This is a genomic window from Bradyrhizobium yuanmingense (assembly GCF_900094575.1).
Lineage (GTDB): Bacteria > Pseudomonadota > Alphaproteobacteria > Rhizobiales > Xanthobacteraceae > Bradyrhizobium > Bradyrhizobium yuanmingense.
Genome location: NZ_FMAE01000010.1, coordinates 110,729 through 167,210 on the forward strand (window position 1 = coordinate 110,729; position 56,482 = coordinate 167,210).

Here is a 56,482-nt window from a genome sequence, read left to right on the forward strand (position 1 = left end):
CAGCGAGATCCTGGAGACGAAGTCGCCGGAGGAGGCGATGTCCGAGATCATGTCCAAGGTCGGTTTCGGCTCGTCGGATTACGGCGCCTCGCTGGTCGATTTCGAGAAGGAGTTCATGAGCGCGCTGACGCCGCAGACCACGGTGATCGTGCTCGGCGATGCCCGCAGCAACAATCTCGACCCACGCGCCGACATTTTGCGCCGGATCTCCGAGCGTTCGAAGCGGTTGGTCTGGCTCAATCCCGAGGGGCGGCTCGCCTGGGGCTTTGGCGATTCCGAGATGCCGCGCTACGCAACCTTTTGCAGCGTCGTGCGCCAATGCGCCACCGCGCAACAGCTCGAACGCGCTGTTTCCGATATTGTGGCGACTTATCAATAAGCAATAACAGCCGCCTCCGTCAGGCGGCGTTCAGCTCGGCCTGATTGCATTCCCGAAAGTGACGCGCGATTTCGTCGAGCGCGCGCTGCTCCCATTCTTCTGCCTGCGCCAGCCAGAACGGCCGGCGCTTCGAATCGAGCGCCGCGCGCTCTCGGCAAAGGAATTCCTGCCTGCGAATTTCCACCAGCCTGTTCATGCACTCCACTCCGGCCGTGTGAAGCCATTCCCCGCAGGCCAAGGTAACAGAGTCCTCAATCTCCCGCCTCATCATTTCTGTGCATATCGCGACGCCAAATAGGACAGTGATGCTTGCCGTGCACTGCGGCAGCTCGCATCGCAACATCAAGTGCGGATCATCAATTAGTGATCGGAGAACGTGACGGTAGTCGTGCACTAACGACGTTAACTCTTGTGGCGCAACGAAGTGCCGCAATTTGTGAAGAGATGTTCTAAACAGCTGACCGAATTCCCGACTCATTGTCGTCGCATGGTCTTCATGCGGCGCCGCTAACAGGGGCACGCGAACCGGACGATCGGCTGAGGCACCATGAGCAACGATTTCGAGTTTGATCTATCGACCGACCAGTGGGAAGCGCTAAAGGCGCTTCGCAACCCGGTGTCGAACGGTCGCCTCGCGAAGGCCTATCTCGTCGAAAGCCTCGCCAAGCTCGGCCTCGTTGTCATGAATGACGGCGTGCCTGCGATAACATCCACAGGACGCAAGGTGCTGGTGCGCGGCTCATGCCGGCTGCTCGATCTCGTGGCGTGACGAGATCGCCTGCTGCCGCGTAACTGCGCCATCGCCTGAAAAATAACCTTTAGCTCTTCATCGAAATCGGATTTGCTTCTTGCGACAAGATCTGGCGCGCAACGACGCTGCGCCAGACAGGCAAGGGAGCTGATCATGAACGGGCTTGGCGGGCTGAACAAATCCCCCAACGGTGTGGTTATCGGACTTGTGCAGCTGCAGCTGCCTAGCGTGGTGAGCGCGGCCGATCTCGCCAGGCAGACCGAGCGCATCGTCTGGATGGTCGGCAAGGCCCGCCGCAATCTCTCCACCATGGATCTGGTGGTCTTCCCCGAATACTCGCTGCACGGCCTGTCGATGGACACCAATCCGGAGATCATGTGTCGGCTTGACGGACCGGAGGTTGCGGCCTTCAAGCAGGCCTGTGTCGATAACAAGATCTGGGGCTGCTTCTCCATCATGGAGTTCAACCCGCATGGCAATCCCTACAACTCGGGCCTGATCATCGACGATCACGGCGAGATCAAGCTCTACTATCGCAAACTTCATCCCTGGATTCCGGTCGAGCCGTGGGAGCCCGGCGACATCGGCATTCCCGTGATCGAGGGACCGAAGGGCGCGAAGATCGCGCTGATCATCTGCCATGACGGCATGTTCCCGGAGATGGCACGGGAATGCGCCTACAAAGGCGCGGAGATCATGATCCGCACCGCCGGCTACACCGCGCCGATCCGCGAAGCCTGGCGCTTCACCAACCAGGCCAATTCGTTTCAGAATCTGATGATCACCGCAAATGTCTGCATGTGCGGCTCGGACGGCTCGTTCGATTCCATGGGCGAAGGCATGATCGTCAATTTCGACGGCACGGTCCTGGCGCATGGTACGACCGGCCGTGCCGACGAGATCATCACCGCAGAGGTCCGGCCGGATCTCGTGCGCGAAGCCCGCATCAACTGGGGCGTCGAAAACAACATCTACCAGCTCTGGCACCGCGGCTATGTCGCGGTGAAGGGCGGCGCGATGGACTGCCCCTACACCTTCATGCAGGACATGGTCGCCGGCACCTTCCGATTGCCGTGGGAAAATCAGGTCAAGGTCACCGACGGCACCTCGTGCGGCTTCCCGGCCCCGACGCGGATGTTCGGCAAGACGGCGAAGGCGGCGGAATAACCCGGTTTCTCCGGTGAAACCGCGACAATCTGGCACCGTGGCCTGCGCGCTCGGCAACCTCGTCGGCAATTGCGTCGCAACCGTCGCGGTCGCGGCCTGGGAAGGCGATCTCGCCCGGCCAAGGCGGCCAAGGTGCTGGAGGGTGGCGAGGTGGTCGACGTGACGGCGGGATAGAGGTTCGGCGATCAATCGTTCCACTGGAGGAGTGGCGTGCCGTAGGCCCTCCTCCAGACCGACAGAAAGCGCGGAAACCACGAGTGGGCCACGGCACCCTTATAGGCCCAGGTGCGATACTTCAGACCCTGCTCCGAAATCAGCTCCTGATAGCCGCCGTGGAGTTCGGTCGCGGCGCGAATGTCCTTCAGGATTCCTTGCGCGCAGGCCCGATAGGTATCGCCACCCGAGAACTCATCGTAATCCAGCATGCGGTCGGCAAATTCGACGTTGAACGTCGGCCAGGAGGAACGCCCCTGATATGCGGGAGCTGCAATCTTGTGGATCATCTTGGTCCGCGGGTTGTCCGCCGAAACCAGGAAGTGGAACGTGCTCGGAATGCGAAACCGTGGCTCGGCGATGATCAGATCCGTCGTGGCCGCGAACAGCGCGCGCTCGCTCGCCTCGCTCATATCCCAGAAGCCGCGATGCACGCTGACGAAATCCAATGCGACCGACGATGCCGGTGAGCTCGCCGGGCCGTCCAGGGAATGCCTGATGTAGCCGTTCTTGCCGAAGAGGCGGAGCAGATCCCTCTTGTACTGCGCAAGGTCGCGCCCGAGCAGCCGCTTCAGCTCGTTCTCGCCGACGATCCCGAGCTGCACGCCCCACACGAAGGTCGTGTAGACGCAGGCATTGGTGACGAAACGCCGGCGCTCGGCGCGGGTATCCGTCGCCGCGGAGCGCGGGCCGCTGGCGTCGCACAGCAAATATCTGGTGCCGTCAGCGTCGAAGGACTCCAGCTCGCTCGCAAGCTTCAGGATCGCGCGCTTCAGGTCTCCGCCATATTCGGCCAACAACAAGCGGCCGGCATGCGCGCATTGCGACATCGCAAGGTAGGACGACGCCCTCTCCTCGGCAGAGATCATCTGCTGCAGACCGGCGAGAATGCCGAGCAGCGTATCCGAGGGTCGCGAAAAATAGTTCACGCCGAGATACCGGCCGCGCCCGGCCGGTACGATGGTCGTGGTGACCACGTCGGCGCGAACGGCCTCCAGCAGCAGGCGCACGCTCTTCTCGAGCAGACGGACCCGTCGCACGGCGTCCTGCGCATCCATGATGGTTTCAGGATCGAGAACGTCGGGATAGAACCAGGCGAAGTCGCGGGGGTAATAGGCCGAGGCGTGCGGTGCGCCGGTGACGAGGAAGGCCTCGGTCACCGAAAAGGCGCTGTCCATCGAGTGCCGATAGAGGTCCTCGATCGCCGACAACGAATGATGCGATTGTCTCAGGAATCGATCACCGAGGAAATTGACCGCCTGAAGGGCGTTGGCGACGAAGGTCGCAGCCATCCCCTGATAGAACCGGTTTTCACGATGTGATGGAAAAGAGATGTCGCTGTTCATGTCCGTCAATCGGCTGATTGTCTCGTGACCCTCGTGATGATGGCCGCCATCTTAAACATGACTGATTCGTATCTCTACCCGGTGACTTGCGGGTTCGTGACGCTCGCCTAGGCCTTACGCGGCCCGAAATTCTCGATCACCCGCAGCAGCACACGCGCGCCGGCGTCGGCATCGGCGAGCGCGACATGCTCGTCCGGGTGATGGCTGATGCCGCCGCGGCAGCGGACGAAGATCATGCCGACATCGGCAATGTCGATCATCGCCATGCCGTCGTGCCCTGCCCCGCTCGGCAGCTCGAACACGGAGAAGCCTTCGGCTTCGATCGCTTGCGCGATCTGCTGCTTCAGCCAGGGCGCGCAGGGCGCGGTGCGGTTCTCGTGGGTAACGTCGAGCTGAAGCGCCAGCTGTCGCCGCTTGGCGATCGCCTCTATCTGGCGGACGACATCGGCCACCGCGCGCTTGCGATGCATGTCGGTCGGCGCGCGCATGTCGATGGTGAAGGATACCTCACCCGGAATGACGTTGGTCGCGCCGGGCCTCGCCTGGATGTAGCCCACGGTGCCGACGAGGTCGCCCTCGTCGGTGCGGCAAAATTGCTCGATCGCATTGATGCATTCGGCCGCGCCGGCGAGCGCATCTCGGCGCAGCGCCATCGGCACGGTGCCGGCGTGACCGGCCATACCGGTGAGCCGGGCCGCAAGGCGCGTGGCCCCGGTAATGGCGGTGACGACGCCCACCGGCAGGTTCTGCGCTTCTAGCACCGGCCCCTGCTCGATGTGCAATTCGAGATAGGCAAGCAGCTCGCGCCGCGCGCGCGCGGCCGCACCGATATGGTCGGGATCGAGGCCGAACTGCACGAGCGCCTCGCGCATCGACACGCCGTCGCGGTCGCGCGTATTCAGCACGCTCTGATCGAAGGTGCCGGCCACCGCACGGCTGCCGAGCAAGGTCGAAGCGAACCGCACCCCCTCCTCGTCGGCAAAGCCGATCACCTCGATCGCAAATGGCAGGCGCTTGCCGCGGCGGTTGAGATCGGCGACGCAAGAGATCGCCGTGATCACACCCAGCGGTCCATCCCATTTGCCGGCATCGCGCACGGTATCGTAATGCGAGCCGAGCATCAGGCAGGGCATGTCCGGCCGGTCGCCTTCGTACCGTCCGCAGACATTGCCGATGGCATCGAGATGGGCGCTCATGCCGGCCTCGCGCATCCACCCCATGATGAGGTCCGCGGCCTTGCGCAGCTCCTTGCTGAGGAAGATGCGGGTGAGCTTCTCGGGCTCTTCCGAGATCGCGCCGAGCTGGTTGATCCGGCGAACGATCTCATTGCCGAGCGATGCATCGTGAACGGTACCAGCGCCCATCTCGGCGAGCTTTCCATCTTCTGAGGACACGGCGGTCCTGACGACAATCGATACAAGTTCGGTGCCAGCGGACATCCTCCGGCGCCGTCTCAGTCAGCGCGTGGTTAGCATGAATGCGCCTTGCCGGCCGACCGTCCGACGCGGGTCATGCACATGCGCGAGCAGGTTCTGGCTGCTCAACTCCTCTGCATACAATACCTTTATATTGCCTATGAATTAGACTGCCACTTTCCTCGCCAAGTTCAGAACGCACATCATTCGATATTTAATTCAATTACTTATAAAGAACTGCACGCTTCATAGTCTCTGGCACGAAGCTTGCGACACCTGATCCCGGCTCCGCCAAGCCGGCGCAGCCGTGAGATCAAGGCGGGGCATCCGCCAAGGGGAGCGAGCAATGGATTCTGGCAGGATTTCACGACGTCATGTGTTGCAGGGCGGCGCGGCCCTCACCCTCGGCGCGGCAGCGGGCCTCCGCCCGGCCTTCGCGGCCGAGACCACCATCGGCTTCATCTATGTCGGCTCGCGCGACGACTACGGCTACAACCAGGCACACGCGCAGGGCGCGGCGGCGCTGAAGAAGATTCCTGGGCTCAAGGTGGTCGAGGAAGAAAAGGTGCCGGAGACCGACGCGGTCGAGAAGACGATCGAGTCCATGATCAATCTCGACGGCGCCACCCTGCTCTTCCCGACCTCGTTCGGTTACTACAATCCGCACATGATCAAGATGGCCAACAAGTACCCGAAGCTCCGCTTCGAGCATTGCGGCGGCCTCTGGAGCGAGAAGGACCCCAAGAACGCCGGCAGCTATTTCGGCTACATCGACGAGGCTCAGTACATCTCCGGCATCGTTGCCGGCCTGACATCGAAGAGCAGCAAGCTCGGCTTTGTCGCGGCCAAGCCGATCCCTCAAGTGCTGCGCAACATCAACGCCTTCACGCTTGGCGCCAAGTCCGTCAATCCAAAGGCCACCACGCAGGTGATCTTCACCGGCGACTGGTCGATGCCGGTCAAGGAGGCCGAAGCCACCAACAGCCTGATCGATCAGGGCGTGGACGTGCTCACCTGCCACGTCGATGGGCCCAAGACCATGGTCGAGAACGCGGCGCGGCGCGGCGCCTTCGTCTGTGGCTATCACACCAACCAGTCGGCGCTGGCACCCAAGGCCTATCTCACCGGCGCGGAGTGGAACTGGGAAGCGCTCTATCCGAAGTTCGTCAAGATGATCGCCTCCGGCGAAGGCATTCCGAATTTCTACCGCGGCGGCCTGAAGGAAGAGATCGTCAAGACCTCGCCCTATGGGGAAGCGGTCTCGGCCGAAGCGCGCAAGGCGGCCGACGAGGCCAAGGCCAAATTCCTGTCGGCAGAAGGCTACGCCATCTTCAAGGGTGGGCTGGTCGACAACAAGGGCAAGACAGTGATCCCCGCCGGCACCAATCGCGGTCAGAAGGATCCTGAACTGGAGAAAATGGACTACCTCGTCGAGGGCGTGCTCGGAGCCACTTCGTGACGACGGAAGCGGCGGATTCCACGGATGCGGTCGGGACAGTCGCCCCGGCCGCCGATCCCGGTTTCCTCCAGCGTCACGGCGGCACGATCGAATATGTCCTGATCCCGGGCGCGGCGCTGGTCGGCGCGCTCGCGGTGTTCGGCATCTTCGTCGCGATGTTCGGCAAGAATCCGCTCGATCTCTATTTCTACATGTATTACGGCGCGTTCGGCACCTGGTTCTCCTGGCAGAACACGCTGACGCGCGCAGCGCCCCTGATCCTCACCGCACTCTGTACCGCGCTGCCGGCGCAGCTCGGCATGGTCATCATCGGTGGCGAAGGCGCGCTGCTGATCGGCGCGTTGTCGGCAACCAGCGCCGCACTCGCGCTTCAGGGCATGCCGCCGCTCGTCGTCCAGATCGCCATGGTCTGCGCCGGCGTGATCGGCGGCGGGCTGTGGATCATGCTCGCGGGTGGCTTGCGGCAATATCGCGGCGTCAACGAGACCATCTCGAGCCTGCTGCTCGTCTACATCGCGCTCGCGATCCTCAACCATCTCGTCGAGGGGCTGATGCGCGATCCCGCCAGCCTCAACAAGCCGTCGACCCGCGAGATCGGCGCCGCTAACATGATCGGCTCCATTCCCGGCACCGACGTGCATTGGGGCCTCGTGTTCGGCCTGGTCGCCGCGATCGCCTCTTACATCCTGATCTATCACACCGTGTTCGGCTTCGCCGCGCGCGTGGCGGGCGGCAACATCCGTGCTGCGAAGATCGTCGGTCTCGGCGTCGACAAGCTGATCCTGACCGTCTGCTTCCTTGCCGGCGGCGCGGCTGGCCTCGCCGGCATGGTCGAGGTCGCCGCGGTGCAGGGACGCACCAACGCCAACCTCGCCGCCGGCTACGGCTTCACCGGCATTCTCGTCGCCTTTCTGGCGCGGCAGAATCCGCTCGCCATCATCCCCGTCGCGATCCTGCTCGGCGGCATCAGCGCCAGCGGCGGCCTGCTTCAACGCCGCCTGGGGCTGCCCGATGCGTCCGTGCTGGTGCTGCAGGGCATCATCTTCGTCTTCGTGCTCGCCAGCGATGCGCTCTACGGCCGCATCGGATTCCTGAAGGGAAAATCCTGAGATGGCAGACGGATCGATCGGCCTCTGGACCGTCCCGCTCGCCGTCCTCGGCGGCGCCATTCGCGTCTCCACCCCATTCCTGTTCGTGAGCCTGGGCGAATGCATCACCGAGCGTGCGGGCCGCATCAATCTCGGCCTGGAAGGCACGCTGGTGATGGGCGCGATGAGCGCCTATGGCATCTCCTATCTCACCGGCTCTCCGTGGCTCGGGGTGCTTGCCGCCGGCATCACCGGCGCGCTGCTGGGTGCGCTGCATGCCGGCATTTGCTCGCTGCCGCGCGTCAACGACGTTGCCGTGGGCATCGCCTTGATGCTGTTCGGCACTGGCCTTGCGTTCTATCTCGGCAAGCCGCTGATCGAGCCGACAGCGCCGCGGCTGCCCGCCGTCGACTTCGGCTGGTGGAGCGACATCCCGCAAGTCCAGGCAGCGCTGCGCATCAACGTGCTGTTCCTGATCGGCGTGGCGCTGGCGCCAATCCTCTATTGGGCCTTCCGCACCACCCGCTGGGGCTTGCTCATCCGCACCGCCGGCGAGAGCGCGGATGCCGCACGCGCGATGGGCCATTCCGTGCTGCTGATCCGCCTGCGCGCCACCATGGCCGGTGGTTTCCTCGCGGGCATCGGCGGCTCGTTTCTGTCCCTGTTCTATCCCGGAAGCTGGAACGAGGGCCTTTCCTCGGGCCAGGGCATCACCGCCGTGGCGCTCGTGATCTTCGCGCGCTGGGATCCCCTGCTCTGCCTGTGGGCCTCGCTCGCCTTCGGCGGCGCGGCGGCGCTGGGTCCGGCGCTGCAATCGGTCGGCGTCACCTCTGGCTATCACCTATTCAACGCCGCGCCCTACATCCTGACGCTGGCGATCATGATCATCACCTGCTCGCCGAAGCGGACGCTGACCGGCGCGCCCGCCGAACTCTCGATCACACGGTAACACGCACGAGGTCGTCCATGCCCGAGCGCTACATCAAGTCCGAGCCCTATGCCTGGCCCTACAATGGTGATCTCCGCCCCGAGAACACCGCGCTGATCATCATCGACATGCAGACCGATTTCTGCGGCGTCGGCGGCTATGTCGACAAGATGGGCTACGACCTCTCGCTGACACGGGCACCGATCGAGCCGATCAAGCGGCTGCTCGCAGTGATGCGCAAGCAAGGCTTCCATATCATCCATACCCGCGAGGGCCACCGCCCCGATCTCTCCGACCTGCCCGCCAACAAGCGCTGGCGCTCGCACCAAATCGGCGCCGGCATCGGCGATCCCGGCCCGTGCGGACGCATCCTGGTGCGCGGCGAGCCCGGCTGGGACATCATCGAAGAACTCGCGCCGCTACCGGGCGAGCCGATCATCGACAAGCCCGGCAAGGGCTCGTTCTGCGCCACTGATCTGGAGCTGATCCTGCGCGTGCGCGGCATCGAGAACATCGTGCTGACCGGGATCACGACCGACGTCTGCGTCCACACCACGATGCGCGAGGCCAACGACCGCGGCTTCGAATGCGTCCTGCTGCACGATTGCTGCGGCGCGACCGACAAGAGCAACCACGACCACGCGCTGAAGATGATCAAGATGCAGGGCGGCGTGTTCGGCGCAGTCTCGACCTCTGATGCCTTCATCGGAGCGATTTCGTGATCATCGGCGAAACGCCGCCGCCATCGGGCGCCTTCGGCGTCGATGCCATCGCCATGACCATGCGCTTCGGCGACTTCCTGGCGCTGGACAATGTCGAGCTGAAGGTGCGGCCGGGCTCGTTCCATGCGCTGCTCGGCGAGAATGGCGCCGGCAAATCCACCCTCGTCAAATGCATAATGGGCTATTACCACGCGACCGAAGGCGACATTCTCGTCGGCGGCCGCGAGCAGGCGATCGCCAACCCGAAGGATGCCCACGCGCTCGGCCTCGGCATGGTCTATCAGCATTTTACGCTGGTGCCGGCGATGACCGTTGCCGAAAATCTCGTGCTGGCGCGCGACGACGTGCCGGCCGTGGTGAACTGGCCGAAGGAGATGAAGGAGCTGGAGGCGTTCTTGGGCCGCATGCCCTTCAAGGTACCGCTCTCCGCAAAGGTCTCCGACATCTCTGCCGGCGAACGGCAGAAGTGCGAGATCCTCAAGCAGCTCTATCTGAAGCGACGCTTCCTGATCCTGGACGAGCCGACCTCGGTGCTGACCCCGGCGGAAGCCGACGAGGTGCTCGGCATGCTCCGCGACATGGTTGTGGAGGGCGAGCTGACCATCCTGATGATCACGCACAAGTTCCGCGAGGTCATGGCGTTTGCCGATGACGTCACCATCCTGCGCCGCGGCAAGCTCGCTGGAGCCGGCAAGGTTTCCGAGCTGACGCCGGACGCGATGGCCCGCACCATGATCGGTGCCGAGGAGTTGACGGTGCAGCCGCCGCGCACCGGCGAAGCCGGTCAGGCCAGGCTGGAGCTCCAAAAGCTCCGCGCCCTGGACGATGCGGGCGCCGTTGCCGTGCACGATGTCTCGCTCACCGTTCGCGCCGGCGAGATCGTCGGCATCGCCGGCGTTTCCGGGAATGGCCAGCGCCAGCTCGTCGAGGTGCTGGCCGGCCAGCGCGAGGCCGAGAGCGGGGAGGTGCGCGTCGCCGGCGATCCCTATCACGCAAGCCGCGAGGAGATGCGGCGGCACAGGATGTCGCTGCTGCCCGAGGAGCCGCTGAAGAATGCCTGCGTCGGCGGCATGAGCGTCGCCGACAACATCGCCTTCCGAGAATTCGACCGCGCACCCTTTGCAAGTGGCGGCTGGTGGCTCAATTCCAGCGCCTTTCGCGACGACGCGAGGACGAAGATTGCCCGGTACAAGATCAAGACCCGCTCGCCCGATACGCCGATCTCGGCGCTGTCGGGCGGCAATGTGCAGCGGGCTGTGCTGGCCCGCGAGCTCGGCGGCGACGTCGAGGTGCTGATCGCCGCCAATCCCTGCTTCGGCCTCGATTTCGCGGCGGTGGCGCAGATCCATGCCGAGATCATGGCCGCACGCAACCGCGGCGCCGCCGTCCTGCTCGTCAGCGAGGACCTCGACGAACTGCTCGAACTGTCAGATCGGCTGGTGGTGATGTTCCACGGCGAATTCGTGTATGAAGCGCGGACCAGCGAAGCCGATCTCACGGTGGTCGGCCGCCACATGGCAGGGCACTGAACGGAGGATCGATGGGCGACGCATCCGGGCGGGACGAGCACTTTCTGCGCCTGTCTTTCGCGGTCGCCGGCCGTTCCCTCACCCATGGCAACCATCCCTTCGGCTGTATCGTCGTCGATGCCGACGGCAAGGTGCTGATCGAGACTGAGAACGGCTACATGCCGGATCGCGACGGCACCGCGCATGCCGAGCGTCTCGCAGCCACCCAGGCCTGCCGTACGCTCGATCGCGAGGTGCTGGCGAAGGCCACGCTCTATTCCTCAGCCGAACCCTGCGCGATGTGTGCCGGCGCGATCTACTGGGCCGGTATTGGCCGTGTCGTCTATGGCCTCAGCGAGCATCGCCTGCGCGGCATCACCGGCAACCATCCGGAAAATCCGACGCTCAACCTGCCATGCCGCGAGGTCTTTGCCAGCGGCCAGCGGCCGACGGAGGTCGTCGGCCCACTGCTCGAAGACGAAGCCGAAGCGCTGCACGACGCCGTTTGGACGAAGTAGCAGCACATCCCAAAGGGGACGACACCGTGGAGTGCCGCATTGAGGCAGCCATTGCGGCCGCTGCGCTCCCCGCGATGGACGACCGACGCGTCCGTTGCTCAACATGGCGTCAGGTCTGCGCAGCGGGTTCCGATTTGCCTTGGACCGTCACAAATTTGCAACAGGCACCGCTCGCAGACGCGATCGCCCCCAACCGTCCGGGTGCTGTTTGCGGGATATGATTGCTCGGAATCGATGACCGGCGCTGGGCCGAGAGCCTGCCGACGCGTTGAGCAAGGGATGATGCTTTTTCACATCTTACGCCGGGGTCCAAACTGGCCCAGTATTGAGGCACGTCACCCATGCAAGCGCATCAACGAATGTTAGATCCGACATCCAACGGCCAGCATTCCGGCGAGTCCCCGCTCCTGAGGACCATCGGCCTCACCAAACGCTATGGCGATTTCCTCGCCAACGATTGCATCGATATCGAGATCCGGCCGAGGGAAATCCACGCCCTGCTGGGCGAGAACGGCGCCGGCAAGTCGACGCTGGTCAAGGCGATCTACGGACTGATCCAGCCCAGCGCCGGCGAGATTCACTGGCAGGGCGAGCGGATCGTGCTGTCCGGTCCGTCCGAAGCGCGCATCCGCGGCATCGGCATGGTGTTCCAGCACTTCTCGCTGTTCGACAATCTCACGGTTGCCGAGAACGTCGCGCTCGGCCTCGACGGCAAGGAATCCTTCAAGGACATGTCGGCCCGGCTGGAACAGGTGTCGAAGACTTACGGTCTGCCGCTCGATCCCAGGCGTGAGGTGTGGCAACTCTCCGTCGGCGAGCGTCAGCGCATCGAGATCGTCCGCGCCCTGATGCAGGATCCGAAATTCCTGATCCTGGACGAGCCCACCGCGGTGCTGACGCCGCAGGAGGCTGACCAGCTCTTCATCGTGCTGGATCGCCTCAAGGCCGAGGGCCGCGCCATCCTCTATATCAGCCACAAGCTGGAGGAGGTGAAGCGGCTCTGCGACACCGCGACGATCCTGCGCGGCGGCAGGAAGGTCGAGACCTGCAACCCGCGGCTCGAAACCGCCGCCTCACTTGCGCGGATGATGGTCGGCGGCGAGGTCAAGGAGGTGAAGGGCGCATCCGGCCGCAGGACCACCGTGCCGCGGCTCGTCGTCAACGATCTCTCGCTGGCTCCCGTCGAAGCGCACGGCGTGCGGCTCGAGCACATCTCATTCGAGCTGAAGGGCGGCGAGATTCTCGGTATCGCCGGCGTCGCCGGTAACGGCCAGGACGAATTGTTCGCAGCGCTCTCCGGCGAGCGTCTCGCGAAGAATCCCGGAACGGTGGTGATCGAGGGCATCGCCGCCGGTCACCTTTCGATCACCCAGCGGCGCAAGCTGGGGGCGGCCTTCGTTCCCGAGGAGCGACTCGGCCACGGCACCGCGCCGCGGATGAGACTGTCGGAGAACGCGCTGCTCACCGGCCATGCCGCCAGCGGCATGGTCCGTCGCGGATTCATCGATACGGCGGCTACGCTGAGAACGGTCGACCGCGCCACCGAAACCTTCGACGTCCGCAAGGCCAAGCGCGATCCCGAGGCCGCCAGCCTGTCCGGCGGCAATCTGCAGAAGTTCATCGTGGGACGCGAGATCCTGCGCAATCCCGCGGTACTGGTGGTGAGCCAGCCGACCTGGGGCGTCGATGCCGGCGCCGCCGCCGTCATCCGTCAGGCGCTGCTTGATCTCGCCACCGCAGGCGCCGCGGTCCTCGTGACCAGCCAGGATCTCGACGAGCTCGCCGAGATTGCCGACCGCATCGCCGTGATGTTCCACGGCAAGCTGTCGGCTCCGCTCTCGGCACGCGAAGCAAGTCGCGAGAAGCTGGGCCTTCTGATGGGCGGCAGCAGCCTGCAGCCAAAGGAGATCGCGCATGCAGCTGGTGCTTGAGAAGCGTGCCGAGCGCTCCGGCACGATCGCGCTGGTGTCCCCCCTGATCGCGATTGGCCTCACGATCGTGACCATGGTCATCCTGTTCGCGATCCTCGGCAAGAATCCACTGCTTGCCCTGCACGCCTATTTCATTGCGCCCCTCACCGACGGCTATTCGCTCCAGGAGATCGCGGTGAAGGCGACGCCGCTGGTGATGATCGCGATCGGCCTGTCGCTGTGCTATCTCGCCAACGCCTGGAACATCGGCGCCGAAGGGCAATTCCTGATCGGCGCAGTCGCGGGAAGCTGGATCGCGGTGAAGACGCAAGGTACTGACGCCGGCGCCTGGGTGCTGCCGGCTATGCTCGTCCTCGCCGCCGCTGCGGGCGCGCTCTATGCGCTGATCCCGGCGATCTGCAAGGTGAAATTCGGCGCCAGCGAGATCCTGACCAGCCTGATGCTGGTCTATGTCGCCGACCTCTTCCTCGACTATCTCGTGCGCGGCCCCTGGCGCGATCCGCACGGCTTCAATTTCCCGACCACGGCCGAGTTCGATCCGGTAGCGACCGTGCCGTTGCTGATCGAAGGCGGCCGGCTGCATCTCGGCTCGACCATCGCCCTGCTCGTCGTCGCGGCAGCCGCGATCCTGCTCGGGCGCACCATCAAGGGTTTCGAGATCCGCGTGGTCGGCGCTGCGCCGCGCGCCGCGCGGTTCGGCGGCTTCAACGCCAACCAGCTCATCATCCTGACCTTCGCCGTCTCCGGGGCGCTGGCCGGGCTTGCCGGCATCATCGAGGTGGCGGGTCCAGTCGGACATCTCCAGCCCGGCATCTCGCCAGGCTACGGCTTTACCGCGATCATCGTCGCTTTCCTCGGCCGACTGAACCCGCTTGGAATATTAGTTGCAGGCCTCTTCCTCGCGTTGACCTTTATCGGCGGCGAGCAGGCGCAGATCGCGATGAAGATTCCGCTTGATGTCACCAAGGTCTTTCAGGGCATTCTGCTGTTTTACGTGCTCGCCTGCGACTCCCTCATTCTCTACCGCTTCAAGCTGGTGTTCCCGAACCGAAAGGTGGTGGCCCGTGGAGCTGGTTGAGGCCATCATCCTGGCGGTGCTTGCCGCATCGACGCCGCTGTTGATTGCGGCGACCGGCGAGCTCGTGGCCGAGCGTTCCGGCGTGCTCAACCTCGGGGTCGAGGGCATGATGATCGTCGGCGCGGCCTGTGGCTTTGCCGGCGCCTGGCTGACCGGATCGATCTTTATCGGCGCGCTGTTCGGCATCGTCGCGGGCACGCTGATGTCGCTCGTCTTCGCGCTGATGGCACTCGGGCTTGCCGTCAACCAGGTCGCAACCGGCCTCGCGCTGACCATCCTGGGTGTTGGCCTCTCGGGTCTGATCGGCGCCGGCTTCGTCGGCGAGCGCATCACGCCGGCCGTGCAACTCGTGATTCCCGGTCTCACTAATGTCCCCCTGATCGGCCGCGTGCTGTTCGGCGAGAATGGCTTCGTCTATTTCTCGATCGCGCTGATCGTCGCGGTGTGGTGGTTCCTGTACCGCACACGGGCGGGATTGATCCTGCGAGCCTGCGGCGACAATCACGCTTCCGCGCATGCGCTCGGCTATCCCGTCCTGCGCATCCGCACCTTGGCCGTGATGTTCGGCGGCGCCTGCGCGGGTCTTGCGGGCGCCTATCTGCCGCTCGCCTATACGCCGTTCTTCATTCCGGGCATGACCGCAGGCCGCGGTTGGATCGCGCTGGCGCTGGTGGTGTTCTCGTCCTGGCGGCCGGGCCGGCTCGTCGTCGGCGCCTATCTGTTCGGCGCGGTGACGATCCTGCAACTGCATGCGCAAGGATGGGGCGTCGGCATTCCCTCGCAATTCATGTCGGCGCTGCCTTATCTCGCGACCGTCATCGTGCTGGTCCTGCTCTCCCGCGCGCGCACGGGCGGCTCGACCGCACCGGCCGCGCTCGGCACGGTGTTCGTGCCCGACCGCTAGATTTCGTTTCCGCAGTGTGCACGATGGGGCGCGCATGCTGCGGATCGTGGCTTCCCCCGAAGTTTGGAGATCGATGATGAGGAAATCACTTCTTGCACTGGCTGCCGGGCTCTTGCTCGCTGGGAGCGTCAGTGCGGCCTCCGCCGCCGACAAGCTGAAAGTCGGCTTCGTTTATCTCGGTCCGATTGGAGACCTCGGCTGGACCTATCAGCACGACCTCGGTCGCCAGGCGCTGGTGAAAGAATTGGGCGACAAGATCGAGACCACTTATCTCGAGAACGTGCCCGAAGGCCCGGACTCCGAGCGAGCGATCGAGCAGCTCGTCCGCGCCGGCAACAAACTGATCTTCACCACATCGTTCGGCTACATGGATCCGACGCTGAAGGTCGCCAAGAAATATCCGAACGTGCATTTCGAGCACGCCACCGGCTACAAGCGCAACCCGAACATGTCGACCTACTCGGCGAAATGGTATCAGGGCCGTTACATTCAAGGCCTGATTGCGGCCAAGATGTCGAAGTCGGGCGTGCTCGGCTATATCGGCTCGTTCCCGATTCCGGAGGTCGTCTCCGGCATCAACGCGACGATACTGGCGGCGCAGACCATCAATCCGAACATCAAGGTCAAGATCATCTGGGCCAATACCTGGTTCGACCCAGGCAAGGAGGCCGACGCCGCCAAGGCGCTGATCGACCAGGGTGCCGACGTGATCATGCAGCACACGGATTCGCCCGCGGCCATGCAGATCGCCAGCGAACGCGGCAAGCTGGCCTTCGGCCAGGATTCCGAAATGATCCAGTTCGGGCCAAAGGCCCAGCTGACCTCGATCATCAACAACTGGGGCCCCTACTACATCGAGCGGGTCAAGGCCGAGCTCGCCGGCACCTGGAAGTCCGAGGACACTTGGGGTGGCCTCGACAGCCGCATGTTCACGATGGCGCCCTACACCAACATGCCTGACGATGTGAAAAAAATGGCCGAGGATGCCCAGGCCGCAATCACCGCGGGCAAGCTGCATCCGTTCAAATGCCCGATCGTTGGGCAGGACGGCAAGCCGGTCGAGTGCAAGGGCGGCGCTCACCTGGATGACGGCCAGATCCTCGGCATGAATTTCTACGTGAAAGGCATCGACGACAAGCTGCCAGGCAAGTAGCACGCTTCTTGCATTGACTAAATCACCTGCTCCTCCCGGAGGAGGTTCGGAGGGGGTGGCCAGAAGCACCCGGCACTTGTGGCTGCCCCCTCTTTCTCTATTTCGCCCGGCTATCCAGCCTGCATGGCCCGCGCCGCGGAACTGTGGCGGCGGATGAGGTCTGCCACATCGAGACCCGGGATCGCACCGTCGATCACCGCCCATTTTCCAGCCACCATCACCCGGTCGGCGCGATGCGCCCCGCACAGCACGAGCGCGGCCAGCGGATCGCCGTGGCCGGAGAAGCGCAGCTCGTCGAGCCTGAACAGCGCAAGATCGGCGGCCTTGCCGACGGCGATGTCGCCGAGTTCCGGCCGGCCGACACACGCCGCCGAACCCTTGGTGGCCCAGCGCAGGGCATCCTTGTGGCTGACCTTGGTGACGCCATAACGCGCGCGTTGCAGCAGGAACGCGGCCCGGACCTCCTGCATGAGGTTGGATCCGTCGTTGGAGGCCGAGCCGTCGACACCAATGCCGATCCCGACGCCGGCCTCTTCCATGTCGCACACCCGGCAACAGCCCGACGCGAGCAGCTGGTTGCTGCACGCACAATGGCTGACGGTCGTGCCGGCCTTGCCGAGCCGTCTCATCTCGTCCGGATTGAAGAAGATTCCATGGGCGAGCCAGGTGCGCGCATTGAGCCAACCGCATTGCTCGAGATAGTCGAGCGGACGGCAGCCATACATCTGCTGGCAGAAGCTGTTCTCGTCCTCGGTTTCGGCGAGATGGGTGTGCAGGCGCACGTCGAGCTTGTCGGCGAGATCGGCCGTGGCGCGCATCAGCGACGTCGTCACCGAGAACGGCGAGCATGGCGCGAGCGCAATCTGCACCATCGCATCCGCGCCGCGCTGGTGATGCTTGGCGACCACGCGGGCGCTATCGGCGAGAATGGTGTCCTCGTCCTGCACGACACTGTCGGGCGGCAAGCCGCCGTCGCGCTGTGACAGGTTCATCGAGCCGCGCGTGAGCAGCACGCGCACGCCGAGGCGCTTCGCCACCGCCACCTCGATATCGACGGCGTCTTCGAGTCCGGCCGGGAAGACGTAGTGGTGATCCGTCGTGGTGGTGCAGCCGGAGAGCAAAAGCTCGGACATCGCCACGGTGACGCCGAGCTCGAGGGCTTCCGGCGTTAGCCTCGCCCACACCGGATAGAGCGCCTGGAGCCAGGGGAACAGCTCGCGGTCCATCGCGGCCGGCAGCGCCCGCGTCAGCGTCTGGTAGAAATGATGATGGGTATTGATCAGGCCCGGCAGCACGACGTGTTCGCCCGCATCGAACACTGCGACATCGGCGGTTGCGGGCACACCGCCCGCCGGCACGAGCTCGACGATTCGGCCGCCCTTCACGACAATGCCGCGCTCGGCCCCGTCGGCGAGGATGGCCAGGGGATCCCTGATCCAGGTCGAACTTGCCTCAGTCATGATCCTGCTTCTCCTCACCCACCCTGACGGCGGGCCTGCAAGGCCGAGGACGATTGCGTCCTTGCTTTGACTTGTTGTTGCCACTTGGCTCCCGTCTTGCAACACTTCGCTCGGACCATTCAACCGTCGGAAGCGTTGGCGCAGCCATGGACTTGAATACCATCACAGCCGTCGCCCATCCGCAAACGCGCGCGCAGCTGCCCGTTTGGACGGCAGGTGATGCTTGGCTCGCGGGCGGCACCTGGCTGTTCTCGGAGCCGCAAACGCATCTGACGCGACTGATCGATCTCACCGATCTGAAATGGCCGGCACTTGCGATCACAGAGAGCCACCTCTCGATCGCCGCCACTTGCACCATCGCAGAGCTCGATGGACTCGCCTGCCCCTCTGATTGGCTCGGAGCGCCGCTGATCAACCAGTGCTGCCGGGCCTTCCTTGCCTCGTTCAAGATCTGGAAGACCGCGACCGTCGGCGGCAATCTCTGCATGTCGCTGCCGGCGGGATCGATGATCTCGCTGACGTCGGCACTCGACGGCGTCTGCACCATCTGGAAGGCCGGCGGCGGTGAACAGAGGCTTCCGGTCACCGAATTCGTCACCGGCAACCAGCGCAATCGCCTGACGCCAGGCGACCTGCTCCGGCAGATCGACATCCCGCTTCCCGCGCTGAAGCGCCGCACGGCCTTCCGCCAGATCTCGCTGGCGCCCGTCGGCCGCTCCGCGGCGCTGCTGATCGGCAGTCTCGAAGCCGATGATACGCTGACACTCACGGTCACCGCGTCGACGGTGCGGCCGATCCAGCTGCGCTTCCGCAAAGCCCCGGACGCAGGCGCGCTGCGCGCCGCGCTCATGCAGGAGATTACCGATGATCTGTACCACACGGACATCCATGGCGCGCCACTCTGGCGCAAGCACATGACGCTGCGCCTGGCCGAGGAGATTCGCGGCGAGCTGCTGGGAGCGCCCCCCGCATGAGCCTGGAGGTCAACGGCAAGGCGTTCTCCCAGGAGCCACGCGCCGGCCAGTGCCTGCGCACGTTCCTGCGCGAGCTCGGCCATTTCGGCGTGAAAAAGGGCTGCGATGCCGGCGACTGCGGCGCCTGCACCGTGCTGCTGGACGGCGAGCCGGTGCACAGCTGCCTGATCCCGGCGTTCCGGGCCGAGGGACGCAGCGTGACCACGATCGAAGGCTTTGGCGGCGATCACGGCACGCATCCGATGCAGCAGGCCTTCCTCGATGCGCAGGGCTTTCAATGCGGATTCTGCACCGCCGGCATGATCCTGACCTGCGCCTCGCTGAACCAGGCGCAGCGCACCGATCTCGGCACGGCGCTGAAAGGCAATATCTGCCGCTGCACCGGCTATCGGTCGATCGAGGACGCGATCCTCGGCAAGACCAATGTCGAGGCGAGCGTCGAGGCCGGCGCCGCCTTCGGCCGCAGCCTGCCCGCCCCCGCAGGCCCCGATGTGGTCCGCGGCACGGCACGCTACACCTTCGACACCGCAATCGATGGTCTGCTGCACATCAAGCTGCTGCGCTCGCCGCATGCGCACGCGAGGATCGTCGCGATCGACAAGTCGGACGCGCTGAGCATCCCCGGAGTGCACGCCGTGCTGACGCACGAGGATGCGCCGTCCGTACTGATCTCGACGGCGCGGCATGAGAAAGACTGGATGGACCCGGAGGATACCCGCGTCCTCGACGATGTCGTCCGTTTCATCGGCCAGAAGGTTGCCGCCGTCGTCGCCGAGACCGAAGCCGCCGCGGAGGCTGCGTGCCGCAAGCTGAAGGTCAGCTACGAGATCCTGCCGGCGCTGATCGATCCCGAGCAGGCGATGGCCCCGGGTTCGCCGGTCGTTCATCCCGACCGCACAGCTGCGAACCGCGTTGCCGATGCCCAGCGCAACCTGGTCGCGGAGACGCATGGCGAGTTCGGCGATGTCGCATCGGCGCTTGCAACATCTGCCGCCACCTATGAGGCTACTTTCCACAGTCACCGCGTGCAGCACGCGGCGCTCGAGACCCATGGCGGCCTCGCCTGGCTCGATGATTCCGGCGTTCTCACCGTCCGCACCTCGACGCAGGTGCCGTTCCTGACCCGGCGTGCGCTGTCGGACATCTTCCAGCTTCCCATGGACAAGGTCCGCGTGTTCTGCGAACGCGTCGGGGGCGGTTTTGGCGGCAAGCAGGAGATGTTCGTCGAGGACATCCTGGCGCTTGCCGCGCTGAAGACCGGGCGGCCGGTCAAGCTGGAGCTGACACGCGAGGAGCAGTTCATCGCGACCTCGACGCGGCATCCGATGCGGATCCACGTCAAGGCCGGCGCCGATGCGGGCGGCAAGCTTACCGCGCTTCAGCTCGACGTGCTCTCCAACACCGGCGCCTACGGCAATCATGCCGGCCCGGTGATGTTCCACGCGCTGGCGGAGTCCATCGCCGTCTACAATTGCCCGAACAAGCGGGTCGACGGCGTCGCCGTCTACACCAACACCGTGCCGGCGGGCGCGTTTCGCGGCTATGGCCTGCCGCAGGCGCTGATCGCGGTGGAAGCGGCGATCGACGAACTGGCGGGGCAGCTCGGCCTCAGTCCCTACGAGATGCGCCGGCGCAATATCGTGAGGCCCGGGGATCCCATGCTGTCGCCGCCGCCGTCCGAATATCACGACGTGCTCTACGGCTCCTACGGGCTCGACCAGTGCCTCGATCTCGTCGAGCGCGCCATGCAGGTTGATTCCCCGCAGCCGGAGCTGTCGCCGGATTGGCTGATCGGCGACGGCATCGCGCTGACCATGATCGACACCGTGCCGCCGGCCGGCCACTTCGCCGATGCGACGATCGCGCTCAACGACGACGGAGGCTTCGACCTCACCGTCGGCACGGCCGAGTTCGGCAACGGCACCAGCACCGTGCATCGCCAGATCGCGGCGACCACGCTGGCGACCACCGTCGACAAGATTCGTCTGCGCCAGTCCGACACCGCCCATGGCGGCCACGACACCGGCGCGTATGGCAGCGCCGGCACCTTCGTTGCGGGCAAGGCGACGCATGCGGCAGCCGTGCAGCTTGCGAGCGAGCTGAAGACGGCCGCCGCCGGAGCCTGGCTGTGCGATGTGGAGACTTGCGCGCTCGATGCGGACTCCGTCGTCAGCGGCGTCCGCCGCATGCCTTTTACGGAGCTGGCGAAGCTCGCCCGCGAGCGCGGCTGGCCGTTCGCAGGCAGCGGCACGTCCGGCGGCACGCCGCGATCGGTGGGGTTCAACGTGCAGGGCTTTCGCGTCGCGGTGAACAAGGCGACCGGCGAGCTCCGGATTCTCAGGAGCGTGCACGCCGCGGACGCGGGCGTCGTCGCCAATCCCATGCAGTGCCGCGGACAGGTCGAAGGCGGCGTGGCGCAGGCGCTCGGCGCTGCGCTCTACGAGGAGATGGTGATCGACGCGAGCGGGCGCGTCACCAATCCGAAATTCCGCGACTACCACCTGCCCTCTTTCGCCGACGTGCCGCGCACGGAGGTCCTCTTCGCCGAGACGTCCGACACGATCGGCCCGCTCGGCGCGAAGTCCATGAGCGAGAGCCCTTACAATCCGGTCGCCGCCGCGCTCGGCAACGCGATCGCGGACGCCACCGGCATTCGCTTTACTGCGCCGCCCTTCAAGCCGGACCGGCTGTTTCCGGCGCTCCATGACAAATTTGGCTAGATAGATGTTTCGGGGGATACATCCATGAGCAACGACGTCCATCCCGTCGACGAGGTCCTGCCGGTCCCGCGCCTGCTCGCGCTCGGGCTCCAGCACGTGCTGGTGATGTATGCCGGCGCGGTCGCGGTCCCCCTCATCATCGGCCGCGCGCTGAAGCTGCCGCCGGAGGACGTCGCCTTCCTGATCAGCGCCGACCTGTTCGCCTGCGGACTTGTGACGCTGGTCCAGTGCCTCGGCTTCCCCGGCGTCGGCATCCGCCTGCCCGTGATGATGGGCGTGACCTTTGCCTCGGTCGGCCCGATGCTGTCGATGGCGGCTTCACCGGAAATCGGCCTGCTCGGCATCTACGGCTCCGTGATCGCCGCCGGCCTGTTCGGCATCGTCGTTGCGCCGTTCGTCAGCCGGCTGCTGCCGCTGTTTCCTCCCGTCGTCACCGGCACCATCATTCTCATCATCGGCATCTCCCTGATGCGCGTCGGCATCAACTGGGCCGGCGGCGGCCTGCCGACGTTGACGAAGGTGGTCGACGGCGTTCCCGGCAGCTTTCCCAATCCAGCCTATGGGCAATTGCAGGGGCTCGGCATCTCGCTGTTCGTGCTGCTCTTCATCCTCGGCCTGATCAAATGGGGCAGCGGGTTTCTCGCCAACGTCGCCGTGCTGCTCGGCATCATCGCCGGCGCGGTGCTCGCGAGCATTCTGGGCGTGATGCATTTCGACAAGGTCGCCGCCGCCTCCTGGGGCGCACTCGTGATTCCCTTCCGCTTCGGCATGCCGCAATTCCACCTGGTGCCTGTCATCACCATGTGCATCGTCATGATCGTGGTGATGATCGAATCGCTCGGTATGTTCCTGGCGCTCGGCGAGATCACCGGCAAGGCCGTCGACCGCGAAGCCCTGAGCCGCGGCTTACGCGCCGACGGGCTCGGCACGCTGCTCGGCGGCATCTTCAACACGTTTCCCTATACCTCGTTTTCGCAGAACGTCGGCCTCGTCTCGGTCACGGCCGTGCGCTCGCGCTGGGTGACGGTGACGGCCGGCTGCATCCTGCTCGTGCTCGGGCTGTTGCCGAAGCTCGCCGCGCTGGTGGAAGCGGTGCCGCTGGTCGTGCTCGGCGGCGCCGGCCTCGTGATGTTCGGCATGGTGGCGGCCACCGGCGCACGCATCCTGGCCTCGGTCGATTTCCGCAACAACCGCTACAATCTCTTCATTGTCGCGATCTCGATCGGCTTTGGATTGATCCCGCTCGTTGCTCCGGGTTTTTTCCGCAATCTGCCGCACAATCTGCATCCGCTGCTGGAGTCCGGCATCCTGCTCTGCGCGGTCGTGTCGGTGCTGCTCAATGCCTTCTTCAACGGGTTGAGCGGTGGCGCTGCCGCGGAGGCCGACGCGGCGTCAGCCGCCGCATCGGCGCAACATGTTTAGCTGCCGCGATAGGTCGAGTAACTCCAGGGCGTGACCAGCAGCGGCACGTGGTAATGGCTTTCCGGCTCGCTGATCGCAAAGCGCAGCGGGATCTCGTCGAGAAACGGCGGATCGGACAGCGGCACGTTGCGCGCGGCGTAATATTTGGCGACGCTGAAGCGCAGCTCGTAGCGGCCGATCGGCAGCGGACGGCCGCCGATCAGCGGCTGGTCGGTGCGGCCGTCGGCATTGGTCACCGTGCGCGCGATGACGCGGTTCTCGCCAAGGCTCGCGAGCTCCACGAGCTCGATCGGAATGCTAGGTGCGGGCTTGCCGATCTGGTTGTCGAGCACATGGGTCGAGAGCCGCCCGTGCACCTTCAGCCTGTCGTCTGCGGCGACGAGCTGGTCGAGCCGCAGCGCCGAGATGCGGCCGATCTCCTCGATCGCACGCCTTGTCTCGGTCTTGGCGATGTTGAGCAGCCGCGCCTCGAAGTCGCGCAGCACGGAATCCTTGGTGTGACGGCGCACGCAGATGATATAGGGGAAGCCGAACTTGTCGCGATAGGCGTTGTTGGCCCGCTCGAACGCGGAATATTCGGCATCCGACAGCCGGTCGAGCCCGGCGCTGTTCTGCTCGTCGGTCGATTCCGCGGTGAGGCCCGCGGCGCGCTGCGTCTTGTTGGCGAGATCGGGATGCGCCCGGATCAGCGCCAGCTGCACGTCGGGCTCGGCGCTCTGGATCGCCGCCATCAGCGCGGCGTGCAACTCGTTGATGCCGGCGAACGGCCGCTTTGCCGCGAGCTGCTCGGCGATCCACGGCGAATATTCGACGACGTTGGCGAGCGCCGCGACGAAGTCGGCCGTGCTTGCAGCGTTGAGATCGGCGAGCGAAATCTGCGACATCATCTCACCCGATCTCGAATGCGTCGGCGGCAAGATGGGCGTGCTTCTCGTGCCAGTGCTGCGCGATCTGCAGCCGGGTCGGCACCCAGACGCGCTCATGCTTGCCGATATAGTCGAGGAAGCGGATCAGGCCCGCTGCGCGGCCGGGCCGGCCGGCGAGGCGGCAGTGCAGGCCGACCGACATCATCTTCGGCGCGGTTTCGCCCTCCGCGTAGAGCACGTCGAAGGCATCCTTCAGATAGGTGTAGAACTGCTCGCCCTCGGCAAAGCCCTGCGGGTTGATGAACCGCATGTCGTTGGCATCGAGCGTATAGGGAATGATGAGCTGCTTGCCGCTAGCGCCCTTGACCCAATAGGGCAGATCGTCGGCATAGGAGTCGCAGAGATAGAGGAAGCCACCCTCCTCCATCAACAGACGGTTGGTGTTGATCGAGGAGCGCCCGGTGTACCAGCCGAGCGGCCGCGAGCCAGTCGCCTCGGTATGCACGCGGATGGACTCGGCGATTTCGGCGCGCTCCTGCGCCTCGGTCATGTCCTTGTGCTCGATCCATTTCAGGCTGTGGCTGGCGATATCCCAGCCGGCCTCCTTCATGGCAGCAACGATTTCCGGATTACGCTTGAGCGCGGTGGCGACGCCAAACACGGTGGTCGGCCAGTTCCGCTCATTGAACATCCGCCACAGCCGCCAGAAGCCGGCTCGCGAGCCATATTCGAACATGGATTCGATGTTGGCGTGGCGCTGGCCGGGCCAGGGCTGCGCCCCGAGCACGTCGGACAGAAAGGCCTCCGAGGCGCGGTCGCCGTGCAGGATGTTGTTCTCGCCACCTTCCTCGAAATTGACGACGAACTGCACCGCGACCCGCGCGTTGCCGGGCCATTGCGGGTGCGGCGGGTTGCGGCCGTAGCCGCGAAGATCGCGCGGGTAGCGGGGCTCAGTCACTCAGATTTCCTCGAAGCGGATCGGCAGCGCGCCCTTCCACAGCACGCTCTTGCCCAGCGTCGCCAGGTTCTCCAGGCCCGAGGTCAGCGTGATGAAATGGTTGCCGGCGAGCTGGCCCATCTTGCTCGCGAAATGCACGCCGCCATAGGCCAGCAGGATCTCGGTCTCGCTGATGCCGCCGGGATAGAGAATGATCTGGCCGGGCGCGGGATAGGAGGTGTGGTTCTCGTAGCCGACGCCGAAGTCGAGGTCGCCGAGCGGCATCCACACGGCCTCGCCGCTCCAGCGCACATGGATGATGTGGCTTTCGAACGGCAGCGCCTTGCGGAAGGCGGCGACGGTCTTGGGCGCCGCCTGCTCCTCGAAACGGGCATCGAAGGTGAAATCGCCGGCGCGGATAACGAGTTTGCTCATCTCATCTCTCTGGATCGGGGGCGATGCGCCCCGCGGGGAACTTTCAGCAAAAAGCACTCCCGACCGTTTCGCGCAAGTGGCGCGAGAGGCTCTCGTACGAGTTGGGCACGCCACCCGGCCTGCCCGATCGCCTGAAAGCTCGTTGCCATTGAACCGGATTGCAGGAGGTGAGTCCACCGGCGGAATTGCCGGGCAAAGGGGCGCCAGCGCCAACGACGTCTGGCGCGCTCCAGCGCGACAATGCAGCTCTCCCGTGTCCCGGACAAGCGGCAGCGCGTGGAGCGTTGCGGCGCAGAGCCGGGACCCCAGGCAACGCGGCAATTGCGGATAGATGGGCCCCGGCTCGGCAGAACTCGTAGGATGGGTAGAGCGAAGCGAAACCCATCACGCATCCTCCTCGCTGAAGCATGATGGGTTTCGCTTCGCTCTACCCGTCCTACGGCATCTACGGCATCACAGACACGCCTTCGCATCCTCGCGGCGCAATTCGCCCGAGCTTTGCTTGATCTCGCCGCCCTGAGATGCAGGAGGGCGCAGGGAAGGCCGGGTGCCGACATCGCACCCGCGGTCTGCTGCGCAAAATGCACACGCAGAAAACCGCACAGCAGCATACAGGTGGTGCCGATCACTCGGCCTTCCCTGCGCGATGGTCGGACGGCTTATGCCGCGCTCTCCCGGGAGCCGAGTTCCCTCTGGCCTCCCTCGCGCTCACGGAATTCACCAGCACCCGTGCCGGTTGGCGCGAATGCCGCATCCGCAAGAGCTTGACCGTAGCAACGACGGCCAGGACCACACGGTTTTGCCGTACGCACGGCCCGCCATTTCGCCGCAGTATTCCCTGACACCGTCGACAGCGCCGGAAACTTACAGACGAGACGAAGCCTAGCAGCGCCGTTCGTCCGCGCGTGGCCGCGAGCTCACCGGGGACTACCCTCCCTGCCCGCACCTTTCGCGCCCGACGCTGCCGCGTCCACCGCAAGCCCGGCTCGCGACAATGACGACCTCATGATCGCCCCTCGAGATTGAGCCGGGATGGGCGAGACATACGCCATTTCCGAATTTCGGTAAAGCGGAATATTTTCGCGCGAGCGGGTTGACAGCGCCGCGACACACCTCGGTCCCGTAGCCTGGATGGAGCGCCAGCGTAATCCGGGACAGCGCAAGATGCCGAGCGCGCAGCCCCGGATTACGCTTTCGCTCCATCCGGGCTACGAGAGACGAGATTGAGCTCGTCGAGACCTGGAGCGCTCAGTACGGTGCGTAACGATAGCCCGGATCGTAGTAGTAGCCGGAACCGCCGTAGTAGCCAGGGCCGCCGTAGTAACGCGGGCCATAGCCACCATAATAATAGCGGTTTTCATAATATTCGCGGCGGCGGCTCTCGGCGATCGCGCCTCCGATCAGACCCGCCGCCACGCCCATGAAGGCGAGACCCGCGGCATTCGGCCCGCGTCGATAGTAACGTCGCCGGTGTGCGCTGAAATCGGTGACGTCGGAGGCAGCCTGGCCGGCGACGGCCACCTTGGTGGCCGGTGTCCCGGCCGACGCCGCTGCTGAAGGGGAAGCGGAAGCCGCAATCAGGGCGAGGCCTGCGAGCGCGACCACGATCGTGTTGCGGCCGGCTGCGGAAATCACGGGTCCAATACTCATGTTCGAATTTCCTCTGTTCTCGCCCAAAGAAACATAAGCAAACGATCTATAATCCGCAAACCACTGAAATGGTTTCATGATCGCGGCGATCTGCCACGCTTTGAACGATTGTAAATCCCGAACGATCAGACCCAGCTTGAACCAGCCAACCTGAGCGATTAATGAACAGCCGCGCCGTTTTCGGCCGCCGTAAGCGTTTTACGTGAACCAACGCATCAACCGACGCCGTCGGGATCGATGCCATTTTAGGGTTCAACGTGATCGACGCGTCCTTTTCCCAGAGAAACCAGATGATTGTGGTTCGCAAACTGCCGGCGCGCTATGCGCCGATCGTGATGCCATTCGTGCTGTCCATCCTCATGACGGCGGTGGTATCGGTCATTTCGACGCTGCGGAGCCTGGGGGCGACGCCGGCGTTCCTGGCGACCTGGCCGGGCGCCTGGGGACTGTCCTGGCTCGTCGCCTTCCCGACCCTGCTCGTGGTGCTGCCGCTGGTCCGCCGCATCGTGGCCTGGCTCGTCGCAGCGCCACCCCGCCGGTAACCGCGCCTACGACAGCGCCCCCAGCACGCCTCTCGTCGCCTTGTCGATTTCCTCGACATAGCGGCGGCGGGCGAAGCTCTCGGTGAGGAAGCCGACCACCTTGCGGCTGTCGGTGGAATCGACCACCGCCAGCATCTCCGCCTCGGCCTCGTCGAACACCGCCATCGCCGACTTCACGTTCATTTCCGGGATCAGCACGATATCGATCAGCCGGGCGAGCTCGATCACTTGGATGTCGTCGGCGATGGTGTCGAGGTCGCTGGAGAACAAATCAGGCAGCAGGACGAGGCCGATATATTCGTCAGCATTGTTGACGATGACGATTCCCGGCCGCGAGCCGAGCGCGAACTCGCGGCGCGCGGCGGCGATCGTCGTGGTCGAGGGCACCTTGCCGACGTCCGAGCGCATCAGGCGCTCGACCGTAAGATTGCGCAGCCAGCCGACGTCGTTGGCGCTGCGGATGGTCTCGCCGCGCAGATGCAGGCGCCAGGTTGAGAAGGAATGGCCGAACATGAAGCGCACGCAGATCGAGGTCACGATGCAGCCGGCCAGCACCACGGCGGTGACGTCGACGTTACGTGTCATCTCCAGCACGAGGAACGACATCGTGAGCGGGCCGCCGACGATGGCGACGCCGAGCGTCGCCATGCCGGTCAGCATCGCCACCAGCGGATCGATCGCGAAGTTCGGGCTAATGAGCAGCAGCACCGCGGCAAAGAACTTTCCGATCAGGCTGCCGACGAACAGCGAGGCGAAGAACAGGCCGCCGCGAAAGCCCGAGGCGAGCGAGATCAGGCAGGCCGTCAGCTTCAAGGCGATGATCAGCGCGATCAGGCCGATCGTCATGTCGTGGAAGAGATCGAGCACCATGGCGCCATGACCGGCCGCGAGAACCTGCGGCGTGATGATGGCGAAGCCGCCGACGATGAGGCCGCCGATCACAGGACGGAGCCAGACCGGCATCCAGGCGAACAGCCGCTCGAACATCGGCGAGGAGCGCATCACGGCGATGCCGACGCCGCTGGTGATGAGGGCGAGCCCGATCAGCGCCAGATATTGCTCGACACCGACGGCGCTGACCTTGGGTATCTCCAGCGAGTATGGGGCGCCGCCCAGCCATTGCGCAGTCAAGGCCCCCGCGAGGGAGGCGGCGAGGATCGGCGCGGCGCTGCCCACGGCATAGACGCCGACGATCAGCTCGCAGGCGTAGAAGGCGCCGGTGATCGGCGCGCCGAACGCCGCCGCGATCGCTGCCGCGGCCCCGCAACCGACCATCAGGCGCAGATCGGTGCGGCGGAGATTGAAGAACTTGCCGAGCTGCGAGGCGATGCCAGAGCCGATCTGAGTGTAGCCCGCCTCGAGGCCGACGGAGGCGCCGCAACCATTCGAGATCAGAGTCTGGCCTGCGACCACCACGCTGTCGCGCATCGACAGATTGCCGCCCCGCAGCGCGTTCGCCTCGATCGGATCGACCGCGTTCGATATCTTCATGCGCCGCCGCGACCATTCCATGATTCCGAGCGCCAGCCCGCCGAGCGCAGGCGCGATCAGTGCCGCCCATGGGCTGACGCTCGCGTGGGCCGACAAGTGGACATCGATGGGAATGCCGTAGATCACGACATGCGCGATCTGCGCGATGTGGGCCATCAGCGTCACGACCGCGCCCGCGAGCGTGCCGATCACGAGCGCCAGCGGGATCAGGTAGAACTCGTTGCTGCGCAACAGCGCGCGCAGCCGAACCATGGTGCGGTTCGTCTTCTTGCGATCGACGAGATGTTTGATCCGCACTAACACCGTCTGGCCCGCCCTACCCTTCCGACAGGCCGTAGCCGGCCATGCGCTGACGGACCCGCTCGATCTCCTCGCTCGGGAGCAGCGGCGGTTGTCCGATCTGCAGACAGCCGTGATATTGCCGCGCCAGCGTCTCGACCTCGACCGCCAGCCACATCGCCTTGTCCAGGGTCTTGCCGATCGCGATCATGCCGTGATGATCCAGCAGGCAGGCGAGCCGTCCCTCCAGCGCCCGCACCGCATGCTCGGACAGCTCGGCCGTTCCGAACGTCGCGTAGGGGGCGCAGCGGATGCTGTCGCCGCCCGCCGCCGCAATCATGTAGTGCACGGGCGGGATCTCCATGCCCATGATCGCCAGGATGGTGCAATAGGTCGGATGGGCATGCACGACGGCGTTGACGTCGGGCCGCGACTTCAGGATGTCGCGATGAAAGCGCCATTCGCTCGACGGCTTCTGGTCGGGCGCGTGCGAGCCGTCCATGGCCATGAAGACGATCTGGTCCGGACGCATGGCCTCATAGGGCACGCTGGTCGGCGTGACCAGGAGGCCGTCCACATGCCGGACGCTGATATTGCCCGATGTGCCCTGGTTGATGCCGAGCGCGTTCATGCGCCGGCAGGCGTCGATAATGGCCTGTCTCTTGCCGAGCTCGTCCGCTGTCATCGACATGTCGATTTCCTGTCGAGGGCTTGTTGGACCGAGTTACGTCAAAGCAACATGACAGTGCAAGCGAAAGCGTCCCGGATCCCGTGACACTCCGGCCGAACGGGATAGCGACAGGTTAACAGATTGTCGCAGCTACAGGGGCAGGCCGATCCGGACCGACCCCGTTGATGACGAACTGCACGGAATAGGCGGCGAGCAGCATGCCGAAGACGCGCGAGAGCCATAACAAAAGTTAAGGCTGGTGCGGAGGCAATGAGATCGAACGGTGCAATCGCAAAGCAACCATTCCCGACGATTGCCGTTTCACTGTGCATCGATACACGAACAGAAGCAGCCGAAGCAATTGCACGAGCCCCGTTCCAGAATTGATCCGCACGATCCCGTTGCCTGCAGCCGTTGGGCACTTCGATTAGGGACAAACGTCAGAGAGCTCAAGGCAGCGATTCATCAATTCGGCAGCGCAGCGGATGCCGTGGCGTACGGCCTTCAGCAGTGGCGGCGTAGCGCCTCGCGCGGGCAGTGGCAGGGGCGCAGCGGCGCACCGCAGATCGGCATTCTCTCCGATTCCATGGTCGCGCGCGGCGAACAGCTCGCCGCCGTTTCGATGGTCTGCGTCAATGCGATCGGCCTCGTCGCCGGCGCCGTGCCGCGGATTCTGCCCGCGGCGCCGGAGGCTGACATCGATGCCTATCTGGACAGGCTCGACGGCCTCTTGGTCGGCGGCGGACAGACCAACGTCCATCCGTCCCGCTATGGACAAACGGTCGACGAGAAGCGTGACGGCCCGTTCGACGAATTCCGCGACGAGGTCGCGCTGCGCCTGATCCCGCGGGCGCTGGCGCGGGGCATCCCCGCTCTGTTCATCTGTCGCGGCTTCCAGGAGCTGAACGTCGCTTTCGGCGGCACGCTGGCGAAAGAGCCAGACGATTTGCCCGAGGAGCAACGCCATGGCACGCCCGACGCGGACAACGAGGATGCCCGCTATCGGCTGCGGCAGAAGGTGGCCTTGCGCAAGGGCGGCGTCCTGCAGCAGATCTGCGGCGCGGATTCGATTCTAGTGAATTCGCTGCACAGCTTCCTGATCGCCGATCTCGCACCGGGTCTCGTCGCGGAGGCCGTCGCTGACGACGGCTCGATCGAGGCCGTCAGCGTCGAGGGCGCCAGCGATTTTGCGCTCGGCACGCTTTTCCATCCCGATTATTGGGCGAGCTCCGACCACGCCTCGGCGCGCATTCTGGCGGCTTTTGGAGACGCGGTTCGCCGCCACGCCAAGGCACAAGGGGCGGCGTAGGCGATGCACCGCTACCGCTTCGGCATCGAGGAGGAATATTTTCTGGTCAACCGCCAGTCCGCGGCGCCGCGATCCGAGCTGCCCAAGCCCTACATGGCCGCGGCGCAAAAGCGGCTCGGCGAGCGGCTGACCACCGAGATCCTGCAATCGCAGATCGAGGTGGCGACGCCGCCGCTGACGTCTTCGACCGATGCGCTGGCCGAGCTCGCGCATTATCGCGCGGTGCTCACCGAGGTCGGCAAGGACCACGGCGTCGGCATCATCGCGGCCGGCACACACCCGCTGGCGCAGCCGCAGCAGCAGCGCATGACGCGCAAGCGTCGCTACAGCAAGGTCATCAGCGATCTCGGGATGGTCGGCCTCGGCAACCCGATCAGCGGACTGCACGTCCATGTCGAGGTCCCCGAGCCCGATTTGCGCGTCGAGATCATGCACCGCCTGGTGCCGTTCCTGCCGCTGCTGCTGGCGCTCTCGACCTCCTCACCGTTCTGGTGCGGCTACCCGACAGGATTGCTGGGCTACCGCAATGCCGCCAACGATGCCCTGCCCCGGACCGGCTTTCCCGAGATGTTTCGGAACCTTTCCGAATACGAGACCTACGTGAAGACCTTGGTCGATGCCGGCATCGTCCCCAACGCCACCTATGTCTGGTGGGCGTTGCGGCCCTCGCTGCAGCATCCGACGCTCGAGCTGCGCATCACCGATTGCTGCACGGCGATCGCGGATTCGGTGGCGATCGCGGCGCTGTTCCGCGCGCTGGTCCGCCACGCCGTCCACCATCCCGAGCTGAACGCCACCTATTCGGCCGTGCACCGCGCGCTGGTGGAGGAGAATCGCTGGCGCGCCCAGCGCTACGGAACCGACGGCACCTATATCGACCTGGTCTCGTTCGAGCCGGTCTCGTTCAGAAGCTGGCTCGATTCGGTGATCGCCATGGTGGCACCCCACGTCGACCATCTCGGCATCGAAAACGACATCCAGCATCTGAAGTCGATCCCCAAGCGCGGCACGTCGGCCCACCTTCAGCTCGAATATTTTCGCGGCTTGCGCAAGTTCGGCCACTCGCCGCGGGAAGCAATCAGCGACGTGACGAAATGGCTGCGGACCTCGACCGAAGCCGGAGACTTCACCGCCCGGGGCGGCGAGCCGAAAGCGCAAGCGGTGCGGCAACCGCTGACCGACCTGGTCTGACGTCACCGGCTGCGGTCGCATGGAACGAGGTTTCGACCGCCGACTTAGCTCAGCGTGATAGCAATGGACAATCGTGGAGACCAATCATGAGCGACAGCGGCATTAGCATGCTCCTGGGCCACGCCTCGGCCCAGATGCTTTGGCTCTGGTTCATCGGCGCGTTCGTGCTCGGCGGGGCGCTCGTTTACGGCGTGATGAAGGCGGGCAACTTGCGCCGCAGCGAGCGGGCGCAGCTCGATCGCAACACCGAGGCACGGCAGCGCCAGGAAGATCCCTACAAGCGCCCGACCTGAGCCTTCGCCGGTTGCAGTTTGGAACTTTCATTCATGGCGCGGCTTTGATCGCCTGAGGATTGAGGAGGGCGAGGCCTTCCCGTGTTACCTCATGAGGAGGACGTATGGCTAAACGAGCGAAGAAACGCACGACAAAGAAGACCGCGGCGCGCCGGCCGCGTCAGGCGCCGAAGATGCTCAGCGACCTGTTTCTGGAGACGCTGAAGGACATCTATTTCGCCGAGAACAAGATCATCAAGACCCTGCCCAAGATGGCCAAGGCCGCGAATTCCAAGGAGCTTACGGCCGCCTTCAACAAGCATTTGCGCGAGACCCAAGGGCAGGTCAAACGGCTCGACCAGATCTTCAAGATGCTGGGCAAGCCGGCGCGCGGCAAGCCCTGCGAGGCCATCAACGGCATTGCCGACGAGGGCGCCGAGATCATGAAGGAGTTCAAGGGCGCGCCGGCGCTCGATGCCGGACTGCTCGCGTCAGCGCAGTCGGTCGAGCATTACGAGATCTCCCGCTACGGCACGCTGCGCACCTGGGCCGAGGAGCTCGGCATGCAGGACGCCGCAAGGCTGCTCCAGGAGACGCTGGACGAGGAAGAGGCGACCGATCGCACGCTGACCGAGCTCGCCACCTCCGTGATCAACCTCGAAGCGGAACAAGAGTACCGCGCGGCGGCCTGAGCCCGCGCCCTGCAATGAACGGAACGTCGCGGCCGCATGCCGCGGCGTTCGCTTGTCTTGATCGCACGGCGGCGCATGGCACGTGCGCGCCACCGTACTGGATTTCCTTGGAACCGGCCCCATATGCAGGCTTTCCCACCCCAGAGCCCGCATCATGCAACCCAAAAATCCCCTCGACTGGATGCTGTCCGAAGCCCTGGACTCGCTGACCCGCGCCGAGCGGCTGCGCCAGCAGTTCGGCCGCCAGGAAGCCTGCTGGGAGCCGCCGATCGACGTGCTCGAGACCGAGCGTGAGCTCCTGATCCTGGTCGCGCTTCCCGGCGTCAATCCGGACAATGTCGAGACCGTCATCCATGACGGCGTGCTCGTCATCTCGGGTCAGCGCACCCTCCCGCCGGAGCTTCGCAACGCCCGCATCCATCGGCTCGAGCTGCCGCAAGGGCGTTTTGAGCGCCGCATTGCATTGCCCCTCGGCCGTTACGCCATCAGCCGCTTCGTGATGGACGGCTGCGTCGCACTGCGCCTCGCGAAATCCTGAGGTCGATCATGGCCACCGAACAGATGAACAACGAACAAAGCAATAACGACGTGAAGATCCCCGACGACGCGCTGATCATCGTCCCCGTGCGCGAGATGGTGCTGTTTCCCGGCGCGATCGCGCCGATCACGATCGGCCGGGCGAAGTCCATTGCCGCCGCGCAGCAGGCGCTGCGCGAGCAGCGGCCGATTGGCATCGTCCTGCAGCGCAGCCCCGAGACCAATGACCCCGGGCCGGACGACCTCTACAGGGTCGCAACCATCGCCAACATCGTGCGCTACATCACCGCGCCCGACGGCACCCATCACATCGTCTGCCAGGGCGTGCAGCGCGCGCGCATCCTCGACTTCCTGCCGGGGACGCCGTTCCCGGCCGCGCGCTTCCAGCAGATCCCCGAGCCGACCACGACCTCGCCCGAGATCGAGGCCCGCGCGCTGAACCTGCAGCGCCAGGCCATCGAGGCGATCGAGCTGCTGCCGCAGGCGCCGCCGGAGCTCGCCGCGATGTTCCAGGGCACCAGCGCGCCCGGCGCGCTGGCGGATCTGGCAACCTCGTTCATGGACATCAAGCCGCAGGACAAGCAGGAGGTGCTGGAGACCATCGACCTCGCTCTTCGCGTGGAGAAGGTGTCGAAGCATCTGGCCGAGCGGCTGGAGGTGCTGCGCATCAGCAACGAAATCGGCCAGCAGACCAAGGCCTCCTTCGACGAGCGGCAGCGCGAGGCGATCCTGCGCGAGCAGATGGCGACCATCCAGCGCCAGCTCGGCGAAGGCGACGGCAAGCAGGCCGAGGTCACCGAGCTGACGGCTGCGATCGCCAAGGCCAACATGCCGCCGGAAGCGGAGGCGCATGCCAAGAAGGAGCTGCGCCGCTACGAGCGCATGCCGGAGGCTGCCGGCGAGGCCGGCATGGTCCGCACCTATCTGGACTGGCTGATCGAGCTGCCCTGGGCGCTGCCCGCGGAGAAGCCGATCGACATCAAGGAGGCGCGAGCCATCCTGGATGCCGACCATTTCGGCCTGGAGAAGATCAAGGGCCGGATCATCGAATATCTGGCGGTGCGCAAGCTCGCCCCGCAGGGCAAGGCGCCGATCCTGTGCTTCGTCGGCCCGCCCGGCGTCGGCAAGACCTCGCTCGGCCAATCCATCGCGCGCGCGATGGATCGCCCTTTCGTGCGCGTCAGCCTCGGCGGCGTGCATGACGAGGCCGAGATCCGCGGTCACCGCCGCACCTATATCGGCGCGTTGCCCGGCAACATCATCCAGGGCATCAAGAAGGCTGGCGCGCGGAATTGCGTCATGATGCTGGACGAGATCGACAAGATGGGCCGTGGCGTGCAGGGCGATCCGTCCGCCGCGATGCTGGAGGTGCTCGACCCCGAGCAGAACGGGACGTTCCGGGACAATTACCTCGGCGTGCCCTTCGACCTGTCGCGCGTCGTGTTCATCGCGACCGCCAACATGCTCGACCAGATCCCGGGTCCGCTGCTGGACCGCATGGAGCTGATCAGCCTCGCCGGCTACACCGAAGACGAGAAGCTGGAGATCGCGCGGCGCTATCTGGTGCGGCGGCAGCTGGAGGCCAACGGCCTCTCGGCCGAGCAGGCCGAGATCGAGCCGGAGGCCTTGAAGCTGATCGTTAAGGGCTACACCCGCGAGGCCGGCGTGCGTAACCTCGAGCGCGAGATCGGCAAGGTGCTCCGCCATGCCGCGGTGCAGGTCGCCGAAGGCACGGCCGCGAAGGTCGTGGTGACGGCAAAGGACATCGCCACCGTCCTCGGCCAGCCGCGCTTCGAGGGCGAGATCGCACTGCGCACCAGCGTTCCGGGCGTTGCCACCGGCCTTGCCTGGACGCCGGTCGGCGGTGACATCCTGTTCATCGAAGCCACGCGCGTGCCCGGCAAGGGCGGGCTGATTTTGACCGGCCAGCTCGGCGACGTCATGCGCGAGAGCGTGCAGGCTGCGCTGACGCTGGTGAAGAGCCGGTCCTCTCAGCTCGGCATCGATCCGCAAGCGTTCGAGAAGAGCGACATCCACGTTCACGTCCCCGCGGGCGCAACACCGAAGGACGGGCCGAGCGCGGGCGTTGCGATGTTCACGGCGCTGACCTCCCTGCTCACCAACCGCACGGTGAGGAGTGACACCGCGATGACCGGCGAGATCTCGCTGCGCGGCCTGGTGCTGCCGGTCGGCGGCATCAAGGAGAAGGTGGTGGCTGCGGCTGCTGCCGGCCTGAAGCGGGTGATGCTGCCGGCGCGCAACAAGCGGGACTATGACGACATCCCGAAGAGCGCGCGGGACACCCTCGAGTTCATCTGGCTGGAGCGCGTCGACGAAGCCATCGCCGCGGCGCTCGAGCCGGCTGAAGCCAAGGAAGCGGCGGAGTGAATGCGATGAAGAAACTGCTGGAAAGAGCGAAGCGGTCGCGGAAGACGCAGCGGCTGCGCCAATTGCTCGATCGCGCGATCGACCGGATTCGCGATGGGCTCGTAGGACCCGAGCCGCGGCTTCAGCCTGCTACGGTCCGAGTGAAGCGCCGCAAGGGTTGAGCCCTCCGTCTCGAACCCTCGCGGCTACCCCAGACAAAAGGCCCCCTCGTTCGAGGGGGCCTTTGCGTTGTTAGCCCACGGCGTCCTTGGCGGCCTTGACCGGGCGGGCGCGGACGATCTTCCGGGCCGGCTTGGCCTTGAACATCATCTCTTCACCCGTGAACGGGTTGGTGCCCTTGCGCGCCTTGGTCGCGGGCTTCTTGATGACCACGAACTTGGCGAAGCCCGGCACCAGGAACAGGCCGTTCTTCTTGAGCTCCTTGTGGCCGACATCGGTCAGCGTCTCCATGACGTTCTTGACGTCACGCTTGGAAAGCTCGGTGGCGGTCGCAATCTTTTCGATCAATTGCGATTTGGACATCTGGGTTGGCATCGTGTCTCCTCTGATTCGTTGCCGGTTGCATATTAGACCAACCGTTGAAGGCCTATAGCCTTCTGCACAGTTTTGTCGCGAAATTACGGGCTTTTCTGGCCTGCTGTGACAAAAAACCCTGCTTTTTAGCTACTTCCGGAGCGGATGAAGCCTCGGGCAGCGGTTTTTGCCTTGTTTCAAAGGCCCGCACGCAACCTTGCTAGAACTGATTCGCCGCTTTCGACAAGCGACGACCGGCCTCTTTATGAGAGGCCGGTCGTGTTTCACCCTGAAAAATAAGGGTCGGATCGCTGGTCGCCGGTCTTCTTCCCCGTAAAAATGGGGAGAAAGTCAGTGGGCGATTGGCTAGACGCGCTCGATGATGATGGCCGGCGCCATGCCGCCGGCGGCGCACATGGTGACAAGACCGCGCTTGAGGTCGCGCCGTTCGAGCTCGTCCAGCACCGTGCCGATCAGGATCGAGCCGGTGGCGCCGATGGGATGGCCGAGCGCGATCGAGCCGCCGTTGACGTTGACCTTGGCCCGATCGAGCTTGAGGTCGCGGATATATTTTTCCGCCACCACGGCGAAGGCCTCGTTGATCTCGAACAGGTCGATATCGTCGATGGTGAGCCCCGCCTTGGCCAGCACCTTGCGCGTTGCCGGCACCGGTGCGTTCAGCATGAGGGTCGGCGAGTCCCCCATGTTGGCCATCGCGACCACGCGGGCCCGGGCTTTAAGGCCATGGGCCTTGGCGTAAGCGGGCGAGGCCAGCAGGATCGCGGCAGCGCCGTCGACGACGCCGGACGAGTTGCCGGCGTGATGCACGAAGTCGATGTCGAGATCAGGGTACTTTTGCAGGATCAGGCCGCGATAGGTCGTGCCCTTGTCGTCGAGCGCGTAGTCCGCGACGGCAGGAAATGCCGGCTTCAGGCTGCTGAGGCCTTCCATCGTGGTCTGCGGCCGCGGGTATTCTTCATGATCCAGCGCCAGACTGCCGTCCTCGCGGTGAACAGGCACGAGGCTGTTCTTGAAGTGGCCGTTTGCGATCGCGTGCGCGGCGCGCTTCTGGCTCTCCAGCCCGAGCGCGTCGACGTCGCTTCGGGTGATGCCCTCCAGCGTCGCGATCGCATCGGCGCAGACGCCCTGATGCGACTGCGGATGCCGTGCCCGCAGGCGCAGATTGCCGCTATCCATCATCATCGGACCGCCGCCGCGGCGTCCCTCCATCGACATCATCTCGCAGCCGCCGGCGATGACGAGATCCTCGGCACCGGCCATGATCGAGCTCGCCGCCATGTTGACGCTGGTGATGCCGCTTCCGCAAAAACGATCCAGCGTCACCGCGCTGGCACGCACGTCGTAGCCGGCATCGAGCGCCGACATGCGGCCGAGATCGCCGCTTTGCGTTGCCACCTGCGCGCTGCAGCCCCAGACGATGTCGTCGACATCGGCGGTATCGATGCCGGTGCGGTCGGCGAGTGCGCGCAGCACGGTCGCCCCGAGCTGCTGCGGATGAATGCCCGACAGGGCTCCCTTGCCGGCCTTGCCGATGCCCCGCGGCGTGCGGCAGGCATCAATGATCAGCGCGTCAGGCATTGGCGTCGTCCTCTTGTTTATGGGTGTTGAGAACGGTTTTGAATAAGGGGGAGAAGAGAGTCAATGTGCGGCGCTCGCCCTTCGCCTCTCCCCGCGTGCGGGGAGAGGCCGGATTTTACGCGCAGCGGAAAATCCGGGTGAGGGGGAGCCTCAGCAAGAACGGTGACAGGGTGACAGATGGACTCGCGGAGAGAGCCCCTCACCCCTGCCCTCTCCCCGTAAGAACGGGGAGAGGGAGAAGAGCTACGCCCCCGCCGCGTTCTTCGCGATCACGTTGCGGTAGAAGCTGGCGCTGAGTTTTGCCGTGCGGACCTGGGTGTCGAAATTGACGTGGTACAGCCCGAAACGCTTGTTAAGGCCGTACACCCACTCGAAATTGTCCATTAGGCTCCAGAGGAAATAGCCGCGCACCGGCACGCCTTCGTCGGTGGCGCGCTGGAGCTGGGCGAGATAGTTGCGCAGATACATGATGCGATCGGTGTCGTAGATCTTGCCGTCGGGCGACACCACATCGTCGCCGGAGGTGCCGTTCTCGCTGATATAGATCGCATCCGTCTTCCAGATCTTCGCCGCCAGCTTCGGCACCCAGTAGATCGTCTCGGGCCCGACGCGCAGCCAGTCCGAATTCATGTGCGGGAACGATTTCGGGATCGGCAGCGGCTTGAAGCCCGCGCCCTGGTCGGAGGCCACCACGTAGTTCTGCGGCGCATAGATGTTGAGACCGAGAAAATCGACCGGCGAAGAGATGATCTTGAGCTCCGCATCGGTGTATTTCGGCGCGTTGGACCCGGCGTATTTCAGGAAGGGGTCGGTATAGCGGCCCGTCATGATGACGTTGAGGTAGCCGGCATTCATCTCGCGCAGCGCGATCTCCGCGGCCCGCACGTTTTCCGGCGTGTCGAAGGCAGGCGCGCAGGCATCGATGTTCTCCGCCGGCCCCACCCTGGTGCCGCGGCGGCCATGGGCGCGCACCGCCTGCACCGCGAGCCCGTGCGCCAGCGCACTGTTGTGCCTGATCTGATTGACATCGGCTTGCGGCAGCTTCAAGCCCGGCGCGTCGATGCCGACGCCGTAACCGAAATAGACGAAGCGCCCGCTCTCGTTCAACGTGAACACGTTCCTGACGCGGTCGGTGAGGTGCGCGGCGACATAGGCCGCGTAGTCGCCGAAGATCTTGCAGGTCTCGGTCGAACGCCAACCGCCGAACCGGTCCTCGAGCGACTGGGGCAGATCCCAATGATAAAGGGTCAGCCACGGCTCGATGCCGTTCTTCAGGAGCTCGTCGACGAGACGATTGTAGAAGTCGAGCCCCTTCGGATTGGGCTTGCCGTCGCCGTCCGGGAACAGCCGCGGCCAGGCCACCGAGAAGCGATAGGCCTTGCAGCCGAGCTCCTTGATGAGGGCGATGTCCTCCTTGTAGCGGTGATAGTGCTCGTTGGCGCGGTCGCCGGTGGTGCCGTCCTCGATCTTGCCGGGGATGCGGACGAACTTGTCCCAGATCGAGGCCCCTCGCCCGTCCTCCTCGACCGCGCCCTCGACCTGATAGGACGAGGTCGCCGTGCCCCAGAGAAAGCCCGCCGGAAAACCGCCTGCATTGCGCGGCGGCCGAGCCGGCTTGGCTTCGGCGACAAGGGGACTCGCAATCCCAGCTGCGGACAATCCCATCAGCTTGGCAAACCGGCGGCGCGAGACCCCCTCCGTCATTGATGCTGCTCCACTTCTTTTCGTTTCGGGCCGGCACAATGAACAGTTCCGGGCGATTTGAGAAGCGGGTGCAGGAGGTCCCAGATCCGCCACCGCAGGCGCGGCAGCACAATGCCGTTCCCTTGCCGAGATGAACGCCTATTGAGTTCAAACCGGATTCGAGCGTCGGCCTGCTCCGATTGAACCGACCACAATCTGCATCAGCCACGCGATGCCCGCGTCTTTCATAGCCGCTTTGGTCGCGATGGCCCGGATCGTATCCGGTTTGCGCGCGAAAGGCAGCTTGACCAACACGAGGCCGAAACGGCTGGCGTGCTGCTCCACCAGTCGGCGCGGCAATGCGGCGATCAAATCAGACCCGGAAAGCTGGGCAAGCGCCATCATGAAATTCGGAACAGTCAAAGCGATGCGGCGTTCGAGGCCGCGCTTTGCCAACATCTCATCAACGAAACCGCGCGGTTCCCCACTGAGAGAGACCAGCAGGTGCTGTGATCGCGCGAACGCAGCATGGGTTGGCGCTTTTGCGAAGGGATGTCCCTTGCGCATGGCCAGCACGAACTCCTCCTCGTAAAGCCTGCGCGCCTCGAAACGCGGTGATACCGCCGGCAGCGGCAGCATTGCGATATCGAGCTCGCGTCGTTCGAGCATGTCTAGGCTTTGCTGCCAAGGCTCTCCGATTGCGCCACCGCGCGGCGCAGGCATCAGGTGGATCAGCCCGATATCAATGTGGGGCGCCGCAGTCGCGATCGATTGCAACAGCGGACCGATCGCTGAGACCAGTACGGCATCGGGAGCGCCAATCGTAAATCGACGGCCACTTTGCTCCGGGTCGAACGGTGTGGCCGAGCCGATCAGCTGTTCGACGCGCGCGATGATCTCGGCCACCGGCTCTCCAAGCTCCAAGGCCCGCTCCGTTGGAACGACCCCCTTCGGGGTCCGCAGAAACAGCGGATCGTTCAGTAGAAGACGGAGCCGGCCAAGCGCATGGCTGACAGCCGACGGCGTCAGGCTCAGCCGAGCGGCTGCACGCGCGACATGGCGCTCTTCCAGGACCACGCGGAAGAGCACGAGGAGATTGAGGTCGATCCTGGATAAATCAATTTGGTTCAGCATGTTGCTGAAATCATATCGCTGGATTCATCGGGATCAAGGCTTCATGCATGGGGCTCGTCGTTCGATCAGGAGCTGAGAAATGACAAACAAACCGTCCGGGCTGAACAGGTGGCCATGCGAGCAGGAAAAGATATCGCGGCGCTCGATGATGGCCGCTACCGCAGCAATTCCCCTGTCCGGTCAGCTTTCGGCCGATGCGGCCGCTGGAAGCGACGCGATAGCAGGCCTCGTCGAACGCGCCCGCGAGAAGAATGCCGCCTTCATGCGTGGCGATGTGGACCGCTGGTCCCAGCTTGTCCGCATCGCGCCCGATTTCACGCTGATGCAGCCCTTTGGCGGGCCTACGAGTCGGGGATTCGACGCTAGTCCCCAGCGTCTGGCTGCCCTCTCCCGATACTTCAGGGAAGGCCAAACCGAACTTGAGGTTTTGCAAACCTATGCATCCGACGCGCTCGTCGCTCTCGTCATGGTCGAGCGCCAGCGCGCCGAGGTGGGCGGGTTGCCGGCTCAAGACTGGTCGCTGCGCGTGACCGAAGTCTACCGCAAGGACGGCACGGATTGGCAACTCGTGCACCGTCATGCGGACCCGCTGGTCCGAAGCATCACCTTGCAACAGGCGGCGATACTCGCCCGGGGATGGCCGGAGGAAAAATGACGAAGCGCTGCAGATGAGCTGGATTCGGAGCCGGCCGGCGGTCAGTCGAGACGACGTGCGATTTCGTCGCGATGATCAGCGCGAGCGCTTCGGCAATTTCGGCAGCTTGTCGGGATTGAATGCCGGCATCTGCCCTGGTGGTTCAGGTGGGGGCGGCTGTTGTTCCCTGAGGATGAGCGTTCCGTGGAGGATCATGCCCGGCGCCTGAGGTGCTGTCGCGGTGTAGGTCGCGATCTTGCCAGGGCAGCTTCCCTCGATCGTCAACGTCAGCTCTTGATCGTTGCCGAACACGGTGGCGCGTCCGTCGGTGTGACGCTTCGTCAATACGGTTGCGGTGAAGCGATCTCCATCGATCTGGCAGGTGCCGTGATAGGTCATCAGGCTGTCACGGCCCCAGATCTGGCCGTCTGCGACATGGACGATCCCGGTACCCTGGTCGATGGGCGTCTTGTACCAAGCGGCGTAGGTGCCGTCCTTCAGCATGGGAGCAGCCTCCCCTGGTATTCCCACGCCGACAATTGGCATCATTAGCGCCAATAAACGGTTAATGACCGGGCCCGTGCCAATCCGGTCTTTGCTTGCGCAGCTCGGCCTCGAGCTCCTCGATGATGCTGTGAAGCAGACACGCTGCAAGCGGATCGGTCACCTCGCGCTCCAGATGCCGGTACCGCGCAATCTGGAATTCCTGCTCTCTCAACTGCTGCTCAGTCATCACGGGCCCTCCGGCGAACCGACGCGGAGACGGCCGGAGAGTTTCGTTACAATTTTCAGATCATTTGCGATGGTTTCCAATCGGTTAAAGGCGCAAGCGGGCTGCGGATTGCCCGAAAAGGCTGCCGCGGGACCGGCGACACCAGCCTGAGCGCGGCGGTTGACGTCCAGACCGTTGCTTCCAATTGCGTGCGCGGCGGGCTTCTGCTAGCTTGAGGTACGTGCCTCATTTCACCTCGCCGGCCGGGTTGGTGACCCGCCTCTGCCGCAACGATGCGGGTAGCGGCTGATTGCCGTGCCGCTGGGGGTGAGGCATGCGCCCAATCTGGGTTCAAGCAGAGTTGGCCATCAAAAAGGGCCGACCGCCTTAGGGGAGGAATGATATGCAGCGTCTCTTGGTTGCAGGTGTGTCTGTTGCCTTCGCGATCGCAGCGGGTGTCGGCCCGACGGATGCGGCGGACAAGAAGGTTCTGGCCTTCGTCGTCAACGGGGCGTCCGACTTCTGGAAGATCGCCGAGGCCGGGATGAAGAAGGCGCAGGGCGAGCTGCCCAACTACGAGCTCCAGTTCAAATATCCGGAACAGGCTGCAGCCGCCGTGCAGCAGCGCGTGATGGACGACCTCGTCGCCGCCGGTGCCGCCGGCATCATGGTCAGCGCAGTCGATCCAAAGAACCAGACCGAGCATCTCAACAAGGTTGCGTCCCAGACCGTGCTGTTCACCACCGACAGCGACGCGCCGAAATCCAAGCGCGTGGCCTATATCGGCTCCTCCAACACCGACCTCGGCAAGGAGGCAGGAAAGCTGATGGTCAAGGCGCTGCCGAACGGCGGCAAATGCGTCGGCTTCGTCGGCCTACCCGGCGCCGACAACGCACGCGAACGCATCGAAGGCGTGAAGGAGACGCTCAAAGGCTCGAAGGTCGAGCTCGTCGACGTTCGCGGCGACGAGATCGACCAGACCCGCGCCAAGCGCAACGTCGAGGACATCCTCGCCGCCATGCCCGATGTGAGCTGCCTCGTCGGCTTCTACTCCTACAACACGCCGCGGATCTACGAGGTGCTCAAGGAGGCTGGCAAGCTCGGCAAGATCAAGATCATCGGCTTCGACGAGGATCCGATTACGCTCGGCGGCGTCAAGGAAGGCAGCATCGTCGGCACGGTGGTGCAGCAGCCGTTCGAATGGGGCTATCAGGGCATGAAGCTGATGGCGAACTACATCGGCGGCAACAAGTCCGGCATTCCGGCCAACGGTATCATCATCGTGCCCGGCAAGGTCATCGAAAAGGCGAATGTCGACGAGTTCATGGCCTCGATGAAGCAGATGCTGAAGAAATAGGAGATATCCGCGCTGCCCGCCCGCGCAGCCTGCCATGCCAGCACCGTTTCTCGAACTGGTCGACATCAGCAAGAGCTATCCAGGCGTGGTCGCCCTCGACCACGTCGGTCTCCAGGTGTCGCCCGGCGAGGTCGTTGCGCTGATCGGCGAGAACGGCGCCGGCAAGTCGACGCTGATGCGCGTGCTCGGCGGGGTCGTGGAGCCCAGCGGCGGCTTCATTCGTGTCGACGGCGCCGCGCGATCTTCGCTCACCGTGGCGGATGCGATCAAGGCGGGCATCGCCTTCGTCCATCAGGAACTGAACCTGTTCGACAATCTCGATGTCGCCGGCAACGTCTTCATCGGCCGCGAGCCCGTGCACGGCGGACCCTTGCGGCTGATCGACCGCAAACGGATGTATGCCGATGTCGCGCCGCTGCTGGAGCGGCTGGGCTGCGATTTCGCGGCCGATGCGCCGCTCGCCGACCTGTCGCTGGCGCAGCGCCAGCTCGTCGAGATCATGAAGGCGCTTTCGCTCGACGCTCGTCTCGTCATCATGGACGAGCCGACCTCGAGCCTGACGCTCGCCGAGACGGACCGCCTGATGCGCACCGTGGCCGGCCTGAAAGCCCACGGCGTCAGCATCATCTTCATCACGCATCGGCTCAACGAGGTGATGCAGTGCGCCGACCGTGCGGTCGTGCTGCGCGACGGTCGCGTGGTCGGCGCGCTGACGCGTGCGGAGCTCTCTCCGGCGGCGATGATCCGCTTGATGATCGGCCGCGACCTGAAATCGCTCTACGTGCCGCCGGCCGCGCCGCCCGGCGACAGCGTGCTGGAGATCGTCGATGCGGTCACCGACACCTATCCCGGCCGCGCCGTGAGCCTGTCGGTCCGCCACGGCGAGATCCTCGGGCTTGCCGGTCTCGTCGGGTCCGGCCGCACCGAGCTCGCCCGCGCCGTCTTCGGCATCGACCCACTGCGTGGCGGCACGATACGACTCGATGGCGAGCCGATCCGTATCGCAAGCCCACGGGCCGCCATCGAGCAAGGCATCTATCTCGTTCCGGAGGACCGCAAGGGCGCGGGCCTGCTGCTCGACGTCTCGATCGCCGAAAACATCTCGCTGCCGGATCTGGCGTCCTATATGCGCTTCTGGCTGGTGGATACGGATCGCGAGAACGAGAACGCGGTGCGTCAGCGGGAGCGCCTAAAAATCCGCGCGCCCGACGTCAAGACCGCCGTCGGCTCGCTGTCGGGAGGCAACCAGCAGAAGGTCGTGCTCGCCAAATGGCTGTCGATGCGGCCGAAGGTGCTGATTGTCGACGAGCCGACGCGTGGGGTCGACGTCGGAGCCAAGCAGGAAATCTACGGCATGCTGCGCCGCCTGACCGATGCCGGGGTGGCGATCCTGATGATCTCCAGCGACATGGAGGAGGTGATCGGGGTCAGCGACCGGCTCGCGGTGATGCATGAAGGCGCGATCTCGGGCTTCCTTGATCGCAGCCAGTTCAGTGAGCACAATGTGCTGCAGCTTGCCGTTGGCCACACAATCACGGCGGAGGGACCTTGAGCAAGAAAGACCTGAGCCTTCTCGTTCTGATTCTGGTGGTCGGGACCGTTGTCGCCCTGATCAATCCGAGATTCCTGTACGTCGGCAATCTCTCGAACACCGCCAACCAGATCGGGCTGTTCGGCATCTTCTCCATCGCCGAAGCCTTCATCATCATCATCGGTGGGATCGAGCTGTCGGTGGGTTCGGTGATCGCACTGCTGGGCGTCCTGTTCATCGACCTGATCGTCAATCACGACGTCAACTGGGTCGTAGCCCTCGCGATGATCGTCGCGGCCGGGCTCGTGATCGGCCTGGTTCATGGCACGCTGGTGACCAGGATGCGGATCCAGGCTTTCGTGGTCACGCTGTGCGGCCTTCTGATCTATCGCGGCGCGGCGCGCTATTACACCGAGGACGCGACGGCGGGCTTCGGCTTCGGCGCGAGCTTTCCGATGCTGGAATGGCTGGCCGCCGGCCGCACAAACGTGCTCGGATTCCCGCTGCCGCACAGCGTGGTGGCGCTCGCCGTGGTGGCCGTGATCGCCTGGGTGGTGCTTCACCGCTCGGTGTTCGGCCGCTATCTCCTTGCCGTCGGCAAGAACGAGGAAGCGGCACGCTACTCCGGCATTCGCACCAACCGCGTGATCATCTCGGCCTATGTCATCTGTGGCGGGCTGACTGCGTTTTCGGCGATCCTGATCGCGATGTACACCCGTTCGATTTCGCCGGCGGTGCACGGCTCGTTCTACGAGCTCTACGCCATCGCCGCCGCCGTGCTCGGCGGCTGCTCCTTGCGCGGCGGCGAAGGCTCGATCATCGGTGTCGTGCTCGGCACCGTGCTGCTCCAGGTGCTGCAGAATCTCGTCAACCTGCTGGGCATTCCGAGCTCGCTCAATTTTGCGGTGATGGGAACGGTGATCCTGGTCGGCGTGCTCGGCGATCAATATCTGGTGCAGCGACGCCACCGCGCGAGTGCGGCCAAAGGCCGGGAGCAGGCGAGCGTCGCTGCGGCTCCGCTCGAGCGCGTGAAGGTGGAGTGAAAATCTAGAACGTCACCCGCAACCCCGCGTAAAACGCGCGCGGCCTTGCCGGGCTCAGCGAGCGCGGGTCGGTGAAATCCGCGCCGCCATTGGTGAAGTTGGGCAAGGCGTCGCGGTCGAAGAACTGGCCGTAGGTCACGTAACGCTTGTCGAAGATGTTGTCGACGCGGCCGTAGAGCTGGACGTTCTTCGCGATCTGATAGGAGGTGTGGAGATTGAACACCGTATAGGACGGCAGCTTCGCGAACTGGTTGGACTCGTCGCCGACCAGATACTGGCTGGAGACGAACAGCGCGTTGCCGCCGACCTTCCAGACGTCGGTCACGGCATAGTCGACGCCGACCTTGACGCGGTGGCGCGGGACTGCCGGGATCTGGTTTCCGGGCCTGACCTGAATGGTCTCGGAGGTATCGTCGGCAAACGGGCTTTCCGAGCCGAGCTCGAGCGGATCAAGGAAGCGGGCATCGACGAACGCGTAACTCGCCTGGAACTGCAGCGTCGGAGACTTGATGTTGACTTCGGCTTCGAGCCCCTGCCGCCGGGTGCGGCCTACGTTCGAAAAATAGCCGAAACCAGTCCGGCCAACGACCGGCACCGCCATGATGTCGTCGTGGTTGGTGGCGCGAAAGCCGCCGATCTTCCATCCGAGGGTGCCGATGTTCAACTCCTTGGTGCCCCGGAAACCGGCCTCCACGGTCTTGGAGACGACCTGCTTCAACGGTGGATCCGCAACCAGGAAGGCCGCGATGAGACAGGGCCTGGCGGGATCGGCGCAGCCGAGCTCGAGCGGCGTCGGGACGCGGTTGGCCTCGGAGTAGCCGGCATAGGCGGTCAATTCCGGCGTGATCCTGTAGGTGCCGCCGATGATCGGATTGAAACGCGTGAAGGTGTGATCGCCGTTGAGCGCAGTCCCAAGCTGATCTTCCAACGTGATCCGCGCCGCATTGAAGCGGCCGCCCCCCGTGATGGCGAAGGCTTCCGTGACGTTGAACGTATCCATCGCGTAGAGGCCGTTGTACTGATTGACGGTCCGCAGCGAGACCGGGCCGGCGACGGGGTCCGTCACAGGAGTCGGTCCCAGGAAAACGCCGCTGCCGCTGACGACGTAGTTCTCTCCCATCGAGCCGATTTCGGAGGAGGCGTTGTAGCGCGTGACGCTGGCGTCATAGGTTGCGCCCACCACGAAGCGGTTGTCATGGCCGAACAACTGGTCGGTGTTGGTGGCCTGCCCCGACACGCCGAACGTGGTCGAACGGATCGAGCCGCGGTCGATCGCGCCGAGGATCGTGCCCGGCGCAAATGGGTTGGCAAGCTGCACGCCGCCCGCGCCGTAGGCGGGTGAGGTGTCGTCGCCAAAGCAGAGCAGCGCCGGATCTGCAGCGCACTCCTCCACATCGGTCGGGTTGCCGTCGACCACCTTTTGCTCGTACCTGCGCACACGCGCGATGCCTTCGAGCGTCCAGGTCGGCGTCGCGTCGACCTTGCCGGTCAGGTTGAGATAGCCGACGCGATTGGAGGTGGTCTGCGGCGTGGTATAGGTCGCGCCCCAATATCTGTCGAGCAGCTCGGCCGGGACCGTGGCGCTGGCGCCGAAATCGTTCTTGGCCACGCCCATATTGGCGTGGAATTCGCTGTCGCCGGCCCTGTAGCCGACATCGCCGTAGAAGCGCCGCACGGTCGATTGGGAAAAATTGCGGAAGCCGTTGTCGCGCAGTCCTTCGAGCGCACCGTAGACGGCGAAGTTCTGGTCAACCTGCTTGCCCCATTGCGCCGAGCCCTGGATGCGGCCGAACGATCCGCCCATGAGGTCGAGCTCGGCGCCCTGATAGGTGAAGCCGTCCTTCATTTGCAAGTTGATCGCGCCGCCGAGTGCATTGAGGCCGAAGGCCGGATTGTTGGTCACCAGCGTCACCGACCTGATCGCGGCCGTCGGAATCAGGTCCCAATTGACGGCGTCCGAGAAGGCCTCGTTGATGCGGACGCCGTTCTGGTACACCGCAAGGCCTTGCGGCGTGCCCGTCACGGGCGAAGCGACGAAGCCGCGGAATTCGACATCCGGCTGGAACGGATTGCCGGTGACTTCGCTGATGTTGATGCCGGCGATGTTGTCGCGCAGCGCGTCCGTGACGTTCAGCGAACCGGTGCGCCTGATCTGGTTGGCATCTACGGCATTGATCGCCGACGGAACCTTGTCGACATCGAGACCCCGGCCGGTGCCCGGCGAGGTCGGATAGACGTAAAGGCGTGTCCTCGGCGCGGCCGATCCCGGCGCCCCCACGCGCGCAACAGGTCGCGACGGCGCCGCGCGCCGCGCTGCCGAAGGTGGTGCGGTCACCTCGACCGGCGGCAGGTTCTGGACGTTGGTCTCCTCGTCCGGCGCGGCCCCGGCAGGGGTCGCATAGACCAAGCCCGATACCAGCCCGGTCGACACCGAAGCCATCAACAAAGCACGCTTGAACGAAACAACCTTGCCCATCCCCGCCTTCCCATCCGTGACCACCGACTGTTTTGATGTTCCGCCGATTGGTCGGGACGAGTTTATTCGGCCGCAATGGGGACGCCAGCCACAAAAGGTCGGACCCTATCCACACCCATTTTCCCGACCAAATCGGGAATTTTTCCCGATCGCTTTGGATGCGATCAGGTTGCCGCTGTCGGCACCAGCGCTTCCACGGTCACACCGCCCTCACTCGAGACCACATTGAGCGTGCCGCCGAGCGCCAGGATCCGCTCGCGCATGCCGACGAGGCCGAAGCCGAGCTTCTGGCCTGGCTCCATGCCGCGGCCGTCGTCGCTGACCCGCACCCGGGCGCAGAAGCGGCCGCCGGCCTGCTCGACCGGCTCGATGACGACGCTGACCGAGGTCGCACCGGCGTGGCGGAACACATTGGTGAGCGCCTCCTGCACGATGCGGTAGATGGTGAGATCGGCGGTCTCGCCGGTGGGGCCCAGCGCCGGCGAGATCGAGGTCTCGATCGCAACGTCGGGATGCGACTCCCGCCACAGCCGCCACAGGGATTCGAGCGCCTGGCGCAGGCCGAGCTCGGCGAGGCCCACGGGCCGAAGACGCTCCAGCACGCGGCGATTGAACTGCTGGAGTGCATTGATCTGCTCCAGCATGGCGCTGCCATGTTTGCGCACCGCATCGGCACTCGGCTCGCGTCCGTCCGCCTGCTTCGCCAGCGCGCTCGCATGCGCGCGCAGCGAGAACAGATAGGGCCCGAACTCGTCGTGCAATTCGCGCGCGATCTCCTTGCGCTCGATGTCCTGCAGCGACACCGCGCGCTCGGCAAGGCGACGCTTGTCCTCGACCGCTTCACCAAGCGTCGCGGCAAGATGGTTGAGCCTGGTGCAGATCGCCGCGAGCTCCGGCGCGCCGCCCGGCGCGACACGGGCCTCGTAATGTCCGCTTTCGAGCTTCCCCATGGCGTCCGCCAGCGACTGCAACGGTGCCAGGGCACGGCCGACCACCTTCATCATCAGGAAGAACAGCGCAAGCGCGATCACCGAGCCGACCTCGAGCTGGGTCACGATGCCGTCCCAGATCTCGGCGATCTCGTCGTCGGGATGCGAGGTGATCACGAGCGAGCCGGGTTTGCCGCGAATCGAGACCGGCACGCTGACCGCGGTCTGCTCGGGATGGACAAGGCTGACGAACCAGGCCGGCGGGGCACGCGTGTCGACATCGGAGCCAAGCCGGCGGGGCGTCAGCGGGTTCCCACCGGAATCGTGCAGCGCGATGCTGACATGGCGCAGGCGGCTGAGATCGCGGGCGATCTGGTTCAGCCTGGCATCAGGATCGGGTGCCTCGTTGAGATCGGCAACGATCATCTCGATGAATTCGCGCGCGAGGCGGATCACGCTCTGGTCCTCGGCCTGCACGCGCGGGCCCGCCTCGGCGATCTGGCGGCCGATATTGACCGCGAGCCCCAGCGCCAGCAGCAGCGCCAGCAAGAGATTGATGCGCCCGCGCAAGGAAAGATTCTGCCACATTGGTCTCGCTCGTGCCTCGCGAAGGGTTGGCGCCTGTCCGACGACGTTGACAGAGGCGAACCGCCCGATATCTAATCGGAAGCGTACAGCAATCCCAGCCGGGTTGCATGAGCCGACACGAGACGCGCGTCTTGTCTGGTCAGTCTCATGCGGCGCAGAACAGGCAAGCTCCAAGGGAACGGGCTGTCGCGGGGAACGCCTATGCGCATTCTGATCGTCGACGATCATCCCATCGTCGCCTCCGGCTGCCGTGCCGTGCTGGCCGACGAAGGCGAGATCGAAATCTTGGAAGCCGCCGATGCCGAGGACGGCGAGTGCGTCTTCATCGTCGAACGTCCCGACCTCTGCATCATCGACATCAATCTGCCGACCGTCTCCGGATTCGAGCTCGCGCGCCGCATCCTCGAGCGCGCGCCCGAGGCCCGCATCATCATGTTCAGCATGAACGACGACCCCGCTTTCGCTGCGCGCGCGATCGAGTGCGGCGCCAAGGGCTACGTCTCCAAGACCGGCGACCCCGACGACCTCGTCGAGGCGATCCGCGCCGTCGGAAGCGGCGGCACCTATCTTCCGACCGCGATCGCGCGCAGCATCGCCTTCGCCGGGCCGACGCTGGCACAAAACCCGCTGTCGAAGCTGAACGCGCGCGAGATGGAGATTCTGCGGCTGCTCAGCGCCGGCAAGAGCCTGTCCGAGATCGCGTGGCTGGTGCAATCGTCCTACAAGACGGTGGCCAATACCTCGTCCATCATGCGCCAGAAGCTCGGGGTGAAGACCTCGGTGGAGCTGGTGCGGCTGGCGATCGACAGCGGTGTCGCCTGACCACGCCACGAATTCGGTCACACAAGCGTTGCAATCTTGGTGTGGTGAGATGCCACGGAGCTCTTAGGCATGACGATTCAGACTGTCTCGACCAACAAATCCCATGGCGGCGTGCAGGGCGTCTATCGCCATGCCAGCCAGGTGACCGGAACCGACATGGTGTTCTCGGTCTATATCCCGCCGCATGGGGACGGCGCCAAGCTGCCCGTGGTCTGGTATCTCTCCGGCCTCACCTGCACGCATGCCAACGTCACCGAGAAAGGCGAATTCCGCAAGGCCTGCGCCGAGCTCGGCCTGATCTTCGTCGCGCCCGACACCTCACCGCGCGGGCCCGATGTGCCGGGCGATGCCAACAACGCCTATGATTTTGGCCTCGGGGCCGGCTTCTATGTGGACGCCACGCAAGAGCCGTTCGCGCGCAATTATCGCATGTGGAGCTACGTCACGGACGAGCTGCCGAAGCTGGTTGCGGAGAGCTTTCCGGTCGATGCCAGGCGGCAATCGGTGATGGGCCACTCGATGGGCGGCCACGGCGCGCTGACGGTGGCGCTGCGCAATCCGCACCGCTTTCGCGCGGCAAGCGCGTTCGCGCCGATCGTGGCGCCCTCGCTCGTGCCCTGGGGCATCAAGGCGCTGACCGGCTATCTCGGACCGAACAAGGAGTCTTGGCGCAACCACGACACGGTGGCGCTGATCGAGGACGGCGCCAAGTTCTCCGGCTTCCTGGTCGACGTCGGCGAGGCCGACAATTTCCTGAAGGAGCAGCTCAGGCCGGAGCTGCTCGAGGCCGCCTGCGCCAAGGCGGGCATCCCGCTGACGCTGCGGCGCCAGGCGGGCTACGACCACAGCTATTATTTCATCTCGACCTTCATGAGCGATCATCTGCACTGGCATGCGGAGAGATTGAAGGGGTGATGTCTTTCTCCTTCTCCCCTTGCGGGAGAAGGTGGCGCGAAGCGCCGGATGAGGGGTTCTCTCCGCTCGCACGACCATTCGTGGGGATGGAAACCCCTCACCCGTCTCGCCGCTACGCGGCGAGCCACCCTCTCCCACAAGGGGAGAGGGGGAACCTCACGGCTTGCCGTAGTTCGGCGCCAGCAGGCGGTTGCGGATGAGATAACTCATCGTGCGCGACCAGGATTCATCCGTGTTGCCGCGCATGTCGGCGCTGGCGACCGCGACCATGTTGCCGGTCTTCACGTCGCGCAGATAGATGTTGAGATTGATGATCAGGTTGGAGACCTTCTGCACGAGGCCGGTGATCTCCAGATCGGCGCCGAGCTGGCCGGCGAGCTTGAGGTCGCAGCCGCCGCAGGCCTGCAGGTTCGCGCCACGGGCGGCCTCCCGTATCGGCGCGATGTCAAGCACCTGGAACCGGCCCGACTCTGCCAGCTCCTTGCGCAGCTGCTCGCTGATGCGCATGAGCCGCGCCTCTTCCGGCTTGGAGCCGTAGAACTCGCCCGGCAGGCTGGTGTCGACCAACTCGAAATCGAACACCGCGAGCTTCGGTGGATCGGCGAGCGCGCCCGCCCCCGTCCACAGCAATGCTGCGGTTGCCAACAATGCTCGCATGATCGTGATGCCCGGCTTCGCGCGCGCGGGGACGAAATGCGGGGTTGCACGGCCTGACAAATTGGTCATGCTTGAAGCAGAGACAATTCTTCACCGGCGGTCAAGCCGGGGAGATCGTCTGGAGGAAACATGATCCGATGGTTGGCCGGCCTGATCGGCTTTGGTCTTGCCGCGACGAGCGCGCTTGCGGCCGATCCCGTCACGATCGGCGTCGGCTATCTCGCAATCGCCGGCACCCGATCAACGCTGTCGCTGGCCGAGCAGCCTGCCGAGAACGACGGCCTCGCCGGCGCGCGCCTTGCCATCGAGGACAACAACACCACCGGGAAATTCACCGGCCAGCGCTTCACGCTGGAGGAGCGCCGCATCAGGGAAGGCGAGGACGTGGCGCAGGCTGCGACCGCGCTCGCCGAGAAGAACGGCTTCATCATCGCCGACCTGCCCGCCGATGCGCTGTTGAAGGTCGCGGACGCCTTGCGCGACCGCGGCACGCTGCTGTTCAACGCCGGCGCGATCGACGAGCGGCTGCGCGAGACCGATTGCCGCGCCAACGTCATCCACACCGCGCCGACGCGTGCGATGCTCGCCGACGCGCTCGGCCAATATCTGGTGTGGAAGAAGTGGTCGCGCTGGCTGCTGGTGGTCGGCTCGCACGACGAGGACAAGCTGTTCGCGGATGCTATCAGGCGCACCGCGGCGCGGTTCGGCGCCAAGATCGTGCAGGAGCGAACCTTCGAGGACAAGGGCGGGGCGCGGCGCACCGATAGCGGCGTGGCGCAGATCCAGCGTCAGATCCCCGTCTTCACGCAGCAGGCACCGGCCTATGACGTGCTGGTCGCCGCCGACGAGAGCGAGGTGTTCGGCTCTTATCTGCCCTATCGCACCTGGGATCCGCGCCCGGTCGCCGGCTCGGCCGGCCTCGTGCCGCGCAGCTGGGACGCATCGCAGGATCAGTGGGGCGCGATCCAGATGCAGAACCGCTTCATCAAGCTGAATTTGCGCCGGATGACCGCACGCGACATGCAGGCCTGGACGGCGGTGCGCATGATCGGCGAGGCCACCTCGCGCACCAATTCCGGCGAGGTCAGGAAGGTCACCGATTTCATCAAGGGCCCGGATTTCTCGGTCGCCGCCTTCAAGGGCACGCGACTGACCTTGCGCGACTGGAACCTGCAGCTGCGTCAGCCGATCCTCCTGGTCGACGGCCGCATGGTGGTGTCGGTGTCGCCGCAGGAAGGATTCCTGCACCAGGTCTCCGAGCTCGACACGCTCGGCTACGATCGCCCGGAGAGCAAATGCAAGCTGAAATGAGCAATGAGATGAGATCGAGCCGCCTCGACAATGATGACGGTGCGCCCCCTCCCCCGCGCGCGGGGGAGGGTTGGGGAGAGGGTGTCTCCACGCGCGAGAACCCCCAAGAGGAGAGAGCCCTCACCCGCATCGCATCTGTCGATGCGATGCGACCTCCCCCGCCAGCGGGGGCGGTGAGGACCGCTCGCGGACAGAGATCGCACATGCTAAGCGCAGCGTTGCTGATGGTTCTGGCGACCTCCGCACCACCCGCGCATGCGTTCATCGCCTATGTCTCGAACGAGAAGAGCAATACGGTCTCGGTGATCGATACCGACAGCTGGACCGTGACCAAGACCATCAAGGTCGGCCAGCGTCCGCGCGGCATCGACCTTACCCGCGACGGCAAGTTCGTGATGGTCGCGGTCGGCGACGATGACACCATCCAGGTGATCGACGCCAAGACCCAAACCGTGGTGGACAGCCTGCCCTCCGGACCCGACCCCGAGCTGTTCGCGCAGGATGCCGCCGGCAAGATGCTCTACGTCGCCAACGAGAACGACAACACGGTGACGGTGATCGACCTCGAGAAGCGCGCCCGGCTCGGCGACATCCAGGTCGGTGTCGAGCCCGAGGGCATGACCATCAGTCCGGACGGCAAGACGCTGATCAACACCTCGGAAACCACCAACATGGCGCATTTCATCGACACCGCCTCGCGCCAGATCGTCGCCAACGTGCTGGTGGACGCGCGGCCGCGCTACGCCGAGTACAAGCATGATTCTTCCGAGGTGTGGGTGTCCTCGGAGATCGGCGGCACTGTCTCGATCATCGACCCCAAAAAGCACGAGGTGATCGGCAAGGTCACGTTCGAGATTCCGGGCTTGCGCAAGGAGGCGATCCAGCCGGTCGGCATCGGCATGACCAGGGACGACAAAACCGCGTTCGTCGCGCTCGGCCCCGCCAACCGCATCGCCGTGGTCGACGTCGCCTCGCGCAAGGTGACGAAATATCTCCTGGTCGGGCAGCGGGTCTGGCACATGGCGTTCACGCCGGACGAGAAATATTTGCTCACCACCAACGGTGTGTCGAACGACGTCTCCGTCATCGACGTCGCCGCGCAGAAGGTGATCAAGACCATTCAGGTCGGCGAGCTGCCCTGGGGCGTCGCGATCGCGCCATGACCAGCCCCGCCCCGATCGCCGAAGCCCAGGAGACGCCGAGACCCGAAGAGGCCGCGGTGCCGGCATTGTCGATCGACGGTGTCAGCCATGCCTATGGTCCGCGGCGCGCATTGACGAACGTGTCTTTCAATGTGCAGCCCGCGAGCTTCACGGCGCTGCTGGGACTCAACGGCGCCGGCAAGAGCACGCTGTTCTCGCTGATCACGCGGCTGTTCGGCATCCAGTCCGGCCGAGTCTCGATCTTCGGCCATGACGTCAGTAAGAGCCCCGGCGAGGCGCTGCGGCTGCTCGGGGTCGTTTTCCAGCCGCGCACGCTCGATCTCGACCTGTCGCTGACGCAGAACCTGCTCTACCACGCCGCGCTGCACGGCATTGGCCGCCGCGAGGCCTCGGCGCGCAGCGCCGAGCTGCTCGGCCGGATCGGCCTTGCCGATCGCGCCGCAAGCAAGGTGCGCGACCTCTCGGGCGGACAGATGCGGCGGCTGGAGATCGCCCGGGCGCTGCTGCACCAGCCGCGCCTCTTGCTGCTCGACGAGCCGACCGTCGGCCTCGACGTCAAGGCGCGCGCCGACATCATCAGCCACGTCCGCCAGCTCGTGACCGAGCAAGGCATCGGCGTGCTCTGGGCCACGCACCTGTTCGACGAGATCATGCCCGATGACGATCTCGTGGTGCTGCACCAGGGCAAGGTGCTGGCGCAGGGACCGATGAACCGCGTCGTCGCGGAAGCCGGCGCGCAGGACGTCAACACCGCCTTCATGCGCCTGACCGGCGCGCAAACCATGCCTGGAGGCGGCGCATGAGCAGCATCACGACGCGCGAGGCGCCGCGCGGCTTCTCGTTCGCCGAGTACATGACCTGCCTCAGCGGCATCGTCTGGCGCGAGGGCCTGCGCTTCCTGCATCAGCGCGAGCGCTTCGTCTCGGCGCTGGTGCGGCCTCTGGTGTGGCTGTTCATCTTTGCCGCCGGCTTCCGCCAGGTGCTCGGCATCTCCATCATCCCGCCCTACGAGACCTACAT

General features: G+C 64.9%; 53 protein-coding genes and 2 pseudogenes (2 of these 55 cut by a window edge). 36 read left to right on the forward strand and 19 right to left on the reverse strand.

Translation table 11 applies throughout. The features are described 5' to 3' along the window. Positions 1–379, forward strand: partial view of a vWA domain-containing protein gene (locus GA0061099_RS31285; protein WP_036028962.1) — the end only. The gene continues 1,001 nt to the left of window position 1, outside the view; the window shows 379 of its 1,380 coding nt (coding positions 1,002–1,380); its start codon lies off the left edge, out of view; its stop codon occupies positions 377–379. Positions 380–398: 19 nt separating this feature from the next. Here the strand turns inward: GA0061099_RS31285 and GA0061099_RS41480 are convergent, their stop codons facing one another. Further along, positions 399–575: a hypothetical protein gene (locus GA0061099_RS41480; protein ID WP_167361687.1), complete on the reverse strand. Its 177-nt coding sequence runs from the start codon at positions 573–575 to the stop codon at positions 399–401. A gap of 351 nt (positions 576–926) precedes the next feature. Here GA0061099_RS41480 and GA0061099_RS31295 point away from each other — a divergent pair, with 351 nt between their 5' ends. The 3 genes and pseudogenes from GA0061099_RS31295 to GA0061099_RS42205 form a co-directional block, all read left to right on the forward strand. Then, positions 927–1,148, forward strand: a complete 222-nt coding sequence (locus tag GA0061099_RS31295; protein WP_036007707.1) for a hypothetical protein — start codon at positions 927–929, stop codon at positions 1,146–1,148. A 135-nt stretch (positions 1,149–1,283) separates the two neighbouring features. Continuing rightward, positions 1,284–2,297 carry a formamidase gene (locus GA0061099_RS31300; protein ID WP_036007710.1) on the forward strand — a complete coding sequence of 338 codons (1,014 nt, stop codon included), beginning with the start codon at positions 1,284–1,286 and terminating at the stop codon, positions 2,295–2,297. A gap of 37 nt (positions 2,298–2,334) precedes the next feature. Then, positions 2,335–2,471, forward strand: a pseudogene (locus tag GA0061099_RS42205) (C4-dicarboxylate transporter DctA); the annotation flags it as partial. A gap of 11 nt (positions 2,472–2,482) precedes the next feature. Here GA0061099_RS42205 and GA0061099_RS31305 read toward each other — a convergent pair. After that, positions 2,483–3,856 carry a hypothetical protein gene (locus GA0061099_RS31305; RefSeq protein WP_036007712.1) on the reverse strand — a complete coding sequence of 458 codons (1,374 nt, stop codon included), beginning with the start codon at positions 3,854–3,856 and terminating at the stop codon, positions 2,483–2,485. Positions 3,857–3,963: 107 nt separating this feature from the next. Further along, entirely contained in the window at positions 3,964–5,220 is a 1,257-nt protein-coding gene (locus GA0061099_RS31310; protein ID WP_036007776.1) for an allantoate amidohydrolase, read from the reverse strand. Positions 5,221–5,617: 397 nt separating this feature from the next. Between GA0061099_RS31310 and GA0061099_RS31315 the strand changes: the two genes are divergently transcribed. The 10 genes from GA0061099_RS31315 (at position 5,618) to GA0061099_RS31360 (ending at position 16,560) form a co-directional block, all read left to right on the forward strand. Next, positions 5,618–6,730 (forward strand): BMP family ABC transporter substrate-binding protein, encoded by a 1,113-nt coding sequence (locus GA0061099_RS31315; RefSeq protein WP_036007715.1) that lies wholly within the window; start codon positions 5,618–5,620, stop codon positions 6,728–6,730. Continuing rightward, the gene (locus GA0061099_RS31320) at positions 6,727–7,839 is read left to right on the forward strand and encodes an ABC transporter permease (protein ID WP_036007716.1); all 1,113 of its coding nucleotides are present in this window, start codon (positions 6,727–6,729) and stop codon (positions 7,837–7,839) included. The genes GA0061099_RS31315 and GA0061099_RS31320 overlap by 4 nt, the downstream gene beginning before the upstream one ends. A 1-nt stretch (position 7,840) precedes the next feature. Further along, positions 7,841–8,767 carry an ABC transporter permease gene (locus tag GA0061099_RS31325; RefSeq protein WP_036007718.1) on the forward strand — a complete coding sequence of 309 codons (927 nt, stop codon included), beginning with the start codon at positions 7,841–7,843 and terminating at the stop codon, positions 8,765–8,767. Positions 8,768–8,784: 17 nt separating this feature from the next. Further along, on the forward strand, positions 8,785–9,468 hold the full coding sequence (biuH, locus tag GA0061099_RS31330; protein ID WP_036007721.1) for a biuret amidohydrolase: 684 nt from the start codon (positions 8,785–8,787) through the stop codon (positions 9,466–9,468). Then, the gene (locus tag GA0061099_RS31335) at positions 9,465–10,997 is read left to right on the forward strand and encodes an ABC transporter ATP-binding protein (protein ID WP_036007723.1); all 1,533 of its coding nucleotides are present in this window, start codon (positions 9,465–9,467) and stop codon (positions 10,995–10,997) included. Before biuH ends, GA0061099_RS31335 begins: the two co-directional genes overlap by 4 nt. An 11-nt stretch (positions 10,998–11,008) precedes the next feature. Then, positions 11,009–11,494, forward strand: a complete 486-nt coding sequence (locus GA0061099_RS31340; protein ID WP_036007727.1) for a nucleoside deaminase — start codon at positions 11,009–11,011, stop codon at positions 11,492–11,494. 359 nt (positions 11,495–11,853) lie between these two features. Further along, positions 11,854–13,425, forward strand: a complete 1,572-nt coding sequence (locus tag GA0061099_RS31345; RefSeq protein ID WP_036007730.1) for an ABC transporter ATP-binding protein — start codon at positions 11,854–11,856, stop codon at positions 13,423–13,425. After that, entirely contained in the window at positions 13,409–14,503 is a 1,095-nt protein-coding gene (locus tag GA0061099_RS31350; RefSeq protein ID WP_036028826.1) for an ABC transporter permease, read from the forward strand. Before GA0061099_RS31345 ends, GA0061099_RS31350 begins: the two co-directional genes overlap by 17 nt. Then, entirely contained in the window at positions 14,490–15,407 is a 918-nt protein-coding gene (locus tag GA0061099_RS31355) for an ABC transporter permease (protein ID WP_036007791.1), read from the forward strand. The genes GA0061099_RS31350 and GA0061099_RS31355 overlap by 14 nt, the downstream gene beginning before the upstream one ends. A gap of 76 nt (positions 15,408–15,483) precedes the next feature. Next, positions 15,484–16,560, forward strand: a complete 1,077-nt coding sequence (locus GA0061099_RS31360; protein WP_036007807.1) for a BMP family ABC transporter substrate-binding protein — start codon at positions 15,484–15,486, stop codon at positions 16,558–16,560. A 110-nt stretch (positions 16,561–16,670) separates the two neighbouring features. Here GA0061099_RS31360 and GA0061099_RS31365 read toward each other — a convergent pair whose 3' ends face one another. Then, positions 16,671–18,020, reverse strand: a complete 1,350-nt coding sequence (locus tag GA0061099_RS31365) for an 8-oxoguanine deaminase (RefSeq protein ID WP_036007810.1) — start codon at positions 18,018–18,020, stop codon at positions 16,671–16,673. Between the two features lie 146 nt (positions 18,021–18,166). Here GA0061099_RS31365 and GA0061099_RS31370 point away from each other — a divergent pair, with 146 nt between their 5' ends. Genes GA0061099_RS31370 through GA0061099_RS31380 form a run of 3 tightly spaced genes read left to right on the forward strand, consistent with a single transcriptional unit; the run spans position 18,167 to position 23,136 of the window. Next, a complete protein-coding gene (locus GA0061099_RS31370) occupies positions 18,167–18,994 on the forward strand; it encodes an FAD binding domain-containing protein (protein ID WP_036007794.1) in 828 nt (275 codons plus the stop codon). After that, positions 18,991–21,714: a molybdopterin-dependent oxidoreductase gene (locus GA0061099_RS31375; RefSeq protein ID WP_074448220.1), complete on the forward strand. Its 2,724-nt coding sequence runs from the start codon at positions 18,991–18,993 to the stop codon at positions 21,712–21,714. The genes GA0061099_RS31370 and GA0061099_RS31375 overlap by 4 nt, the downstream gene beginning before the upstream one ends. A 24-nt stretch (positions 21,715–21,738) precedes the next feature. After that, positions 21,739–23,136, forward strand: a complete 1,398-nt coding sequence (locus GA0061099_RS31380; RefSeq protein WP_036028820.1) for a nucleobase:cation symporter-2 family protein — start codon at positions 21,739–21,741, stop codon at positions 23,134–23,136. On the opposite strand, the gene uraD is transcribed toward GA0061099_RS31380, so the two are convergent. From uraD to GA0061099_RS31405, 4 genes are all read right to left on the reverse strand, one after another. After that, positions 23,133–24,020 carry a 2-oxo-4-hydroxy-4-carboxy-5-ureidoimidazoline decarboxylase gene (gene uraD / locus GA0061099_RS31385; protein ID WP_074448233.1) on the reverse strand — a complete coding sequence of 296 codons (888 nt, stop codon included), beginning with the start codon at positions 24,018–24,020 and terminating at the stop codon, positions 23,133–23,135. The genes GA0061099_RS31380 and uraD overlap by 4 nt on opposite strands. A 4-nt stretch (positions 24,021–24,024) precedes the next feature. Further along, complete coding sequence (puuE, locus tag GA0061099_RS31390; protein WP_036007818.1) at positions 24,025–24,960, reverse strand: allantoinase PuuE; 936 nt, start codon at positions 24,958–24,960, stop codon at positions 24,025–24,027. Then, positions 24,961–25,374, reverse strand: coding sequence for a DUF3830 family protein (locus GA0061099_RS31395; protein ID WP_036007820.1), 414 nt, complete (start codon positions 25,372–25,374; stop codon positions 24,961–24,963). It abuts the gene before it with no gap. Between the two features lie 1,248 nt (positions 25,375–26,622). Further along, the gene (locus GA0061099_RS31405; protein WP_036007827.1) at positions 26,623–27,024 is read right to left on the reverse strand and encodes a hypothetical protein; all 402 of its coding nucleotides are present in this window, start codon (positions 27,022–27,024) and stop codon (positions 26,623–26,625) included. Positions 27,025–27,314: 290 nt separating this feature from the next. Here GA0061099_RS31405 and GA0061099_RS31410 point away from each other — a divergent pair, with 290 nt between their 5' ends. Further along, a complete protein-coding gene (locus GA0061099_RS31410) occupies positions 27,315–27,566 on the forward strand; it encodes a DUF2798 domain-containing protein (RefSeq protein WP_036007830.1) in 252 nt (83 codons plus the stop codon). A gap of 6 nt (positions 27,567–27,572) precedes the next feature. Here the strand turns inward: GA0061099_RS31410 and GA0061099_RS31415 are convergent, their stop codons facing one another. Further along, positions 27,573–29,360 (reverse strand): chloride channel protein, encoded by a 1,788-nt coding sequence (locus tag GA0061099_RS31415; protein ID WP_036007832.1) that lies wholly within the window; start codon positions 29,358–29,360, stop codon positions 27,573–27,575. Positions 29,361–29,373: 13 nt separating this feature from the next. Continuing rightward, positions 29,374–30,027 carry an L-fuculose-phosphate aldolase gene (locus GA0061099_RS31420; protein WP_193374969.1) on the reverse strand — a complete coding sequence of 218 codons (654 nt, stop codon included), beginning with the start codon at positions 30,025–30,027 and terminating at the stop codon, positions 29,374–29,376. A gap of 262 nt (positions 30,028–30,289) precedes the next feature. Between GA0061099_RS31420 and GA0061099_RS43170 the strand changes: the two are divergent. The 8 genes and pseudogenes from GA0061099_RS43170 to GA0061099_RS41485 all read left to right on the forward strand — a co-directional run. After that, positions 30,290–30,490, forward strand: a pseudogene (locus GA0061099_RS43170) (DUF3606 domain-containing protein); the annotation flags it as partial. 6 nt (positions 30,491–30,496) lie between these two features. Then, positions 30,497–31,315, forward strand: a complete 819-nt coding sequence (locus GA0061099_RS31430; RefSeq protein ID WP_050996103.1) for a gamma-glutamyl-gamma-aminobutyrate hydrolase family protein — start codon at positions 30,497–30,499, stop codon at positions 31,313–31,315. 3 nt (positions 31,316–31,318) lie between these two features. Further along, positions 31,319–32,506 (forward strand): carboxylate-amine ligase, encoded by a 1,188-nt coding sequence (locus GA0061099_RS31435; protein ID WP_050996100.1) that lies wholly within the window; start codon positions 31,319–31,321, stop codon positions 32,504–32,506. Positions 32,507–32,592: 86 nt separating this feature from the next. After that, entirely contained in the window at positions 32,593–32,799 is a 207-nt protein-coding gene (locus tag GA0061099_RS31440; protein ID WP_036007833.1) for a hypothetical protein, read from the forward strand. Positions 32,800–32,903: 104 nt separating this feature from the next. Further along, on the forward strand, positions 32,904–33,470 hold the full coding sequence (locus GA0061099_RS31445) for a YciE/YciF ferroxidase family protein (protein WP_036007836.1): 567 nt from the start codon (positions 32,904–32,906) through the stop codon (positions 33,468–33,470). Positions 33,471–33,624: 154 nt separating this feature from the next. Beyond that, on the forward strand, positions 33,625–34,008 hold the full coding sequence (locus tag GA0061099_RS31450) for an Hsp20/alpha crystallin family protein (protein WP_074448221.1): 384 nt from the start codon (positions 33,625–33,627) through the stop codon (positions 34,006–34,008). 8 nt (positions 34,009–34,016) lie between these two features. Then, on the forward strand, positions 34,017–36,395 hold the full coding sequence (lon, locus tag GA0061099_RS31455) for an endopeptidase La (protein WP_036007855.1): 2,379 nt from the start codon (positions 34,017–34,019) through the stop codon (positions 36,393–36,395). Positions 36,396–36,400: 5 nt separating this feature from the next. Next, positions 36,401–36,556 carry a hypothetical protein gene (locus GA0061099_RS41485; protein WP_167361688.1) on the forward strand — a complete coding sequence of 52 codons (156 nt, stop codon included), beginning with the start codon at positions 36,401–36,403 and terminating at the stop codon, positions 36,554–36,556. Positions 36,557–36,626: 70 nt separating this feature from the next. On the opposite strand, the gene GA0061099_RS31460 is transcribed toward GA0061099_RS41485, so the two are convergent. From GA0061099_RS31460 to GA0061099_RS31475, 4 genes are all read right to left on the reverse strand, one after another. After that, positions 36,627–36,929, reverse strand: coding sequence for an HU family DNA-binding protein (locus tag GA0061099_RS31460; protein WP_018320691.1), 303 nt, complete (start codon positions 36,927–36,929; stop codon positions 36,627–36,629). Positions 36,930–37,274: 345 nt separating this feature from the next. Beyond that, the gene (locus tag GA0061099_RS31465; protein WP_036007860.1) at positions 37,275–38,507 is read right to left on the reverse strand and encodes an acetyl-CoA C-acetyltransferase; all 1,233 of its coding nucleotides are present in this window, start codon (positions 38,505–38,507) and stop codon (positions 37,275–37,277) included. Between the two features lie 243 nt (positions 38,508–38,750). Next, entirely contained in the window at positions 38,751–40,211 is a 1,461-nt protein-coding gene (locus GA0061099_RS31470; protein WP_036007863.1) for a GH1 family beta-glucosidase, read from the reverse strand. A 147-nt stretch (positions 40,212–40,358) separates the two neighbouring features. Continuing rightward, on the reverse strand, positions 40,359–41,324 hold the full coding sequence (locus GA0061099_RS31475) for a LysR family transcriptional regulator (RefSeq protein ID WP_036007867.1): 966 nt from the start codon (positions 41,322–41,324) through the stop codon (positions 40,359–40,361). Between the two features lie 79 nt (positions 41,325–41,403). Here GA0061099_RS31475 and GA0061099_RS31480 point away from each other — a divergent pair, with 79 nt between their 5' ends. Then, positions 41,404–41,979, forward strand: coding sequence for a YybH family protein (locus GA0061099_RS31480; RefSeq protein ID WP_036007869.1), 576 nt, complete (start codon positions 41,404–41,406; stop codon positions 41,977–41,979). 75 nt (positions 41,980–42,054) lie between these two features. Here the strand turns inward: GA0061099_RS31480 and GA0061099_RS31485 are convergent, their stop codons facing one another. Then, entirely contained in the window at positions 42,055–42,462 is a 408-nt protein-coding gene (locus GA0061099_RS31485) for a hypothetical protein (RefSeq protein ID WP_036007872.1), read from the reverse strand. A gap of 61 nt (positions 42,463–42,523) precedes the next feature. Next, positions 42,524–42,691, reverse strand: a complete 168-nt coding sequence (locus GA0061099_RS41490; RefSeq protein ID WP_167361689.1) for a hypothetical protein — start codon at positions 42,689–42,691, stop codon at positions 42,524–42,526. Positions 42,692–43,073: 382 nt separating this feature from the next. On the opposite strand from GA0061099_RS41490, the gene GA0061099_RS31490 reads away from it, so the two are divergent. From GA0061099_RS31490 to GA0061099_RS31500, 3 genes are read left to right on the forward strand one after another with little or no spacing between them, the layout of a single operon-like run. Then, complete coding sequence (locus tag GA0061099_RS31490; protein ID WP_036007875.1) at positions 43,074–44,027, forward strand: sugar-binding protein; 954 nt, start codon at positions 43,074–43,076, stop codon at positions 44,025–44,027. 34 nt (positions 44,028–44,061) lie between these two features. Next, a complete protein-coding gene (locus GA0061099_RS31495; protein ID WP_036007878.1) occupies positions 44,062–45,579 on the forward strand; it encodes a sugar ABC transporter ATP-binding protein in 1,518 nt (505 codons plus the stop codon). Next, a complete protein-coding gene (locus tag GA0061099_RS31500; protein ID WP_036007882.1) occupies positions 45,576–46,601 on the forward strand; it encodes an ABC transporter permease in 1,026 nt (341 codons plus the stop codon). The genes GA0061099_RS31495 and GA0061099_RS31500 overlap by 4 nt, the downstream gene beginning before the upstream one ends. A gap of 4 nt (positions 46,602–46,605) precedes the next feature. On the opposite strand, the gene GA0061099_RS31505 is transcribed toward GA0061099_RS31500, so the two are convergent. Beyond that, positions 46,606–49,077, reverse strand: coding sequence for a TonB-dependent receptor (locus GA0061099_RS31505; protein WP_199751049.1), 2,472 nt, complete (start codon positions 49,075–49,077; stop codon positions 46,606–46,608). Positions 49,078–49,241: 164 nt separating this feature from the next. Further along, positions 49,242–50,594: a histidine kinase gene (locus GA0061099_RS31510; RefSeq protein ID WP_036029415.1), complete on the reverse strand. Its 1,353-nt coding sequence runs from the start codon at positions 50,592–50,594 to the stop codon at positions 49,242–49,244. 201 nt (positions 50,595–50,795) lie between these two features. Between GA0061099_RS31510 and GA0061099_RS31515 the strand changes: the two genes are divergently transcribed. Together GA0061099_RS31515 and fghA are read left to right on the forward strand one after the other, a co-directional pair. Continuing rightward, positions 50,796–51,416, forward strand: a complete 621-nt coding sequence (locus GA0061099_RS31515; RefSeq protein WP_036007891.1) for a response regulator — start codon at positions 50,796–50,798, stop codon at positions 51,414–51,416. 69 nt (positions 51,417–51,485) lie between these two features. After that, positions 51,486–52,331, forward strand: coding sequence for an S-formylglutathione hydrolase (gene fghA, locus GA0061099_RS31520; RefSeq protein WP_036029411.1), 846 nt, complete (start codon positions 51,486–51,488; stop codon positions 52,329–52,331). Positions 52,332–52,487: 156 nt separating this feature from the next. On the opposite strand, the gene GA0061099_RS31525 is transcribed toward fghA, so the two are convergent. Next, positions 52,488–53,057, reverse strand: coding sequence for a DUF3280 domain-containing protein (locus tag GA0061099_RS31525; protein ID WP_085972392.1), 570 nt, complete (start codon positions 53,055–53,057; stop codon positions 52,488–52,490). A 60-nt stretch (positions 53,058–53,117) separates the two neighbouring features. Here GA0061099_RS31525 and GA0061099_RS31530 point away from each other — a divergent pair, with 60 nt between their 5' ends. The 4 genes from GA0061099_RS31530 to GA0061099_RS31545 all read left to right on the forward strand — a co-directional run. Continuing rightward, positions 53,118–54,299 (forward strand): ABC transporter substrate-binding protein, encoded by a 1,182-nt coding sequence (locus tag GA0061099_RS31530; protein ID WP_036029408.1) that lies wholly within the window; start codon positions 53,118–53,120, stop codon positions 54,297–54,299. A 203-nt stretch (positions 54,300–54,502) separates the two neighbouring features. Next, complete coding sequence (locus GA0061099_RS31535; protein ID WP_036029406.1) at positions 54,503–55,462, forward strand: YVTN family beta-propeller repeat protein; 960 nt, start codon at positions 54,503–54,505, stop codon at positions 55,460–55,462. Further along, the gene (locus GA0061099_RS31540; RefSeq protein WP_036029404.1) at positions 55,459–56,265 is read left to right on the forward strand and encodes an ABC transporter ATP-binding protein; all 807 of its coding nucleotides are present in this window, start codon (positions 55,459–55,461) and stop codon (positions 56,263–56,265) included. The genes GA0061099_RS31535 and GA0061099_RS31540 overlap by 4 nt, the downstream gene beginning before the upstream one ends. Then, positions 56,262–56,482: the 5' portion of an ABC transporter permease gene (locus tag GA0061099_RS31545; protein WP_036029401.1), read on the forward strand. Its footprint extends 628 nt past the window's final position; the window shows 221 of its 849 coding nt (coding positions 1–221); it begins with the start codon at positions 56,262–56,264; its stop codon lies beyond the right edge, outside the window. The genes GA0061099_RS31540 and GA0061099_RS31545 overlap by 4 nt, the downstream gene beginning before the upstream one ends.

Bases quoted from the DNA above. Each gene is read 5' to 3' on its own strand.
- GA0061099_RS31300 (WP_036007710.1), top strand. From the start codon at position 1,284: ATGAACGGGCTTGGCGGGCTGAACAAATCCCCCAACGGTGTGGTTATC.
- GA0061099_RS31515 (WP_036007891.1), top strand. From the start codon at position 50,796: ATGCGCATTCTGATCGTCGACGATCATCCCATCGTCGCCTCCGGCTGC.
- GA0061099_RS41490 (WP_167361689.1), bottom strand. From the start codon at position 42,691: ATGACTGAGCAGCAGTTGAGAGAGCAGGAATTCCAGATTGCGCGGTAC.
- uraD (WP_074448233.1), bottom strand. From the start codon at position 24,020: ATGTCGCAGATTTCGCTCGCCGATCTCAACGCTGCAAGCACGGCCGAC.
- GA0061099_RS31495 (WP_036007878.1), top strand. From the start codon at position 44,062: ATGCCAGCACCGTTTCTCGAACTGGTCGACATCAGCAAGAGCTATCCA.
- GA0061099_RS31435 (WP_050996100.1), top strand. From the start codon at position 31,319: ATGCACCGCTACCGCTTCGGCATCGAGGAGGAATATTTTCTGGTCAAC.
- GA0061099_RS31380 (WP_036028820.1), top strand. From the start codon at position 21,739: ATGAGCAACGACGTCCATCCCGTCGACGAGGTCCTGCCGGTCCCGCGC.
- GA0061099_RS31370 (WP_036007794.1), top strand. From the start codon at position 18,167: ATGGACTTGAATACCATCACAGCCGTCGCCCATCCGCAAACGCGCGCG.
- GA0061099_RS31490 (WP_036007875.1), top strand. From the start codon at position 43,074: ATGCAGCGTCTCTTGGTTGCAGGTGTGTCTGTTGCCTTCGCGATCGCA.
- GA0061099_RS31465 (WP_036007860.1), bottom strand. From the start codon at position 38,507: ATGCCTGACGCGCTGATCATTGATGCCTGCCGCACGCCGCGGGGCATC.
- GA0061099_RS31525 (WP_085972392.1), bottom strand. From the start codon at position 53,057: ATGACCAATTTGTCAGGCCGTGCAACCCCGCATTTCGTCCCCGCGCGC.
- GA0061099_RS31485 (WP_036007872.1), bottom strand. From the start codon at position 42,462: ATGCTGAAGGACGGCACCTACGCCGCTTGGTACAAGACGCCCATCGAC.
- GA0061099_RS31540 (WP_036029404.1), top strand. From the start codon at position 55,459: ATGACCAGCCCCGCCCCGATCGCCGAAGCCCAGGAGACGCCGAGACCC.
- GA0061099_RS31470 (WP_036007863.1), bottom strand. From the start codon at position 40,211: ATGACGGAGGGGGTCTCGCGCCGCCGGTTTGCCAAGCTGATGGGATTG.
- GA0061099_RS31365 (WP_036007810.1), bottom strand. From the start codon at position 18,020: ATGACTGAGGCAAGTTCGACCTGGATCAGGGATCCCCTGGCCATCCTC.
- GA0061099_RS41480 (WP_167361687.1), bottom strand. From the start codon at position 575: ATGAACAGGCTGGTGGAAATTCGCAGGCAGGAATTCCTTTGCCGAGAG.
- GA0061099_RS31420 (WP_193374969.1), bottom strand. From the start codon at position 30,027: ATGTCGATGACAGCGGACGAGCTCGGCAAGAGACAGGCCATTATCGAC.
- GA0061099_RS31295 (WP_036007707.1), top strand. From the start codon at position 927: ATGAGCAACGATTTCGAGTTTGATCTATCGACCGACCAGTGGGAAGCG.
- GA0061099_RS31325 (WP_036007718.1), top strand. From the start codon at position 7,841: ATGGCAGACGGATCGATCGGCCTCTGGACCGTCCCGCTCGCCGTCCTC.
- fghA (WP_036029411.1), top strand. From the start codon at position 51,486: ATGACGATTCAGACTGTCTCGACCAACAAATCCCATGGCGGCGTGCAG.
- GA0061099_RS31530 (WP_036029408.1), top strand. From the start codon at position 53,118: ATGATCCGATGGTTGGCCGGCCTGATCGGCTTTGGTCTTGCCGCGACG.
- GA0061099_RS31445 (WP_036007836.1), top strand. From the start codon at position 32,904: ATGGCTAAACGAGCGAAGAAACGCACGACAAAGAAGACCGCGGCGCGC.
- GA0061099_RS31510 (WP_036029415.1), bottom strand. From the start codon at position 50,594: ATGTGGCAGAATCTTTCCTTGCGCGGGCGCATCAATCTCTTGCTGGCG.
- lon (WP_036007855.1), top strand. From the start codon at position 34,017: ATGGCCACCGAACAGATGAACAACGAACAAAGCAATAACGACGTGAAG.
- GA0061099_RS31410 (WP_036007830.1), top strand. From the start codon at position 27,315: ATGATTGTGGTTCGCAAACTGCCGGCGCGCTATGCGCCGATCGTGATG.
- GA0061099_RS41485 (WP_167361688.1), top strand. From the start codon at position 36,401: ATGAAGAAACTGCTGGAAAGAGCGAAGCGGTCGCGGAAGACGCAGCGG.
- GA0061099_RS31405 (WP_036007827.1), bottom strand. From the start codon at position 27,024: ATGAGTATTGGACCCGTGATTTCCGCAGCCGGCCGCAACACGATCGTG.
- GA0061099_RS31480 (WP_036007869.1), top strand. From the start codon at position 41,404: ATGACAAACAAACCGTCCGGGCTGAACAGGTGGCCATGCGAGCAGGAA.
- biuH (WP_036007721.1), top strand. From the start codon at position 8,785: ATGCCCGAGCGCTACATCAAGTCCGAGCCCTATGCCTGGCCCTACAAT.
- GA0061099_RS31460 (WP_018320691.1), bottom strand. From the start codon at position 36,929: ATGCCAACCCAGATGTCCAAATCGCAATTGATCGAAAAGATTGCGACC.
- GA0061099_RS31395 (WP_036007820.1), bottom strand. From the start codon at position 25,374: ATGAGCAAACTCGTTATCCGCGCCGGCGATTTCACCTTCGATGCCCGT.
- GA0061099_RS31535 (WP_036029406.1), top strand. From the start codon at position 54,503: ATGCTAAGCGCAGCGTTGCTGATGGTTCTGGCGACCTCCGCACCACCC.
- GA0061099_RS31340 (WP_036007727.1), top strand. From the start codon at position 11,009: ATGGGCGACGCATCCGGGCGGGACGAGCACTTTCTGCGCCTGTCTTTC.
- GA0061099_RS31345 (WP_036007730.1), top strand. From the start codon at position 11,854: ATGTTAGATCCGACATCCAACGGCCAGCATTCCGGCGAGTCCCCGCTC.
- GA0061099_RS31440 (WP_036007833.1), top strand. From the start codon at position 32,593: ATGAGCGACAGCGGCATTAGCATGCTCCTGGGCCACGCCTCGGCCCAG.
- GA0061099_RS31450 (WP_074448221.1), top strand. From the start codon at position 33,625: ATGCAACCCAAAAATCCCCTCGACTGGATGCTGTCCGAAGCCCTGGAC.
- GA0061099_RS31305 (WP_036007712.1), bottom strand. From the start codon at position 3,856: ATGAACAGCGACATCTCTTTTCCATCACATCGTGAAAACCGGTTCTAT.
- GA0061099_RS31310 (WP_036007776.1), bottom strand. From the start codon at position 5,220: ATGGGCGCTGGTACCGTTCACGATGCATCGCTCGGCAATGAGATCGTT.
- GA0061099_RS31360 (WP_036007807.1), top strand. From the start codon at position 15,484: ATGAGGAAATCACTTCTTGCACTGGCTGCCGGGCTCTTGCTCGCTGGG.
- GA0061099_RS31315 (WP_036007715.1), top strand. From the start codon at position 5,618: ATGGATTCTGGCAGGATTTCACGACGTCATGTGTTGCAGGGCGGCGCG.
- GA0061099_RS31350 (WP_036028826.1), top strand. From the start codon at position 13,409: ATGCAGCTGGTGCTTGAGAAGCGTGCCGAGCGCTCCGGCACGATCGCG.
- GA0061099_RS31475 (WP_036007867.1), bottom strand. From the start codon at position 41,324: ATGCTGAACCAAATTGATTTATCCAGGATCGACCTCAATCTCCTCGTG.
- GA0061099_RS31505 (WP_199751049.1), bottom strand. From the start codon at position 49,077: ATGGGCAAGGTTGTTTCGTTCAAGCGTGCTTTGTTGATGGCTTCGGTG.
- GA0061099_RS31375 (WP_074448220.1), top strand. From the start codon at position 18,991: ATGAGCCTGGAGGTCAACGGCAAGGCGTTCTCCCAGGAGCCACGCGCC.